Genomic DNA, 57,671 nt, shown 5'->3' with positions numbered 1-57,671 from the left:
TTGATAATGGTGGACTGGCGTCCGTTATCTTTGAGGCGCTGACGAAGTCGGCTCACCTGCACATCGATACCACGCTCTTGTGGTTGCGCCTCTCGCCCACGTGTCGCATTGGAAATTGCATTGCGATCAAGCATGGCATTAGGGTTTTCAATGAACAGCATAAGTAGGGCAAAATCAGCCGAGGTCATTTCTACATCTTGACCAGTGACTTGGTGATTTAGTCGCTGAGTGACGGGGTCGAGACGCCATTGCGCAAAGCGAATCGCCTTGGGTTTTGACATAGTCGTTTCTTGTAGCTGCTGTGTACGACGAAGTAGGGCGCGGATCCTTGCTATTAGCTGTCTTGGGCTAAAAGGTTTAGCGATATAGTCATCGGCACCGAGTTCTAAGCCGATAATTTGATCGGTTTCATCAGACACTGCCGTCAGCATGATGATAGGTACGCTCGAGTCTTGACGAACATATTTGCAAAGCGTAAAGCCGTCATCTCCCGGTAGCATGACGTCAAGAAGGATAAGATCGGGGTATTGAACAGCGAGCTTGGCTTTCATTTCTTGTCCATTTTGCGCCGTCGTGACGTTATAACCGGATTTGGACAAATACTCCTGAAGCAGTTCGCGGATTTCTAAATCGTCATCCACCACTAAAATCCGCTTCTGATTAACCATGAAAGTCATTCCTCTTATTCTTCTACATAAGCCCAATATTATCTTAGAGAATAAGGATTAGCGCTAGCGTCAAACGCCGAATTTGATGGGGTGAAGGGTATCAAATTCCCTGATGAGCATAGATTGCACTCATTGAGCCCTGCATTGTTTAGTCAGTAGTTTGGGTATCGTTAATCAAGAGCTGATTAAGTGCAATTACGGCGAGAAATCTAATTCCATTATCATAATCCTTCCGATACAGAAGAGAAGCGTCTCTCTATTGACTGGTTCAACGGTTAATGACACCGACAACGTGTCTGGATAAATCCGAATATTGTCTATTTTACTGACGGTCAGAATGTGAATTTGTCTGTCTAAAATCTTATATATTGTCTGACCAGCTATCGATACGCCAGATTGAAGTCTTGAAATATAAATGTATTTCAATTGGTTAAAGTGGCGATTTTGTAAGATCGTCATTTTTCATTTGGCTTCCATATTGAGACTCATGTTGCACATTTGGAACATTTGTACAATGCGACTAGGTTTTATACAGCGAGAAAGTGTTGTGGTGAGATTTAGGTGGTTTCAATGGCAGATGAAGTTGTAAACGGAACACAGACCGATGATGTGATTCAGGGCACTGCGTCCAATGACACAATAAATGGCGGTCTAGGTAATGATGTTATCACTGGCGGCAAGGGTGATGACGTCATCATGGGGAATGGAAGCGGAAATAGCCCTTCGTCATCTGATATTGCCTTAACTCACGAAGCAGACAGTAGCTTGTTTAATGTTCAAGGTGATGGTCCCATAAAGCTCGAACTCAGCAATATCGCTAGTTCAGCGGGGTTCAAAAGTAGCTTGGGCTATTACGTGGTCGATGACAATGGTTTGGTTATTGAAGCCCAGATTCTCGCTGATAACGTAAAAGAGGTGTCCGAAGCCTCCGTGTCTATTACGCCAGCCTTGAATGCCACTTCCGTTGGGCTGTTCCTTGTGCCCAATGGTTTTAATCGAGGCTATGACAACGGTCCGGTTGAGCTCGATTTAGTGTCTAGTCCTCCACAAGTCGTTCAAGATGGCGTGAGCACCAATGTCTTTGTATCGAACGAAGGGCTAAATGGTGATGGCGGAGACCACGAACGCTTCGATGGTGAAACCTCCGGTTGGGAAGACCTTTGGGGACTTGGCGATCGTGATTACGACGACGTGCTGTTGACGGTTTCTGCGGTTCAAACCGTGGTGAGTACAGACAATGACACCCTAAATGGTGGTCAAGGCGATGACATCATTTATGGCGAAGAAGGTGACGACACTTTAATCGGCGCACGCGGAGACGATGATCTCAATGGCGGCAGCGGCGACGATGTTCTGAGAGGCGGTCGAGGAAATGATGAACTGCAAGGTGGCACCGGCGAAGATTCGCTATACGGCGGCAGCGGTGCAGACAGTCTTTATGGCGGTGATGGCGACGACCTGCTAAACGGCGGTTCAGGTAATGATTTGTTGCAAGGCGGAGAAGGTAATGACTCCCTCATTGGTGGCAAAGGCCAAGACAGCCTATATGGCGCAGAAGGTGAAGATACGTTAAATGGTGGCAAAGGTGCCGACCAATTGTTTGGTGGTGATGGTAACGATACCGTTATTGGTGGTAAAGGAAACGATTATCTCAAAGGCGATGCTGGCGATGATTCACTGTTCGGTGGGAATGGTGCTGACGAAGCCAAAGGTGGTTTAGGAAACGACACCATAAACGGTGGCAACGGAAATGATGTTCTCTACGGGGATAAAGGCGATAGCGCTGCCCGCGGAGAAAATATGACATTTAACGGTGATTTCGAAGCATGGGGTGATGACTCTCGTGCTCGATGGGGACTGTTTGACGAAGCGGCTGGATGGACGACACCTGACAATGTCAAAGTTGAACTTCAGCAAGGTGGCTTCGGTGGCGGTCCAGCCAACTCTAACAGCAACACTGTTATGGAACTGGATTCCACACAAAATGCGACGGTTCAACAAACGATCAACGTAACACCAGTGGCGGAAAATCAAGATACGCCTCTTGAGTTAAGTTTCGACTACGCAAACCGCTACAAAGGAGGTGATACCGAAACTAGCCCTTTCTCTGTGACCATCACAGATCAAGATGACAACGTCATCTATACCCAATATTTCGACAACAACCAGTCTAACGAGAGTTACTTGTCTTTTGATGCCTTGTTCGTGGTTCCGGAAGGCACTGACGATATAACGGTTACCTTGCAAGGCGAAGGGAAGTCGGACAGTTTCGGCGCATTGATTGATAGCGTTTCGATTACACAAGTTTACGAAACGGTAAGTGTCGATGGTGTTGAATACGAATTTACCGGCAATGCCGATGTCATTCATGGCGGCAAAGGCAATGACACTATTTATGGTGAGACGGGCGACGATCAACTTAACGGTGGAAAAGGCGCTGATTATCTTGATGGTGGCTTAGGCGATGATAACTTGGTTGGTGGACGCGGCAATGATGAGTTGCAAGGCGGCGCTGGCAACGATGTATTGAACGGCGGCTTTGGTGCTGACACGCTCAATGGCGGCGATGACGACGATACGCTTTATGGTGGCAAAGGTCACGACTCGTTATCAGGTGATGATGGAAACGATTCTCTGTTCGGTGGTTTGGGTAACGACCAAATCAGCGGTGGTAAGGGTGACGACGCATTAACGGGCGGCAAAGGTAGCGACGTTCTAAACGGTGAAACGGGTAACGACACCCTCACTGGTGGTCGCGGCAATGACGAACTCAACGGCGGCTCAGATGACGACTCCCTTTACGGCGGTATCGGTAGCGATATTCTGCAAGGCGGTAACGGTGAAGACGTCGCCTATGGCGGTTCAGGCGCTGATAAAGTGTATGGCGGTAGCGGAAACGATCAGCTGTATGGCGGCAATGGTGCCGATAAAATGTACGGCGGTTCGGACGACGACAGCGTATACGGCGGCAAAGGCGATGATTATGTCAAAGGAGATGCTGGTGATGACGCTTTATATGGTGGACTTGGCAACGATCATCTCAGAGGCGGAACAGGGAATGATAGTCTGTATGGCGCAGCGGGCAGTGATGATCTAGAAGGCGAAGCGGGTAACGACACCCTGTTTGGCGGTCGTGGTGCTGATGATCTCGATGGCGGTGAGGGTAGTGACATACTGTATGGCGGTGCAGGGCGTGATGTGCTGCATGGTGATGACGGTAATGACATCTTGTTTGGTGGCCAAGGAAACGATGAACTCCAAGGCGGAGAAGGCAACGATACCCTGAAAGGTGGCGTTGGTGCTGATACGTTATATGGTGCCGAAGGCAACGATAACATTCTCGGTGGTGACGGTAACGATGTTGCCTATGGCGGTGAAGGAAACGACATCGTTAAAGGCGGAAAAGGCAATGACACATTGTCTGGTAGCAATGGCGATGACGTCGTCTTCGGCGGGGATGGTAATGACACATTGTCCGGTGCTAACGATAACGACACGCTGGTGGGCGGTAATGGTCGTGACAATATCAATGGCGGCAGCGGTGACGATTTGATGCTCGGTGGCAATGGTGACGATGTACTCTACGGCAGCAGCGGCAGTGATATTGCGTATGGTGGCGAAGGGACGAACAGCATTGAATTGGGTAGCGGGAACAATACCGTCGTTTATGACGGCAAAGGTAATGACACCGTCATCGACTTCAGCACTCGAGATGACAAGATTGTTATCCCTCGTTCGCTCGGGATGTTGTCTCTGGCTGCGTTAGGGTTGACGCAAGACGGTGCAGATGCCTTGTTGTCAATCGGGGGTAACTCACTTCGCTTACAAAACGTTGATGCGGGAGATATCACCGAGAGCAACCTTGAGTTTGTGAGTGACGACGATTTCGACGATATGTTGAGTGTCGACAATGTCATGGCGGTAGAAGAGCAAGGTATTGTGGCGCAACTTGATGGTGGTTTTCTTGCCACGGGTAACCTACTTAGCGAAGAAAATACCGTTGGTCATTGGCACATTAAGACAATAGAGATTGATGACACCATTTATGAAGTTTCTAATTCGACGGTGGTGATTCAAACTGAGCACGGTGAACTGACGGTGTTTGGTCAAGATGACGAACGCCATAGTGAAGGTGAATATGCTTACCACCTCACGACTGGAGCAGCAGTGGACCAAGCCTTGGAGCATTTTGACCTGAAGCTTGAAAACGACATAGGTGATGTCGCAGATGCTTCTTTCGATATCTTGGCCGGTGAAGAGGTGGACGATAACCTCCATGACTTAACGGGCGATAACGTCATTGAGGGAACAGCTGGAGACAATGTTCTCGTTGGTCATAGTGACGACAATGAAATCTATGGGTTTGGTGGCAACGACTTGATTGATGCTGGTCTGGGCGATGATTTGGTATCAGGCGGCGCGGGGTCTGATGATATGTTTGGCGGAGAGGGTTCAGATACCTTTGTGTTCTTGAAAGAGCATGCAGGCGAAGGCACTGTCGATGTCATTATGGACTACTCACCATCACTCGATTTGTTGGACTTCAGTGACTTGCTAGATACGGTTGAAAGCGAAGATCTCGGCAGCTACCTAGTTTCTCTCGAAAATAATGAAGAGAACGAAGCGACATTGTCATTAGCATCAGAGGGTGAGGCGGTCGATCAACAAGTCACCTTTAGCAATATGTCTTTGGCCGATTTGGCAGGCGCATTTGACATGCCTGTGAGCTCTACTGGTCAGGATGTGCTTAGCAATATGCTTGAGGAGAATAAGAGCATCATCAATAGTTTCTAAGTTGGTCTTGGCGCGTGTTAAACAGACAAGCGCGAAATGCTCCATCGAAACCCAAGAAGTGACCCAAGTAGAGATAAATAAAAAACCCGGCATCAGCCGGGTTTTGTTTATTCTAAGAGGGGGTTATTTATCTGCTTTCATTGCTATTCGAATACAATAAGCAGCACCACCCCAAGTGATGCCAAAACCAATTAGCATCATAATGATTGCACTTGTCGTCATGCGTTAGCCTCCTGTGCTTCTGCAGTGTCCTTAGCTGGTGATGAAACAACATTGATGATGATACCGATGACAGCTAACAATGCAGTCAAACCCCAACCAAGCATCAACAAATCGCTTTGAGCGTAGCCGCCGTACCCTTCGTTGAAAGTGTTCACCAAGTTTGTGCCTACAATCCAAGCCAGCATTAACGGGCTAATAAAGCGAACACACACTTCTAACCAAGCGCCCACTGAGAATTCAGAGACTTTATTCACGTATGCTCGAATATCAGAGACTTTGATCAGCCAGCCGATAATGACTAACTCAATCAAGCAGCTTGCCAGCAAGGCAACGTTGTTCATGAAGTAATCAACGAGGTCCAGTAGTAATAGGCCGCCATTTGTTGCGAATGCCATCGAAACAAATGCACCAATACCACATACAGCCGTTGCTGCAACTTTGCGGCTAACATTCAGTTTGTCGATGATGGCTGAAGTTACCGCTTCAATGATCGAGATGTGCGAGCTCAGACCTGCAACTACCAACGCCAAGAAGAATACAGGGCCTAGGATATATGGAACAGGAAGGAGGTTAATCGCTTGTGGCAACGTTACGAACGCCAAGCCAACACCACCACTAACCACTTCAGTGACCGCTTTCCCTTGCTCTAGTGCCATGTAACCTAAGATAGAGAAGATCAACACACCCGCAAGGATAGAGAAACCACAGTTGATCAATACCGTCATGAAGGCGTTGTTGGTGACATCAGATTTTTTCGGTAGGTAGCTCGAGTAGGCCAGCATGATTGCGAAGCCAACAGAAAGCGTGAAGAAAATCTGGCCATAAGCCGCAGACCATACTTTGGCATCAGTTAGCTTGCTGAAATCAGGCGTAAACAAGTAGTTCAGACCGTCAACGGCACCAGGCAGGAATGCAACGCGAGCGACAAGTAGTAGCACCATGATAAACAGCAAGGGCATCATGATCTTGCTTGCACGCTCAATGCCGCCCTTAACACCGGTAAACACGGCGGCGAAGGTGATCGCCCACGCGAGTGCCATTGGAAGTGCGATGTGAAGCTGCCAGTCGCCTAGGTTACTTGGAGAGTTGTCACCTAGTTTTAAGTATTCGCTAAAGAAGAAGGCGTTGGTGTCTGTGCCCCAGCTTTGGTCAACTGCAAAGCCAACATAGGACATCGCCCAGCCTATTACCGCGACATAGTAAACCGCGATCGTTGCTGCAATACCTACTTGGAACCAACCTAGCCATTCAAACTTGGTATTTAGCTTTGAAAAAACCACCGGAGATGAACCACGAAGCTTATGACCAAGGCCAAACTCCATGATCATAAACGGAATACCAGCGGTCAGCATGGCAAAAAGGTAAGGAACAAAAAATGCGCCACCGCCGTTTTCATAAGCCATGTATGGGAAGCGCCAAATGTTCCCTAATCCGATTGCTGAGCCCACAGCCGCAAGGATAAAACCTGCGCGTGAACCCCATTGTTCTCTTTTCATAACATCTCCTTGTTGTTGAAAACACCCGTCCATTTATCCTCGTTGCGCTAAGGTTGACCTTAACGTTTGAAGGCGGTGTTTTACGTGCCGTTACCTTTGGGTTTTCTCTTCGTTGTATGCCCAAGGTCTCAGCACTGGTGTTTCAACGATATTGTGTTTGTATCCCGCGGCTCTATGCAAAACAATCATCTGCTGGCTCGGTTATTGGCAGATTAAGCACTGGTAATAGGTAAATCAATAGAGCAGATCGGTTATGTTTCTTCTGATATGCGCTCAATAGTGTGGAATAGTATGTGTTGATTGGTCTTATCGATAATGTAACTAATGTATTGGCAGTGTATTAAACTGCAGTTAAAGCCACTGTTAGTAGAAAGTTGCGATTTGGTGAATTGGTTTGATTGGCGTAATTTTGAACAAAAATTGAGGTTTGGCTCGTATTTGTTTCCTGTTTGGTTAAATAATAAGTTTAAATGCCATTTTTGTTGCAAAATTCGTGATGAATTTCTTTTGAATTCTTGCGATGTAATCGATTTAATTGATTAATATAAAAGCAATTAAAGGTCAGTGTCATCACTATGCTTTAAGAAATCTATCAGTTAATACAATGTTAATGGTTTTGGTGTTTTATCATGGGTTGAAATTGAGTTTTTCCCAACGCATATGCTTCATTAAATGAATGAATATTCAATCACACTGTGTGTCACGAAATGTTTCATCGGGTCTGATTGAGGTGGCAACTTTTAGAGAGATATGCTGCTGAGGCTTTTAATGGCAGTACTTTGCAATGCGTCACAAATTGAAACAATTGGCACAAATGAAAGACGATCTGAGATGGGGTTGTGAATATTCTGGGTTGCGCTGTTAAACTGAATACATTAAAAATGTGTAAAGTATGTGTTATCGGAATTCATGTTGGCAAGGAGAAGCAGAATGGATATTAACCTTAAAATTGCATTGGCGACTGCATTCACTGCACTGGCCGGAATCATCACGTTTGCCACAGTAGCAATCGTCTTTTCCTAGCCACTCGTCCCATAAATAGTTAGCCCTGTGGCATTGGGGCTAGGTATAATTGCACTACTTGAATATATCCAAATAAGCGAGTGCCGTCGTGTTAAGCGAGCGCAACGGGCGTTAGAATGAAAGTATATCTCTAATCTGAGTTAAACCGAGGGATTTCATCGTACTAGCGCTATCATCGTTTTTATCACTTCTTATCGTGTGGGTATAAAACTTCTTTTCAGAGGTTATTGTGCAGATCCCTAAAGACAACCCGTTATCGTCATTTCTTCATTCTTCCTCAGAATCTAACCTTTGTCATGCAGTGCATTCCTCTGGCAGAAAGCGCCGAGTTGCGCTTGTTGCCCAAGGTGGAGGCCAGCGTGGCATATATACTTCAGGTGTGCTTGATAGCTTTCTTGATGCGGGTTTTGACCCATTTGAAATGTATATCGGTACCTCTGCGGGTGCGTTGAATATTTCATCCTATCTCACTCGGCAGCGCGGCTTTGGGCGTAGATTTATCACAGAGTATACGACGCAAGATCGTTTCTTTAACTTGTTGAAATACGTCAGGCGTCAACAGTTTATGGATCTCGATTGGGCGCTAGAGATTATGGGGCCAACACATTCTCTCGGATTAGATATCGAGAAAGCGAAGAATGTACTCGTCAATCGACATGCCTACGCGTGCGCCACCAATACTCAGACTTTAGAGCCAGACTATTTTCGTTTGTTTGAAAACGATTGGATGGACGTACTCACCGCGACGTGTGCAATCCCCATGCTTTACCCAAACAGTGTAAAACTTGGCGATCAATATTATGTAGATGGTGGCGTCAGTAGCGCAATTCCAGCGAGAGAAGCTTTTAACCGTGGCGCCGATGTGATTGTCGTGATCAGAACGGAGCCCGTTGTTCAGGATAAATCACACATTAGTTCAACCATTATCGAGAACATTCGAGGCCGTGTGGAAACGCGTTTACCAGAATACTTGGCGCGTTTAAACATGGATGATCGATTTGAGCGATTGTCTGAGTTCCATCAACAACTCTCTCAACGATTAGAAGAAGTTAAACAACGTTACAAAGAAAATACCCCAGAGCCACTTTGGGAAAAAATCAAAGAGATGATGCCCAAGACGACGCATCGTAATGGGGGGCGATGGCTTTACGGCGGAGACACTATCTATCGTTTGCACGCCATGTCGGGTCAAAAGCTATCCAGTGACGTTTTAGAAATGATGACTAAGCATTTTCACAGTTATCAGGACGCTATTCAGTTTATGTCCCATCCGCCACATCGCGCCGAGTTAATTCAGATTTCTCCCAGCGAACCACTTTTGAGTAGCCCATTGTTAAGCAAGCCCTATCAACTAGAGCATGACTATCAAGATGGTTTGGTCGCAGGGCGTCGTTTTATTGATGAATATGCGGCTGTACTGAATGATGTTTCGTCTGTGAACGGCTAAAGTAAAGGAATACACAGATCGGTATTGCCTAAACGGAAGTATCTGTTAACTCGGGGTCTGAGTGAAAAGACTCTGCCGATATCAAGGATGAACGATTGACCGAATTTGAAAAAATGCAGCAAGGCAAGCCCTACAGTCCCGCCGATGCAGAGCTAACACAATTTCGCTACGCGTCACGTCGGCTCTGTCAGCAACTCAATATGATTGACCCTGCTGACGACAAAGCCCAAGACATGGTGGTGACTAAGCTGTTTGCTCAACGCGGCCAAGGCGTTGCGGTAGAAGCGCCTTTTACTTGCACATACGGCATGAACGTCCGAGTAGGGAGTAATGTCGCCTTTGGTCCTAATTGCACGCTTATCGACAGCGGACACATTGAAATTGGCAACAACGTGTTGATAGGGCCAGGGGTTGGTATCTATTCGATTACGCAAAGTTTGTTGCCTCTTGACGTTCAAAATGGGGAACACGAAATTTCGTTACCTATCATTATTGGTAACAACGTTGTTATCGGCGGCAATAGTGTGATCAAAGCGGGTGTTTCAATCGGAGAGGGCGTGGTGGTTGAATCGGGTTCTGTTGTTGATGGTGATATTGAACCTTTTGCTGTAGTGGCGGGAAACCCGGCGGTCGTAATCAGGCGTCTGCGCTGAGGTATTGGCAGATTCGTAGCACATCTGTTACGATTGCCCGCTTCATCGATAGCAATGTTACATTATAACAATTCATGGAGATCGATGTCATTGTATAGGGTAGTACATATTCCGCTAATGTCGGAAAAACAGAGAATTACAGTCGATGGCAAAAATTAGAGCAAGAGTCCCACTGAATGTTGGTGTTGGGAGCAATATTCCCGCTGAAATCCTGTCATTTGATGGTTTGAACTCAAATCAAGAGCACGTCGCGATTATCTTCAATAGTGTCGATCAGCAGCAAGGTGCGCCGCTTGTACGCATGCACTCAGAATGTCTCACGGGTGATGTGTTTCATTCTTCGCGCTGCGATTGCGGCGAACAACTTGAAGAGACAATCCAAAAAATGGGCGAACAAGGCGGTGTACTGCTTTATCTTCGCCAAGAAGGTCGCGGTATTGGTCTTTATAATAAGTTGGATGCTTATGAGCTGCAAAGCCAAGGTATGAATACTTATGAAGCCAATAATCATCTGGGTTTTGCTGATGATTTACGTAACTTTGAAGATGCGGCAGACATGCTGAAAGCGTTGGATGTCATGACCATTCGTTTGATTACTAACAACCCTAAAAAAATTAAAGAGATACAAGATTACGGGATCTCGTTAGAAGCAGTGATTGGTACACAAGCGCATCTTAAAGACGGCAATAAGAAGTACTTGAAAGCCAAAGTGTCACATGGTCAGCATAAATTATCGATTGATTGATATGTAGATATAGCCTGGTTGTCGAGACCAGTCTGGCAAAGAAGAGCAGCGCATCGCGCTGCTTTTTTATATTTAATTTCTAAGCAGGGCAAAACAGAAGGCTGGTTAAAAAAGAAACTAACATAAGAAAAACTAATCCGTAAGATAATTTCTTATCGTGTGTGAAACACGTTATTTATATTGTTTCATGTGTCTGTCGCGACTACTATCTGCAAAAAAATAGCGACAGCGCCTAGATCCTCTGAATTTCTTCCGAAATATCATCTTTTAGTTCTCTGGTTCGCATTAAAGAAACTTGTTTATTTAGCTTGCTAGGGGAAGTGGGTAATGTCTGCGACAACACCTATATCAAAAATTCTACTGATGGTGATCATTTTGGCTGCCGTCGGTCAAATGACACAAACTATGTACATTCCGTCAATGGCATTGATGGCTGAAGATTTTCAAGTGTCTCCGGCTATGCTTCAGGCCGTGATGGCGTGTTATCTGATCCCTTATGGTCTTTCACAGTTTGTTTATGGTCCTCTATCTGATCGCTTCGGACGTAAGCCGATTATTCTAATGGGGTTGGCCATTTATCTGGTGGGTACGGTTGTTACGCTAGCGGCACCGAGTTTTCACTGGTTCCTCGTGGGCAGTGTGATTCAAGGTGCAGGTATTGGCAGTGGTGGCGCGATGGCACGAACTCTCACTCGAGATTGTTTCGAAGGTAGTCGTCTTCACCGCGCAAACAGCTTGGTCAGCGTTGGTCTCATATTTTCGCCATTAATCGCCCCCGTGTTGGGAGGCTATTTGAGCGTGTACTTCCAGTGGCAGGCCAGCTATGTGTTTCTTTTTGTGTTAGCGGCAGTCGTGTTCCTCATCATGTCTGTGAGTTTTCAAGAAACATTACCTCCTGAAGCCCGTCGTAACGATTCTGTGCTGAAGAGCTACCACTACGTGATGAGCAATCGAAAGTTTCAGGGGTACCTGATTTGTTTGATAGCGGTATTTTCGGGTATTGCTGTGTTCGAAGCTGCGGCAGGTGTACTGCTTGGAAGTACGCTAGGGCTTAGTGCAACAACGGTGAGTTTGTTGTTTGTCTTACCATTACCTGGATTTATGCTCGGCTCCTGGTTATCTACCGTGATTGAACGTCGCTTGTCAGCCGGAGCGGTGTTGATTGTAGGATCAGTGATTTTGATGATCGGCGCATTGGTTGTTTTTGTGCCGGGTTATGACGGCTCAGTGACTGTTGAAAGCCTGATTGGTGGTGCGTCTGTCTATTTCATGGGAGCGGGACTTTTGTTTCCTGCCGCAACCACGGGGGCATTGTCTCCGTTTCCTAGACATGCCGGAACTGCTGGTGCAGTGTTAGGTGGTGTGCAAAACATGGCAGCAGGGTTCTTTACGTTGTTGGCAGCGAAGATGAACGTCAACGACCAGTTTTCACTTGGTGCAATACTACTCACAATGGCAGTGTTATCAGGACTAGGCCTTCTCTTGTGCCGCAATAGAACAGTGGTTCCCGACTTACCTGTTACGGCTTAGCTATAATGTAAATTATTGAATTTTAAGGCGGGACATCTTATTGGATGTCCTGTTTTTTTACGTTTAGATTCAACTGTCCGTTAATGTCCACACACTGTAACGTGAAATATTTTTCATGAATTATTGCGACACATGTCAAATTGGTGCAGTCTGTACGCCCTGTAGCGGAGTCTGAGAGGAAAAGGAGATCCATATTCACTCCCGCTGAGATAATCAGATAGGCGGTAAACACTCAATGAATTCAAACAGACAGTCAGATTGGCTGGGTCATCCTCGCGGCTTGTTCCTTCTGTGCGGCACAGAATTATGGGAACGTTTCTCTTTCTACGCAATGCGCGCCATCTTGGTGCTTTACCTCACTGATAAAACAATCAATGGCGGTTTGGGTTGGACAACGCAAGACGCACTGAACCTTTACGGCATCTATACAGGCTTGGTTTACCTGACACCTGTTTTGGGTGGGTGGCTTGCTGATAATTTTCKTGGTCAACGTCGATCAATCATCATCGGTGGTGCATTGATGGCTATCGGTCAGTTCACACTGGCATTGCCGAATAGCGTTATTGATCCATTTGAGTTGCAAGCCTTTTATGTTGGTTTGGGTTTCTTGATCGTGGGTAACGGCTTGTTCAAACCGAACATTTCTACCATGGTGGGTCAATTGTACGGGGAAGGTGACAACCGACGAGACGGTGCATTCACTATCTTCTACATGGGTATCAACTTAGGTTCATTGTTGGCGGGTATTATTGCAGGCACGGCATCTATCCATTATGGCTGGAAAGCAGGTTTCCTGTGTGCCGGTATCGGTATGCTGCTGTCGCTGGTCGTGCAATTGCTGTTTGCAAATCGCCTTCTAGGCGCTATTGGTGTTGAGCCAGCGGCGGTTAAACAACGCCGCCAATCGGGATCGACCGAAAAGCAACCTTTAACCAAGATTGAGCGTGATCGTCTTAAAGTCATTGTTGTGATGAGCTTGTTTGTGATCATTTTCTGGGCGGGATTTGAGCAAGCGGGCGGCCTGATGAATATATATTCTCAGGACTACACGAACCGCATGCTAGGTAGCTTTGAAGTACCTGCGGCTTGGTTCCAGTCTTTGAACCCAATGTTCATTATTATTATGGCGCCTTTGCTGGCCGTTTTCTGGCGTCGACTAGGCGCAAGTGAACCAGGGTCTCCGATTAAGTTTGCTATGGCTATGGGCTTTTTATCACTAGGCTTTGTCTGCATGGTGGGTGCGGCACTTCAACAAGGTGGTGATATGTCCGTCAAGGCATCCATGTGGTGGCTGGTTGGTGCATACTTCTTCCATACGTTGGGTGAGCTTTGTTTGTCACCGATTGGTTTGTCTCTCATTACTAAACTTGCGCCACTGCGTTTGATGTCGGTGATGATGGGGACTTGGTTCTGTGCAAATGCCGTGGCTAACTATGTAGCGGGCTTTGTTGGCAGTCACGTTGGTGACGCTGGTCCATTGGCCATTTTCAGTGGCATTGCGATCACATCAGCGGTCGCTGGTTTGATGTTAATCCTTTGCTCCAATAAGCTTGTAAGCTGGATGCATGGTGCAGAAGGTTCACAGCAAATTGACGAAACGCTGACAGAAAAACCGGCGGTTATTGCATAAACTACTAGGCATGGAGAGGGCTATCTCACAATAGCCCTCTCAAAAATATGCTGTACGGTAAAAGAAGAAAAGGCCACAAAAATAGGCCCCATTCATGCTCAAATCAGTCATCAGTACTGCATCTAAACTCGTCTGTTTCTCATACTATCCCATCTTTTTTTAAGTCCTAGTTAGATTCTGCCCAAAACGTGGCCTGATATTCCCATTAAATACCGTATGCGGTATTGCTCCTGTGCAACCAATCTAGGAATCTGGGAGAGTATTAAGGCGGCGTTATCCCGATGTTCTATTGCCATCGTAGATGCTGTATGCGCCACTTAACGAGCAGTTATTACTACAACAATTTCGGAGAAAAAAGCCAAACCTGTTGTGAGGCAGGGACGGAAAGTTTCGGATCTCTATTGCTCTCAACAGTAAAAGAGATGGCTGAGCTGCCTCTAGCTTTGGTGAGCACATAGAGGGCAAAACAATGGCAAATATCATAGGTACTGGCAACGCTGACACACTCAACGGCACCTTGGGAGATGATTATATCGAAGGTAGAGGTGGCGATGATGTCATATATGGTGATGTAGGTTCTTCTAACGGAAACGGTTCAACAGGGGCTGTGTTCGTTTTAGGTGAAGACTTTACGGCTTCGAGTGGCGAGTTTCATACGTTCTGTTTCCCCCCTACGCTAAACTTCGAAGGTTCTACCACCAACGTTACCTTTAACGATAATGATGGCCAACTTAATGGCGATGACAATTGTAATGAGTATTCTGATGACCAAACCCAAACTGTGGAAATTGGTGGTCAGGAAGTCGGTGTTAACGTGGACTATGGCCTTAAATACACTGACTCTTCAGGCAATATTTACACGTTTGCCGTGGTCGATATCGATGAAGACAACACGGGTAACCACTACAACAATGTTGGTGAAAACGGCAAGATCTTAATCCAATTGGATGGCCCAGAGATCACAAGTAGCACTCAGCTTTCACTCGTTCCCAACTCTTATCACAACATCAGTAGCCTAGATTATTCGTCTTTCACATCACCAGAGACCGTTGATCCGAGCGTGGGTGGTGACGATGAGATTTATGGCGGCGACGGTGATGATACCGTGTATGGTCAAGGTGGTGATGACTATATCGAAGGTAACAATGGTCAAGACTCACTTCACGGTGGTGACGGTGATGACGTGATCTACGGTAATACGGCATCCCCGAATTTCAATGATGACCCTTGTGTTAACGTATTTCAGATGGGGAATGACTTCACCATGCCTTCAGGTGGTGAGTTCCATACTTTCTGCTTCCCTCCTAACTTGTCGTTCGATGGTAGCTCTACCAAGGTGACGTTCCAAGATGATGACGGCACATTGAATGGCGACAACTATTGCAACGAGTATTCTGACGATAGCACGCAGACTGTGACGATCGATGGTGTTGAGTATCCTGTTAATCTTGATTACACCCTGAAGTATTGCGATACCGACGGCAATATTTATGAGTTTGCCATTATTGATGTTGACCTTGATGGTAACGGACATCATTACAATAACCTCAGTGAGAACGGCAACCTGTTGTTGCAATTGAGTGGTCCTGAAATTACGGAATCAACGCAATTGTCTCTTGTTCCGAATTCTTATGCCAACATCAATGGTCTCGATTATTCAGAGATCTCTGAAGCGACTACGCAGGTCAATAATGACGAAGACTACATTGATGGTGGTGCGGGTAACGACACCATCCATGGTCAGTGGGGCGATGATGAAATTCATGGCGGCACCGGCGATGACACGATTTATGGTGGTAAAATCGCGAGTCAGACCATCGAGCTAGATCGTGGTGCTGATGGTTACTGGGATGTGAGTAATGGTGACGCCGTCACGCTAGACCTATCAAGTATTACTTCGAGTGCAGCATACAGCAACAGCGTGGGTTACTACGTGTTGGATGCCAGTGGCAACGTCCTAGCTGCCTATGTGATGGCTGATAACGCTAAGTTGGACTCAGCGGCACAAGCTGTCATTGATGTTGATGGCGCAGCGCGCATTGGCCTATTCATTATTCCAGATGGCGACACCGCAGGCTTTAACGAAGGCGAGGTTACATTGAGCTTTGCTAGCGGTAGCCCAGTCTTTAGCCAGGGCAGCCTCACATCTGCGGGCTATGTATCTGAAACGGGTAAAAATGGCGACCGTTTGGATCATGAAATTAACTCGGGTGAAAATTCTTGCTGGGAAGATTTGTGGTGTCTTGGCGACAAAGACTACAACGATGTCGTCATGAAAGTGAACGCAACACAAGTTGTTGAAGAAAGTGATGCTGACACCATCTATGGTGAAGAAGGTAACGACACCATCTTTGGTGGCGATGACAATGACACTATTTATGGCGGCGTAGGTGACGATATTCTTTACGGCCAAAAAGGTGATGACGTTGTTCATGGTGGTGACGGTAATGACACTATTTTTGGTGGCCCAGGTAAAGATGAACTTTATGGCGATGCTGGTGATGACTTCCTAAATGGTGGCCCAGGCAGTGACGTGAGAATCGACGGTGGTACTGGTGTTGATGAATATCGTGGAAGCAAAGGTGATGATGTATTTATCTTCGGTGAGGATGACTTCGTTGGCCTATCGGTAGAAAACAGCAGTGGAGAAATGGTCAACAAGCAAATGTATCTGGGAGACCAAGGTTTTGATCAAATGTTGGTCACTGGTGACACTCACGTAGACTTCACTGGCGTTGCATACCAAACGGATTCATCAATCACGGGTAACGTGATGGCACAAATTGAAGCTGTGATTGGGGACGAGGGAGACCAAACCGTCACCATTAATCCTAATGCAATTTGGGCTGAGTCTGATATCCCATTTGGTGAAGATTTAGGTACACCTGATGATTGGGACGGATTCATCGCACACCTTGGTGGTGGCAACGACACCTTAAACCTTTCTGGTGTCCCTTGGAGCTACAATGCGACAGGTACCGTCAATGCGCCAATCAGTGCTGATATGATCAGTACATTAGGTTTGTCAGCGGCTGAAGTTGGCGAATTAAATGCGTTTGTGATTGAACACGATACCCTTGACCGTACGATCACCATTTGGACAGACGCGGAAGACGTGACAATAAATGGCGTAGATATTTTTTAACAACGTTTAGTCGCGAATCGTTTTACGATGAAAAAGGGAGAAGCACATGTGCTTCTCCCTTTTGTGTGAAATACGCAATGAAAATACTAAACACTCATAGATGAGTGCGGCTGACCCAAAATGGTCAACTTTGCGCTTCATTCTCTAAATACAAAACGGTGGCGGCGACCCTAGAATCGACACCTAGCTTTTTAAGCAAATTTTTCAGGTGAACCTTCACTGTTGATTCCGAAATATAGAGGTTTTCACCAATTTGCTTGTTTCGAAACCCTTTTGCCACTTGTTGCAATATTTCTAGTTCACGTTCTGTCAGTTGCTGAAAAGGTGACACATGTTCTTTACTGCTTGAGAGTAATGCTGTGACTTGTTCACTAAATGCTTTTTGTCCCGTCATTGCCGCTTTTAGCTTATCAATCAACTCTTCAGGTTCACTGTCTTTGAGCAAATACCCGTCACCGCCTGCTTCTACGATGGCGTGAATATCATTGGGGTTGTCTGATACGGTGAGAATGATGATCGTTGCTGTGCATCCTTCCGATCTTAGGGCTTTCAATGTGTCCAAGCCTGATAACCCTTTCATGTTGAGATCTAGGACAATTAAATCAGGTTCACACCGAGACACTTCTGCAATGGCATCCGCGCCATTGCTTGCCTCTGTAATGTTAGAAAATTCAGGCTCAAACTTGAGTAGCTGTGATATGCCCTTGCGCATTAGCGGGTGGTCATCCACGAGCAGCACGTTCCACTCAGACATCTTTATCCCCTAGATCTGGTTAAAACTGAGTGATACACGGCATCCTTGTGCAGGCGCAGAAAGGAATTCTATATCACCACATAACATTTTTGAGCGTTCTTGCATGATTTGTAGGCCATAATGATTTGGCTTTTCTTCTTGAAGATCAAAACCAATGCCATTATCTGATATCTCGACATAAACTCGCTGACCCATTTGTCGACATTGTACGGTGATAGTGGTGGCATTGGCGTGCTTAATCGCATTGACACAGGCTTCACGAATGATCTGTAACACATGCATCTGATACTCAACCGTCATGGAAACGGTGTCAATAGAAGATGAGACGGTGATACTCGCTGTTGTCTGACCTTGCAGAGTTGATATCATTTCTTCCAGCGCAAGGCGAAAGTCACTGTTTGATAACGATAACCTAAACGCCGTGAGCAACTCCCTCAGTTGGTCATAAGTCACTCGCAATTGTTCACTGATGTCATCAGCGATAGGTTCGCAATCTGGTGCGTCAGCATTTTTTAGATGTCGTTTGAGTATGCTGGTTTGAATTTTCAGATAAGAGAGCGATTGAGCAATGGAGTCGTGTAGTTCACGAGCCAAGGTCGCACGTTCTTCCATGACAGCTAAATGCATTGCTTGCTTCTGCGCATGTTTATATCGCACACCGCGAGCCAATATCGCTGCGATGCTCTCCAGCAATGCGCGATCTACTAAGGTGTTATCACCTTGCCAATCCAGTGAACCGAGAACTTCATTGTCATGCAGCAGAGGCAATGTGTGCCATGCAGTCTCTTTGGCATCGCCCACTGAAACGCCCCAATGGGATTCATTTGGATGGTGAACATCCAGTTTTAATGCTGTCATTCCGCCTGCGTTCAAGGAAGTCTCCAAAATGTTTTCGAAGATAGTGCGAGTTAGCTGGCTAGATGAAAGTAGTGTCGAGCACTTATAAAGAACATTCAAAGAAAGATTAGCTTTGGTTAATTTTTGCGTTTTCGATTCAATTTTTGATTCGAGATCGGCATACAAATTTTTGAGCTCACTTGCCATTGACGAGAAGCTGTTTGATAACACACCAAGTTCGTTGCTTCGAGTGGGAGGTAAGACAACGTCGAAATCTCTGCGTTGTATTTGTTGGCTAGCTCTAACAAGTGTCTTTAGGGGTTGAACGATACGGCGTTGCGTGTATTGAATTAAAAACAAGACGGTGGCGAGTATTAACCCTAAACCAATGCTACCCGAAATTGCCAAAGCTTGAAGCTTATTCTCTGAGTGCTTCTGAAGTTCAAATACGAACCTGTCTATGTTGTTAACAAATAGACCTACCTGTTCAAGATAGAACGCACGGTCTGATCCTAACAGCTCGGGTCTCAGTTGCATCCAGCGTGTAATCAACTCATCGTATTGCTGTCGAATGCTTGTGGGAACCGCCGGGTTGTCCAATAGTAAAAGTTCTGGAGAGAGTAAGGAATACTCGAAGGATTGAACATGCTCTGGCAGTAGAGGTGAATCCACCACAATGTCATAGGCAACGCGATAGCTTTGCATTCGCAAGGAGCCTGCCGTGTTAATGGCTGAGGCATCATTGAGGCTAGACGCTAGCGTAATGATAGAAAAACCGGTAATGAGGACGGCTAACAGCAATATGACCAACAGAGCACGTGCTACTGTGGTGGTAACTGACTGTTTCACTTCAATCTCTTTATTGCTGTTCGTCATGATAAGTCTATTTTCCTACCCGAGCTTAATAATGTGACGTGTGCACCATGAAATAATTGATCTAGCGCAATCCTACCCCCGATCTACCCCCTTAGAGGTATGTGACCCCTTCACTTAATTCTTTACCGTGAAAGCATCAGATTGTGGCTATAGTCACTGCATGTAACATTTGCGGAACACTTGGATGGTCGATCAACGACGACGCTTTTTTCTCCGAAGCGCAAAAATGGCTCAACAACAATCGCTCCCTTGGATCAAAGACATAGGAGCGTTTACTGACCATTGTACGCGATGTGGTGAGTGTGAGCGCGCTTGTGAAGAACAAATTATTGTTTCAGGAGATGGCGGGTTCCCAACGATCGACTTTAATCACGGAGAGTGCACATTTTGCTTTGCTTGTGCTGACTCATGCCCCGAGGGTTTGTTTCATCCCAACACAGAACCCCCGTGGCAGCAGTATGTTTCTATTGATGAAAACTGTTTAGCGCAAAAGAACATTGAATGTCGCAGCTGCCACGATGCCTGTGACGAACGCGCCATTCGCTTTCAGCACCGATTAGGAAGCGTCGCTCAACCAGAAATTAACGTTAAAGATTGCACGGGATGTGGTGCGTGTATTGCGCCTTGCCCAACCAATGCAATCACCATGGAGCAACAACAAGCATGAATGAATATCACGTTACTAGCCTCGTTGTTCACGCAGCGGCAGATCAGACTGCAACAGTGAAAACCAGCATTGAAGCTTTGCCTGGTACCGAAGTGCCTGCCACCAATGAGACGGGAAAGTTGGTCGTGGTGGTAGAAGGCGAAAGTCGCGGGGCGCTGCTAGATATTTTTGAACAGATTAAGGGGTTGCCGGGAGTGCTCGCGGCAACCTTGGTTTTTCATCAGGTTGAAAATGAATCACCTGAACATAGTGTTGAAGGAGTCGAAGAATGAAACTGACACGCAGAAAGTTTCTGAAAGCGAATGCGGCAGCTGCAGCTGCTAGTGCTGCTGGTATCACGCTTCCAGCGGCAGTTGCACACGCTGCAGGTAAGGATGCTGAAGTCACGTGGGACAAAGCACCGTGTCGTTTTTGTGGTACAGGGTGTGGCATTTTACTGGGTACGCAAAATGGACGCATTGTAGCGTCTCAGGGTGACCCTGAAGCACCGGTTAACCGCGGTTTGAGCTGCGTTAAAGGCTACTTTCTTCCAAAAATCATGTATGGCAAAGACCGTCTGACTCAGCCTTTGCTGCGTAAGAAAGACGGTGTTTATGACAAAGAAGGTGAATTTACGCCAGTAAGCTGGGATGAAGCGCTCGATTTGATGGCGGAAAAATTCACGACGGCTATTCAAGAAAATGGCCCCACGACAGTAGGTATGTTTGGTTCAGGCCAATGGACTGTGTGGGAAGGCTACGCCGCTGCCAAATTAATGAAAGCGGGTTTTCTGACCAATAACATCGACCCGAATGCGCGTCACTGTATGGCATCTGCGGTCGTTGGCTTCATGCGTACCTTTGGTATGGATGAGCCAATGGGCTGTTACGATGACCTTGAGCAAGCTGACGCGTTCGTGCTTTGGGGCTCAAACATGGCAGAAATGCACCCAATCTTGTGGTCGCGTTTGGCTGACCGCCGATTGTCTGCTGAGCATGTTAAAGTCGCTGTGCTTTCTACTTATGAACATCGCAGTTTTGAACTTGCTGACAACGGCATTATTTTCACGCCGCAAACCGATTTGGCGATTCTGAACTACATCGCGAACTACATCATTCAAAACGACAAAGTCGACAAAGACTTTATCGCGAAACACGTTAACTTCCGCCAAGGTGCCACTGACATTGGTTATGGTTTGCGCCCGACAAACCCTCTTGAGCAAAATGCCAAGAATGCGGGAAGTGGTGCGTCGGATCCTATCGACTTCGATGCATTTGCGAAGTTCGTAGCGGATTATGATGTGGAATCCGTCTCCAAGCTCTCTGGTGTTCCAGAAGACCAGCTTGTAGCGCTTGCCGAGTTGTACGCCGATCCAAAAGTGAATGTGGTTTCCTACTGGACAATGGGCTTTAACCAGCACACTCGTGGTGTTTGGGCGAACAACCTTTGCTACAACATTCACTTGCTCACGGGCAAGATTTCAAAGCCGGGCTGTGGTCCGTTCTCGTTAACAGGCCAACCTTCAGCCTGTGGTACAGCGCGTGAAGTGGGCACATTTGCACACCGTTTGCCAGCAGACATGGTGGTGATGAACCCTAAACACCGAGAGTTTGCAGAAACGAAATGGAAACTGCCTGAAGGCACCATTCCACCGAAGCCGGGTTATCACGCGGTACTACAAGATCGTATGTTGAAAGACGGCAAACTCAATGTGTATTGGGTGATGTGTAACAACAACATGCAAGCTGGCCCGAACATTAACGAAGAACGTTTACCGGGTTACCGAGACCCTCGAAACTTCATCATTACATCAGACCCTTACCCAACTGTCACGGCGATGGCATCAGATTTGATTCTGCCGACCGCAATGTGGGTTGAGAAAGAAGGGGCTTACGGTAACGCAGAGCGTCGTACTCAGTTTTGGTATCAACAAGTGAAAGCGCCAGGTGAAGCGAAGTCTGATCTATGGCAATTGGTTGAGCTTTCTCGACGCATCAAGGTTGCAGATGTATGGCCAGCAGACTTATTGGCGAAACAACCTGATTTCCAAGATAAGACCTTGTTCGACATTTTGTTCGCCAATGGACAAGTTAACGAATTCGGCTTGGATGAAATCCCTGAAGGCCGCTTGAATGACGATGCAGAGGCCGCGGGTTTCTACATCCAAAAAGGTCTGTTCGAAGAATATGCAGCATTTGGTCGCGGTAAAGCGCATGACCTTGCACCTTTCGAAACTTACCACAAAGAACGTGGCCTTCGTTGGCCTGTTGTAGATGGCAAAGAAACATTGTGGCGCTATGCCGAAGGGCACGACCCGTATGTGAAAGCGGGTGAAGGGTTCTCGTTCTACGGTAAGCCTGACAAGAAAGCGGTGATATTTGCACTGCCTTACGAGCCCGCAGCGGAAGAGCCGGATGCAGACTTTGATCTTTGGCTATCAACTGGGCGTGTTCTTGAGCATTGGCACACAGGCACAATGACTCGTCGTGTTCCTGAGTTATACAAAGCTTTCCCTGATGCGGTGGTGTTTATGCACCCATTGGATGCGAAGAAACGTGGCCTTCGCAGAGGTGATGCGGTGAAAGTGGTATCACGCCGTGGTGAAGTGACAACGCATGTAGAAACTCGTGGTCGTAACCGCGTACCAGAAGGTTTGGTGTTTATGCCGTTCTTTGATGCTGGACAACTCGTGAACAAGCTAACGCTCGATGCGACTGACCCATTATCAAAAGAAACCGACTACAAAAAGTGCGCAGTTAAGATCGTAAAAGCCTGATTGGCAACGCTGTCTAATAAGCCAAAATAGCGCGTGTTGTTGGTGGATAGCTAGCAACACGCAATGAGCAGAATGATTTGATTCGAAAGGATCCGAACATGAAAAAGAAAATCACCTTGTCACTGTTACTCGCTGCATTCGTGAGCACCATGGCGTTTGCACAGGTCACGTCATTGCGAGGCGACCAAGATATCGGTGAAAACAACAGTTTGCCGAAAATTAAAGTGGTACCAAAAAATCAAGACCGCTTCGCTTTGAACTATGTCAATCAGCCACCTATGGTTCCTCACGCAGTGGATGGTTATCAGATTAACCAATCTAATAATGCGTGCTTGCAGTGCCATGATGTGGATGTTTACCGTAAAACTGGCGCGCCTCGCGTGAGCCCTACGCACTTTATGGATCGTGACAACAAGGTACTGACTCAAGTGTCAGCACGTCGTTATTTCTGTCTTCAGTGCCATGTACCACAGGCACAGACTGAAGCGTTGGTGGAGAACGATTTTGTTCCTGCTGGCAAGTTCGGTCAGTAGGGGGAGCCAATGAAACTACCGGGGTTCATTACAAAAAGTTGGAAATGGTTCAGAACACCGAGTCATTTTGCTATCGGTACCATCCTTATTTTGGGCTTTGTTTCGGGCATTATCTTCTGGGGTGGCTTCAACACCGGCATGGAAATGACCAACAGAGAAGAATTCTGTATTGGTTGTCATGAAATGCAAGACAACGTGTACCAAGAGTATGTCGGTACTATTCACTACACTAACCGAAGTGGCGTAAGAGCCACTTGCCCTGATTGCCACGTTCCGAAGGAATGGGGGCCGAAGATGATTCGTAAGATTCAGGCGAGTAAGGAATTGTATGCGAAGGCATTTGGTATTGTCGCGACACCGCAAAAATTTGAAGATCATCGACTTGAAATGGCAACGCGCGAGTGGAACCGAATGAAAGCCAATGACTCTCAAGAATGTCGAAACTGTCATAACTTCGAATTCATGGATTTTAGCTCTCAGAAAACAGTCGCAGCGTCAGTTCATGATCGAGCGGAAGAGGCGGGTCAAACTTGTATTGATTGCCACAAAGGGATCGCGCACAAATTACCGCGTAACTTCGATGCAGGTAAAGAATTCAAATTCCCTGCGTCTCCGCACTGAGTTGTGTTGAATTGAATGTAATATGAGTAAATAAGGCCTGCAATGCAGGCCTTATTTCTTGCGTATTCGCTGCCTGAAGTTATGCAGCGCGCTTCCATAGCAGGTGACAGAACTTTTGTTCAGGGTCTCGGCTAACAAGCATTCGAACCAATACATCATTAAGTTCATCTTCATTGGCAAGGCCAATACGCACTTCGACAAAGGCTTCTCGGTCAACGTCAAAACCGACCTGTTCTTCCCAATCAGAACTTGCTTCAACCACAATGGCTGCGCCATCTTCATCAAAGCGTTCTTGATAGGCGAGAAGATCGTCGTAATCTAGGTTGTCTTCAGCCATTTCATAGAAAATGTCGAACGCGGTTTCTAGTGTTTCGTCGATAGAAAGAAGGGAAGCGGTCATAGTTATTCCAAAATAATAGTAACGGCAGCATTGTATACCCAAACAACCTGAAAATGCAGGATTCAGCGAGGTTTACGGACGTTATGATCTAGGCGTCCCTTTGCCGATGTAGTGATCTCCATCAAAAAGGGATAACACCGAGCATGGCGTCAGTAAACTCGCCCGAAGGGAGGCCCTCAGTGCGTCCACTTCATCGTTAAATTCCTGTGAAATAGAATGACTATTCCTACAAGAATTTGCCTTGAACTGAACGCACTGATGGCCTCTGAAATCGAGCATCTTCAGATTGATTGGGTATATACCCAAACAACCTGAAAATGCAGGATTCAAAGACTACCAAAAGGGTGGGTTTTGTTGGCTGCCATGTAATGATGACTATTGTAAACCTCGAGTGATGATGTATTCAAAATACTGCCGCGCGTGAATCCTCCTTATTCTCACTGAACAAGCCCCTTGAGTTTGCTGGCATAAATTAACTGCATCGTGAGAACGGTAGTGATTATTGATTGACAGGGAGGCGGTGATTGATAGAAAGGAGACGGTGTACATATCGACATGCCCAACTTGTTGGGATGGTTGCTCAAAAATCGTTCTAAGATTCAGTTTTTATGGGAAATTAACGCTGAACATGGCTATGTTTCAAGGTGCATGGGAAAGGAACTCGTTCTAAAATAACTTTACTAGATAAGTAAAAAAGGTGATTGGCTTGTACAAGGTAAAACCGCGCAGTGGACTACTGGCAGAGATAGATAGAAAAACGCCATTGCAAACAGACTATGTTGAACCAACAGCGGCGGCTGTGCGTCAGATTGGCGGTTTACTTGGTCATACGCTGCATAGCATTTATATCTCTGGCGATGTAGCGCAACGTTGTGCTGGTAGCAGTGCAGACTTTGAATTTACCTTGGTGACATCTCGAGCGCTAAATGTACAAGAATACACATCGTTGAATACGATTCGTTGGCGTATTGAGCAGTCTAGTGACGTTGTAAAGCGAGTAGAGTTTGACGTCGTTCCTTTGAAAGATGTTACGGCGCTTGTGAATATATTCAAGTGGGGCTTCTTTCTGAAACACTGTGCGCTTTGCATGAGTGGCGACAACCTTGCAGATAGCTTTGGTCATTTTGAGGTCAGTTGGGAAGTGTCTAAGGCGATGAATGATGATCTTGCTGGAAAGCTCAAAGATCTCCGCCAAAAAGTGGCGGTCGCAACCAAGTGGGGCTCGCAACTCGATGCCGCCGAAGAAGCCGCGAAGCGACTGATAAAGGCTGCGTTTGGGCTGGTCGCCAGTAAAGAAGGGCGATGGGAACATGATCTGCAGATTTGTGCTGATGCGTTTCTGGTGTCTTATCCCGAGAAAAACGTGGAAATTGAACGTCTTTTCTATCTCATACAACGAAAACCTGTAAAGAAACGTGCCGTGGTTGCCTTAATGGATGATTTCGGACAATGGGTGCTGTCTGAATATGCCCGTATTGATCGAAAGATTGGATAGTTATTCATTAATGTGTTCATGTGCCTCTCTCCAAAACACCACTCTATTTCCCGTTAACTCGTTGATATTACCTCTTGGTCTTATAGTGTATTTCACATTCATTTAACAAAAAGGAGACTAAAAACACACAGAAATTGGGTTATGTTTGGTCAATTGAGCTAATTTGGATGATTTATTCAATATAAGTGACTAATTATGGTTTACATGCGTGAGGAGTTAAATTAATCTTGCGCTCAATTAGTCACATATTGTGAATATCTATTTCGTTCACCGCATCGCTCAGGAAGTATCGCCATGCAGAAAACTCAAGACTTGCCAACAACATCTTCATCGACACGGAATCTGTTGATGTTCCTAATTCCTTCACTTCTTGGTGTCCTTCTCTTTATGACACCCGTGATGATCAACGGTGGGTTTACCATTCCTATCGCGGTATTGGCAAAATCAATGCTGGGTCTTTTGGGCCAATCTGCTCCGATTGTTGTGACGTCAATTATTCTCGTTAGCGCGTTCGGTTCATTGCTGGCTCTTGCGATAAAACCTACATTCGTGACGAAATCTAAATTTCTTACTGGCCTATTCTTACCGACCCCTTTTTGGCTAGTCGTACGCTTGCTTGGTGCAACCTTTGTCACCATGGCGTTCTTTGGGTTTGGTCCAGAGCATGTCATCGGTGGTGCAACCGGCGGCTTTGTGATGGGCGATTTACTTCCAACATTGTTGTCCGTGTTTGTATTTGCGGGTTTGTTTCTACCATTACTGACCAACTTCGGTTTATTGGAACTGATTGGTACATTCATGACGCGTATTATGCGTCCGTTGTTTGGTCTTCCTGGTCGTTCTGCGGTTGACTGCGCAAGCTCATGGTTGGGGGATGGCAGTGTCGCGATATTGATGTCTAGTAAGCAGTATGAACAAGGTTACTATACTGAGCGTGAAGCAGCAGTGGTGGGAACTACCTTCTCTGTGGTGTCAATTAGCTTCAGTTTGGTTGTGATTGCACAGGTGAATCTGGAACACATGTTCGTTCCTTTCTACATCACTGTTTGTTTGGCAGGATTTGTGGCAGCTATCGTGGTACCTCGCTTACCACCACTATGTTGGAAAAAGAACACGCTAATTAACGGCGAAGAGAAAGTGCTTGAGCACGAAGCATTACCAGAAGGTGAAACGCTGTTTTCTTACGGTATGAAATCAGCAGTTGAACGTGCTTCTCACATTCGTTCACTGAGCGACGTATTGAAAGAAGGTCTTCAGAACGCGGCAGATATGGTCCTTGGTGTGCTGCCGGTAGTTATGGCAATTGGTACTTCGGCGCTTATTATCGCTGAGTACACGCCAATCTTCACCATCCTTGGTATGCCGTTTGTTCCTTTGCTTGAACTGCTGCAAATCCCAGAAGCGGTAGCTGCGTCTGAAACCATGCTGGTAGGTATTGCAGACATGTTTCTCCCTGCGGTACTGGCTGCAAATATCGACAATGAAATGACGCGTTTCGTTGTGGCAACCTTGTCTGTGACGCAGTTGATTTACATGTCAGAGGTGGGTGCGCTTCTATTAGGCAGTAAGATCCCAGTTAAAGCTTGGGAACTGGTGATGATCTTCATTCTACGTACTCTGGTGACACTGCCTGTTATTGCTGGTGTGGCGCATATGATCTTCTAAGTCATCGTTTTTGTTTTGACAGAATAGCGACCTGTGGGTCGCTATTTTTTTAATAGCGTTGTTTGTACGAGGAAACCACTCAACGCTAGGTTCAATATGGAAGGCTAAACCACTGAGATCTTTGGCCTTAATTACGCATTATTTCTTGGTATCATCAGTCTCTTCGCTGTCGAGTTTCTTTTTCGCCTCGTCTACCAATAAAACCGCTTCATTTTCAACATCGGTAGCGGCATCTTTAATCTCTTGTACTCTGGCTTTTTCGACAATTTCGGCCTTTTGGCCTGCAGTGGCATCGGTAATATCTTCAGCGGTGGCGTTCAGAGCGAAAAGGGCTGGGATGAAAAGAGTGATCAGTGCTTTGGTCATGGACATGCATATTCTCCTAGCAGAGTGAATAGCGAATAGGTCGAGTTTTTCGATTGTTCGTATACCCAAGTCTCCTGAAGATGCAGGATTCAGAGAGATGTGCTTGGGTATAGACATACAGCACGCATTAAAAATAAGCATTCAATCGCTGTAGAGTACGTCTCATCTTTGAAATGAGAAGATAGTTTATGATGAGCATCGAGCGACGAAGTCCCAATAAGGAAATGTTTTTATATGAAAATCATTTTATTACATGGCCTCTATATGCATAACGTGGTCATGCTTCCGCTGGAAAAAAGACTTGAGCGTGCAGGGCATGAGGTTCTGAATCTTGGCTATAGAACTGTCGCGCCTGATTTGGAAGAGATGTTTAAAGCTATCGATGCTTATATTGATGGCGATGACGCTGCCATTGTTGCTCATTCTATGGGGGGAGTGATGGCGAGAACCTACTTAGAATGTCAGAGCGAAATGAGCCATCATGTTAAAACGGTGGTCACGTTAGGGACACCACATAACGGTTCTCAAGTTGCCGCATTCTTTAAAAATATTGGGGTAGGTGATGTGATGTTTGATCAGGCAACCAAATATTTATTGCCTGACGAGATACCATCTTGGTCATCAAAAGCCGCGCTATATAGCCTAGCGGGTGACTTGTCGATTGGCCCTGCGACAATATTGCTACACGGACAACCATCAGACGGTACGGTGCTGTTGGAAGAAACAAAGATTGAAGGCATGACAAGCCACGAAATCTTCCCGTTGACCCACACCTCACTGATCTTTTCTGAACGTGTGAGTGATAGGGTGATTGAGATCCTTGAATGACTTGCTTAACTCTCTTTGTAAGACAAAGGGAGTTAAGCATGGTCGAATGAGCCCATGTGACACTTTAACTAAAATTTAAGCAAGCTTTCTGATGGAGAGGATTCTGCCCAGCGAGAAACAAAACTGCCATCCGGGTCATAGGCTTTGGTTTGTTCTTCTAAGTTGAAGTGGCGTTGTCCGCGCGGATCAGCGCCGACGCCTGCCAGATATTGCCAATTTCCATAATTGGCTGCGACATCAAAATCAATGAGTTGCTGTTCAAAATACGCTGCTCCAAATCGCCAATCTACCCCAAGTTCGTTGACTAGGCAGCTAGCAACGATTTGACGTCCTCTGTTTGACATATATCCGGTTTGATTAAGCTGTCTCATGCAGGCATTAACGATGGGGTAGTCAGTGGTTCCCTGTTCCCAAGATTTGTACTTCTCACAGTAGAAAGTGGTGAGTGGGCGCTTTTTCTGGATGCCATCAAACGCGAACATGCGGGCACCGTGGTAGTGCATCATCCACTGGAAATATTCCCGCCAGAGCAATTCGGCAAACATGGTTTGAGAGGATTCATCTCGGCCATGTCGGTATTCATAATTATCAAGTTCAGCTGCCACCATGCGAGCAGAAATAGATCCATTGGCAAGCCATGCTGAAAGTCGAGAAGAAAACTGCCACCCGTCTAAGCCGTTACGTGTCTTCCTATAATTTTTAAGACCTTGAGATTTCCAAAAGTATTGATTAAGTTGCACCATCGCTGAGTCTTCACCGCCATGGTAGGGCGTGAGGTCATAAACAAATTCCTGACCTCCCCAAATATCCCGTCGTTCTTGAATGACTGCCGGTAATGATTCTGGCGCGCAGATTGGAATGCACGGTAAGGTATTTTGCTGTTCTAGGTGTTTTCGGAACTGGGAGAATGACGCAGGGAAATTGGCTTTTTCGAAAGGCAGTTGATTACGAAGGAGTAGGGTGAAACTCTCACTCACACTGACTTCACAACGAAGGGTATGTTGTAAATAGGCGGCTTGTTGCCTTTCATATACGCCGGGGTGATCGGTGATTCCGACGTAGTCAATTTGGTGTTGTTTACACAATGCTGGGATAACCTCTAAAGGATTACCTACTTTCACGACGAGACGTTGCTTACGTTTTTTGAGTTCCCTTTCCAGTGCTCGCAAAGACTGATACAGAAATTCCTCTCTGAATCTTCCTAAGTGCCGTGATTGGTATCGTGATGGTTTTAACCAAGCAGGATCTATTACATAGACCATTAGCGCATGCGTGCAGCGCCGGGAGAGTGCGACCAATGCGGGGTTATCTGCCAGTCGTAAGTCGTTTCTGAACCAAATGAGCCCTTTCATGTCGTTTCTCCTTAAAAACGATGATGGATTCGAACAAGTTTGGCGAATGATTAAGTTAGGTCAGGCACCTCCCAGTGAAATGATGAACTTGGAAATGGGCATGTGAAACAAAATTAACCGGCTAGGATTACACACGATAAATCTGTCTCATTACTAAAGCGTAGTGCAGCATCCCTAAAGTCAAACAAACTAAGAAATGAAATGTGTGCGAGATCAAGTTGCCGAGCCTAGTAAGCATGGTGTTGTAGTTGGGCATAACTATCTATTTGTACTGCATACAGAGTCGCCAGACTAATGCTTGGGCTTACTACCTTTTTCCTGCCGCTGCTTATAAATATGAGGCAATGTATAAGTCTTGTTCAAGTTGGTTGTCAGCCTTTTTTACGGTTTTAGACCTAATGTATTAGTCATGGGCTTAAATATGAGGCTGCTTTCTTTAGTATTGAGTCAAGGCAAACGGGCAGAGGTATTATCGTGAGCGTCGATCAGTTATCAAACTCAGTGCGACATGCATTGTTAGGCATGTCAGGCATTCGTGAAGAAGTCGATAATGAAAAAGTGTATTTCTATCAGCATGGCAGGTTGTTTAGCATTGTCGATACAGAAGGTTTGCAGTTTGTTGTGGGTCAAGAATGCTTACAGCAAGCGATGAAGCTACCCGGCGCTAAACTGGAACAGCCCGGAGGGAAAAGGTGCAAAGGCGTGATCAGTGTGTCTGCCGAAAAATGTACTGAAACGGATATCGACTTTTGGCTGTTATTGGTATTACCAACGAATCAAGGAACTGTTGATCCGATCGTTTTTCACTAGACATTAGTGAATGTTCGGTTGTGTTATAAACAGAGACATTTTTCTTTGGTGGTAATGGACGGGAGATGATTAATTTCCCTCTCAACGACTTTACATGACTGACAAACTCTTCTCGTGCGCTATTTCTGTTTTTCTATGCTTCCCGCACCACAAATACCCAAACAGCTTAACGATGCTGGTTCCACCAGACTGAGTTCGCTTCGAGCTATGGTGCTGATTCGAAAGCCCAATGGTTAGACGTTGAAATATACCCCAAAGGCAGTTCGCTCTGGGGTTTACTCTTGTTGCTTAAAAATCTTATACCGACACGACACCCTTACTCTTTTTACCTATGGCGTCGGAGTACCAGCGTTTGGTTATTTTGCTGGCGAAGACGTATAGATAGTCCACTTGTTGATAACGCGCATTTCAGTGTTGGTGACACTTGCAGTGACACGCCGACTGAGTATTTCGGTTTGTTGTTCAGAGGGGGCGGATATGGGGTTATTTTCACCAAACCCTGTGATTGTGATTCGGGAGCTGGCAATGCCTTTTCTCACAAGTGCCATCTTTATGCTTTGCGCTCGCTTTGTTGACAACGCCAAGTTAAGTTCATCACTCCCTGACGGGCTGGCATAGCCTTTTAACTGAACTAAAGTGTGAGGAAACGTCTTCATAAAACGGGCGAGCTCTGTTACTTCGCCATCAAAGCTAGGTGGGATTTTCACTGAGTTGTTAGAAAAAAGAACGTGTAAATCATCTCTAGCTTCTGTTTCTATGAATTCAGAGCATCCTACATTATTGATTATCGCGCCTTGCGGTGTTGATTCACACTCATCTCGTGCATTGATGACACCATCGCTGTCCATATCAAAAAGGTCGGCGTTTTGCTCTGCAACTGGAGGCTGGGGGGCTGATGTTGAGCATCCTGACAGTAAACCACCTACACTTATGGTCGCAAAAAGGGCGACCTTAACCATTAATTTAGCACTCAATTGTTTGAAGCTTAACTGTTCGGCGAACTTGGCCTTTCTCGGCCATACAACGTTCATCATTTATCCTCTCCTTCCTTACCGTAGACGGACGTTTGCCATTCTTCAGGGGTTGCTACACGCATCTCAGAAAGCAGTAAGCCGGTAGCATTGAGCACGCGGTACTTCGCGAAGATCCCTGTATATTTTGCATCAATGTAAGATTTCCTAGCATCGAACAATTCGTTCTCTGTATTCAACAGATCAAGCAATGTTCGGCGGCCGATCAAATATTGTTTTTCATACGCATTGAGTGTTTTAGCTGCTGAGTCAACATGCTGCTCTAAAAACTTGGTTTGGTTTTCAGATAGTTCTTTTGCTGTCCAAGCCAGGCGGGTGCTTTCATCGAGTAGCCGATGGGCGTTGTTTCTGATGCTCTTTGCTTTGTTGATTTGATAGGCTGCGCTGCGAGACTGGGCAGCATCCGTACCGCCGTTGAACAGGTTATAACGCATTCGCAACATGGCTTGGAACTCATCAGTGTCACCGGGTGTTCCATCGAGTTCTTCACCCCATTCTTGAGAGGCTTCAATGGTGAATGTAGGGTAGAAATCTCCTTTGGCTTGCTCATATTGGGAGCGGGCGGCGTCGACGTCATTAACAGCCACTTTAATGACTGGGTTGTTCTCTTTAGCGATTTTTAGTGCTTCAACCAGAGAGGCAGGAACAAACAGCGTATCTATCTCGGGGGTGACGAGCCCTTGGGGCGATTCACCAACAATGCGTTCGAACTCAATGATTGTGTCATCGTGATTGCTTTGGGCGGAAAGTAAGTTAGTGTGAGCTTGTGCAACACGTCCTTCTGCTTGAGACAAATCTGCGGTCGAGCTAATGCCTGAGTCCGTTCGGCGCTTAATGTCAGCATGTATATCTTCAAGGGTTTCAACGTTGCGCTTAGACAGATCCAATATGGCTTCTGTCCGAATGACCTCCAGATAGGCCTCAGTCACACTTAACGCAGTATCTTGAGCATCTGCAAGCAGTTGAAAACGTTGTGCCTCAGCTTCAGATTTGGTCCGCTTAATGTCGTTATAGGTGATTGCGCCGTCCCAAATCAATTGACGCAAGTTAATTCGAACGTCTCGAGGATGGAACGTCCCCTTTGTGTTGTCGCTGTCATAATCCGAATATCCAATCCCTGCTTCAAGGTCAACAGAGGGTAAATATTCTCCTTGCGAAGCATCGATATCTGCTTCGCGAGTTTTGAATTCGTTGTATGCCTCCCTGATGACGGGATTTTGAGACAGCGTCGCTGCGACAGCTTGTTCTAGAGATTGAGCTTGTACAAATTGAGGTGCACTCAATGCGGTTGCTGCCACAAGCAGCAAATGAATTTTTGATGTCGTCACTTTAGCCGCGGATTGAGCAGTGTGAATAGTTGGCGAACACTTATCACTGATACGTTGCTTCATGAATGTTTCCTCAAAAAAGCGTTTGAGACCGTCAATAAATCGGTAAAAAAGGCAATGGGTAAATGTCGTGGAAAAGCATTTACCTTGGAGACAGAAATCCAATTTTGCTAACAGACTGAGCACCACGATTGCTCTAAAAGATTGGCTGTCTTCTTCATTACAAGTAGCGAGAAATAAAGTGTTTTCTCGTAAAGTCAAAAATAGGGCATGTTGGAGGTAATTTGACCCCCAAAGGGTGGTTTTATCGCATTTATATTGCAAATGAGACAGGTGGAGACAAGTAACTAACAACCAAACTCTCTTAAATACGCGATTTTGATAAGAACGGTCTTAAATCAATGCATCCGTATGTATTGCTTTGTTCAAAGGCTATTTTCCTTGTTTGTTTTTCACGTTAAGGCGCCTTTCCTATTCAATAGTGAAGATGTTGGCTCTCTGACTCTGAAGTGCCCGCTATATATGGTGCAGGTGGTGAGATATGGAAGAAAAAGTAAGGGAGAGCCGAGTTATTGGCTCTGATGGTGAAAATGTCCAGCTTTCTGTTACTGGTGGTCAAGTTTACGTCATTAAAAGTGGCGTAGCGATTCCTACACCGGTTTCGGAAACGGCGGGATCTGGAGATATCATTCTTGCTGAGCCTAAAGCATCATACGTTATGATGGTTAACGGAGAGCCAGTATTGGTTCACGAACCCTGTTCCACGTGCACACTGATTAACGACCGTGGCGTTGATGTAGTTGGTTTGATTGGTAACATCAATGTTCAACAGAACACCCAGGCCATTGCGTTGTTAGAGGACGAGATTTCAGCGCTGCAACAAGCCATTTTAGCGGGTGCGGATCCATCTCAGAGTTTCGAAGGACCAGCAGCAGGGGGCGCATTGAGCTCGTCCATTGGTGGATTTGCTGTCATTCAGTACGACTACACCAGTGTGTTAGTTGAAGCTGGCTTTGCTACGAGCTACACACCACCTTCTGAAATACTGCTCCAAGAAGACAATGCTCCCAACGTGCCTCCAGTTGGTGGTGAAAGTATTCGCTTAACCATTGCCGAGGGCGACCATACACCCGTTGATTCAATAAGCGGTTACCCCACCACGGCAACCTCGTCTGTGTTGATCCCCGCTAGTTCTTTACCACTTTTGGCTGACAGTTTTGTTATTGAATCTGACGCACTTTCGGCCCTTGTTGCTGAACTAGCCAACGACACAACAAGCAATGGGAAAGCAATAAGTTATCGGGTGTTTGATGACGGGAAAACCATTGTGGGCGAGGTGGATGGCGTAGCGATTGTTACCATTGCAGTGTCCGCCGAATCTTCTGGCCGTAACGTTGAATTAACCGTCACTATCACGCTTGACGGGCCACTCGATCATATTGCGGGCAACGACAGTGGCTTGGTCACCATCAGCGGCAATACCATCGACATTTCTGTGCCTGTGCAGGGTGAAGATGCTGCAGGTAGACCCTTGGACGAACCCATCACAGTGAATATCGCTATTGAAGATGGTGCAAATCCAACGGTTAACCCTGATAACACTACCCACAATGAAAACTTTTTGGACTATGTTTCTGAGCCAATTCCACTCAATGTGGGTACCAATAGCGATCTGTTAGCAAGCGTGAGTTTTATTTCCACGCCTGAGCTAGTTGCGCAACTTGAAAGCATCACAAGTAATGGGGAGGGAACAAATTATACAATTAGTGCTTCGCGAATCTCAGTCACGCTAGATTCGGATCCTACCCAGGTTGTATTCGCCATTGATCTGGTGGCGCTCCCTAGCTCAGATCCAAATACAGACAATATTAGTCGCTACGGCTACGTGCTGACACAGAGTGCGTCGATCGACCAATTGTCAGCGTCAGATTCAGAGGTTATTCCTGTGTCTGTTATTGCTGTCGATCAAGATGGCGATACTACAACAGGCCAGTTCACTGTAAGTTTGAATGATGGAACTAATGCTAGTGGAAAGGCGGCGGTAATATCTGGGGACTTTGAGGTGGTGGAGGGCAATGCAGTCTCGGAAGGTCAAGTTGCTAATGGCTTAGTGACGCTCGAAGCTGGCTCAGACAAACTGATTCCCTCAACCATGTTTATCGCAAATTTGGAAGACACCGATGGCGTGTTGGGGCTACTCAGTGAGTTGAACCTTCTCAGCTCAAACGGTGAACCGATCAACTTTGCGATTCAGGCAGGTACTGAGCCCAATGTGATTGTGCTTCGAGGCACGCAACCAGACTCTACTGAACCCAATGGCATCTTAGATGTTGTGACATTTACCTTAACAGCTGACTCGGAAGCAGGGACAGGGGCGACAGGCGTTAACGTTCGTTCTTCATTGGAGGTGTTTCAGCCGCTAGATGAAACGAACCAAGCGGTGTTTAGCAATACGAAATGGGTAAAATTGGTTTCTTCCACCAACGAACAATCTGAGTTGGTGGAGTCCTTTGATATTCAATTTGAACTTCAAATGCGGGATTCAGATAACGATTTACTTGAAGCACCGATTGATGTGACGTATTCAGTGGTTGATGGTCAATCTCCAACGATCAAAGTCACGGATGTAGATGTGACAGACCCGAGCTTTGATGCACCGGCAAACACTGTGATGGGAGAGCTCGGCCTTGAAACTGGCAGTGACCGTATTCAATCAGTTGTTTGGGAATTACCGACAGCGTTCTTTAACAGCATTGCGTCGCTGACCAGCAACGGCAATGAATTGACGTTACAGTCAGAACCGTCGGATATCAATGGCACATCGAATGCCATTGTTGTGGGCTATCAAAATGACAATGATGAATTCGTGACGGTTCTAGCCATAGCATTCACACCCAACACAGAACAGTATTCCGTGACGTTGTCACAAGCGATCGACCAGCCTGATAGCGAAACTGTTGCGCTCACTTTGGGAGCAAGAGTCACTGATTCTGATGGAGATTCAGTGGTAGGTACGTTCAAAGTCACCATTCTCGACGGTAACGTGCCAAGTCTTGCCCCCGATAACGTCAGCATGACTGATCCCGTTATTGGGGAACTAAATCAATCTCAACAGGTGAGTCTTGGCCTAACACAAGGCACAGACGCCGTTAAATCGATAGCGTTATTCGCACCTCCCGGGCTAGAGGCGTTACTTGAGAGCTTGACTGCTAGCGGCTATCAAACCGCTTATTCGCCTAGCCCTTTTTCTGGAGATATCGACACCATTCGGGTGTACTTCGATGACCCTTCCTTGTCCAGTACGTCAACGCCAGCCAATGATACTGACATATTGATTATCACCTTGGATGTGAACGCAGAAGGTGAGCCTACCGGCAATTATACCGTTGAACAGCGCTATGCCATTGACCAAGGCGACGGCGCAATTGTTCTGCCGATAGGCGTACGTGTGGTCGACACTGACAACGATAGTGTGTCGGGTGAATTTACCGTGACCTTGAATGATAGCGATGGCGTTGCAGGTTCAGCAGACGTGCTAGGCACGGTGGAACTGACCGAGCCAGATTTAACACCCGAAGGGATGGAAGTTGGTTACCCTGATAAATCCTCGGTAACGGCAAAGCTGACGGCGATGGATGATAGGCTCTTGCCTTCTGACGTTCAAATTGACAGCCTTGTGGTCGCTAAACTGATATCTGACCTCAATGCCGTGCTCACTAGCAGTGGTGACTCGGTCGTGTTCACCTATGACGAATCAACCGCTACGCTGACAGGCAAAGCCAATAATGAATTGGTCATGACGATATCGCTAACTGGGGTGCAAAATAGCGATGGATTCTCTGTCGACGTCACACCGCTATTAACATTGCATAAGCCGTTGGACCACACTACTGATGATAAAAGTAACGATTCGGTCTCATTTAACGGCGATAAGATTACCTTCAATATTGAGCTGCAGACCAACGACTCTGATGGCGACACGTTGCACTCGTTGGGTTCTATCGAGTTTGTGATCACTGATGGTGAGTCACCTTCCATCACAGAAGCTCCGCCTTTGTCAGTCGAAGAGAGCGATATCAATACCAATGGTTCGGATGAAAATAAGAACAATGCGGGCACAACCCCTGGTGGCATAGGAAATGATCAAGATACTGCGACAGGAACGCTCGTGCTTGATTCCGGCAGTGATAGCATCAAAGATATATCATTGGATATATCGGCATTCTCATCACAAAATAGCAATAATAGTCAGGATTCTTCAGGCAACAATATCCCTCTGAGTTCCCACGGTGAGCCGGTCGTTCTCTCGTTAGCCAGTGACAGCAATGGCACCAAAATATATTCCGGCTCGGCTGAATCACGCCCCGTGTTTACCTTGACCGTATTTGCTGATGGTACGTACACCTTTGCGCTACTCGGCGCGCTCGATCACCCTCGTGGCGAGGGAAATAACAGCCTCGCCATCAGCTTTCCTTTTGTCGTGACCGACAGTGATGGCGATACTGCTGCCAGTAATATCATGGTGAGTGTGTTGGACGATGTTCCTCTCTCGCTTGAAACTGATGGCGTCGGTGTGGGTGGTGCGGAGCTGGTGACGACTGAAGGCGATGCTTCGAGGAAGGTGGCAGTCATTCCGTTACGAAATCGCGGTGCTGATGGTGCCACCGTTGAGACCGTCACGGTGAATGGCGAGCAACATGAATTGACACCGGGTGTTAAGAATTTCTTTACGGTGACGCAGGGCGTGGGTGGTCAGGTACTTGGCACCTTAGAGGTACAAAGTAACGGTAACATGAGGTTCTCCGCAGCAGAAGACGTGGATCACAGTGGAGCGGAAAACAATCGGATCACTGAAACGTTTACCTATGAAATTGTCGACGGCGATGGCGATGTTGTCATTGGGTCAACCGAAATCACTGTTCTTGATGGTTCGCCGCAGTTGGTCGTAAACAATGTCGCCGGAATTGAAGACCAAGGGCGACAAGGTGACCCTGATGATGATGTTGTTGCCAATCCCGCTGATGGAATCCCAATCGAGATGTCTATTGATATTGGAGATAGCGATCAAGGTGAGGGTGTTAGTCGGATTGTGGTCAATCTACCCGCCAACGCTCACGGTAGCTTCTATGCAAACGGAACGATTTTGGCTGTCACGGGGAACCAAATCGTTTTGCCGAGCAACGTGTTTGTGCCTGATACAAATAGTCAGATTTGGACATTAAATGGCGTGACATTTGTGCCCGATCAAGACTATTCGGCTTCATCTGGCGTGCCCACGTTTACGGCGACGGGTTATGTGGAAAACACGGACGGTACCGAGCGACAGTTAGCGAGTCAAACGTTTACCATCACCGTAGAAGGTATTGCAGATGTTCCGCAGTGGGATGAGAGCACCGTGCTCTACTACGCCATTGAAGAAGACAGCGACGGTGCGGCACTAAGTCTGAATGCTGAACTGCAAGACACGGATGGTTCTGAAACATTACGCTATTTTTTGTCGTTTGAAAGTGGGCAAGGTTCTCTAGTCCTTAATGGGGAGACGCTTTCCGCCAACAATGGTCAGTATGAGGTGGCATCGGCAGACATTAATGACGTCGTGGTGAAGCCAAATGCAAACTTTTCAGGAGACATCACTCTGACTGTGACGGCTCAAAGCGTAGAAACGGCCAATTTTGTTAACGCTAAACAAACAGCAGAATCTGTGTCACAAACGGTAACTATCGCGGTGAGTCCTGTTGCTGATAGCACGACGTTAAAAATCACTCGCGTCAGCGGTGAAGAAGATGAGCTAATTAACTTGTCTTCACACATTAGCCTGACAAGTACGGTTGATTTAGATGGCTCTGAAGCCTTGTTTGTTCGAATTAGTGGCCTTCCAATTGGTGCCAAACTTTTGCTTGCTGATGATACAGAAGTCGATGACGAAGAGGGTGTTTACGAAATTGCGTACAACGATATCGGTGGATTGCGCTTATTGCCACCACCGCAGAGTAACGTCGATTTTTCCCTAAGCGTCACTGGGGTTGTCAAAGATACCGCCATTGTCACTAATGCCCAAGGCGTCACGCAGACAGAAATCGAGTTATTCGAAACCGGTGCTAAAACACTGCCGATTGCATTGAAAGGGGTCGCTGATGTGCCGGTGATCAGTGCCGATTTGGGTGATATTTGGCATCCCATCATTGAAAATGGCGTGGATACGGGTATCGAAACAACCATTGAAGAAGACAGTTCAGTGGCGCTGTCATTCACGCTTGCGTCCGGAGAAGATGGGACATCATTACCCGGGGATAATTCCGAGACGTTAACGTCTTTGGTGACGAATATTCCTGAAGGCGTCACCCTCCTAGACACCAACAATAATGCGATTAACCTTGTTTATGCGGGGGTGGATGACAATGGACAACCCCAGTACCAAGCTAAAGTTGATGGATTGTCTGACATAAAACTGGTTCCACCTAAAGGCAGTACAGACGACATAACATTGACCGTGACGGTTGTGGTGACAGAAGACGATGGGGATTCTCGTGCTGTCGACAAAGATGTGATCGTTCATATTGAGCCAAAGATTGACGCCGTTAATTATACGTTGGACAGCCAAGGGACTGAAGACACAAACATTGTCGTGAATTGGCGCCCCGAGGTCGATCAGGGTTTTACTGATAATAACGAAGCCATCACTGGCATCACGTTTAACATTGCATCAGAAGCACTCACTGCGGGTTATACCTTAACCATTGCGGGCGACACGTCACCGCTAACGTTTTCTGGTGGAAGTGCGGTTTTGAACACATCGCAAATTGCAGCATTATTGAGTGGTGCAGATTTATTTTTGAAAGCGCCAGAGAATGTTGATGAAGATGAAAACCTGAATTTGTCCGTTACGTTAACGGTTGAGCAATCGGATAGTGACTCAAGTGCGACGGATTCCGCCACGATCACGGGTACGCTGGATGTTCGTATTGTTGCCGCGGTAGAAGACGATGGTAAGGTGACCTTGCTCGATGGCAATGAGCCCGTCGTTCAGCCCATTACTGATAATGGCAGTGGCACTATCTCTCTAGCGTCCGATGATCATAGGCTAGCGTTTGTTACGCCAGAAGGTATTAACACCGACGGAACGAGTGCCGAGGTGATTACGCAAGTCGTGATAAGTTTTGTTCAAGATGCGAACGGCACACCATTTACCGCCGCAGACCAAGCCTACTTCGATCAGTTCTACATTCAAGGTGGTATCAACAATGGGGATGGCAGTTGGACTATCCCTAAAAGTGATCTTGATAACTTGGCGATCTCAACGACTAAACCCATTACTTCCCCCGTATTTATCAGCGTCACAGCGTTGGTACAAGACCAAGGTGACGCAGGGGAAAGCGACGTGAGTCGTCAAGTTGAGCAAAGCCCTATTGTCATTGAGATGGACTTCACAGGGAGTGTAGCAAGCGCTCAAGAAGCAGGCGTTATTTCGGTGACTGACCAACCTATCACGGGTATTGAGGATACCCAGATAAACCTCGGCACACAGCTTGAGTCTTTGATTCAAGTCGCTCCGGCGAATGCAGGGTCGGATGAACTGACATTGGTCATCAGCAGCGCCGCATTGTCTGGTGCGGGCGCAACGGTTTCTGGTATGGAATTCAACTACGAAACCAGCGAATACGTCGCCAATGTAGATGTTGCAGCAGACGGTACCGTGGATTTGTCGGGTATTGCTCTGAATCTTCCGAAACACTTTGCAGGGGATTTTGTGCTGCCTGTGAAACTGGTAACCACGGACAAAGTGAGCGGCGATACCCAAGAAAACGATGCTAGTCTTTCAGTGTTGGTCACTCCCGTCGTGGACGGTATTACAACCTCAGTCGACGTTATTGAAACCAATGGGTTAAATAGCGATAAGCAACCTGTTAGTGAAAGTGCTGAGTGGGTGCCTGTTGAAAATCAAGCATTGGAAGATGGCATTATAGAATTGGATTTTTCCACCCAGCTTGTCGATACGGATACTGACCCGACTAAAGGCGTTGAAACTATCAGCAATGTGGTGTTGAAGGTCGACACCGATGTTGGCTTTTTCGTCAACGCAGACGGCACTAACCCGCAAAGTAGTATTACGGTGAGCAGGGACGATCTTGGCAGCATTCACTTCAAACCCGTCGAAGATTTTAGTGGGCAAGTCACTGTGACCATGGATACCACGGTTATCGATACTGCGGAAAACGACGATACGGGGGGAGCGGATTCAACGGCCACCGATACCATCACTACACAGGTATCTTTCAAGGTATTGCCTGTGAACGATCCTGTGACCTTTGATGGCGTTAGCGAACCTATTTCTGGGACGGAAGATGAAAATATTCCGTTGACGGGTGTGATTGCCGAACTTAACGATACAGACGGTTCTGAGCAGATAGTCTCAGCGAAGTTAATCGGTGTGCCTGATGACTTTAAATTGATTTCGACGGGCAGTCAGCTTGTACAGAACAGTGGGAACGGAGAGTGGACGGTCAGTGTTCCTGCAGGAAGTACATCTCTCGATTTTGACCAGATAGTCTTTGTTCCGCCGAAAAATTTTAGCGGCTCAATGACCGTCGTACTTGAGGTGTACGCTAAAGAAGATGAATTAACGATACCCAAAATGCATTCAACCACTGTCACGGTTGATGTAAATCCCATTGGTGATGGCATTGATGCTGATATCACCACGTCCGTATCTGGCAGTGAGGATGAGAACATCCTTCTTCCGCTCGATATCAGCGTTATCGACAATGCGGGTACGTATGATGGTACAGGCTTATCTGTGACTGAAAATGCGCCAGAGACCATCAAGGTGGTTCTGACTAATGTCCCTGATAGTTCAACAATTAGTTTGCCATCTGGGGTATCGACGGGTAGTTCGGTACAAAAGCAACCTGATGGAAGTTGGGTGGTTATTGCTGATCAAACGACGTTATCGAGTTTGACGCTTACGCCTGGTGATGCCAACGAATTGAATTGGAATGGACAACTTGAAGTATCCATACGGGCTGTTGATAACGGCGTTGAGGCGGAAAGTGGACTTTGGGTTAACCAAGTGATCGACGTGTCAGTGTCGCCAGTCAATGATTCCCCCGACCTGACAGTTCCTGCATCTATTCAGCATGCTGAAGAAGAAATACCGGTATTGATTGAGTCCATTCAAGTCAAAGATGTCGATGTTAACGATGCAAGCGGCAGTGAGATCACTGTTCGACTAAGTGCAGAAAATGGCACCATCAATCTGTCTCTGTCATCTCCCATTCCATCAGGCGTGGCCATCACGGGGTCTGGATCTGGCAGCATGACGTTGAAGGGTGACATTACCGCGATTAACCAAGTACTTGCTACGCATATCACCTACACGGGAGACACCAACTTCTCGGGGCAAGACAACATTACTGTGACGGTGAATGATAACGGAAACACCGGCAGCGGTGGGGCACTCACGGATACAGAGTCAATAACAGTGAACGTTCAGCCGAAACCTGATGTCCCAACTCTCATACTGAATACGGCGCAAACGGCATCGGTCGCTGGTAGCCTGTCTACGATCATTCCTCTGTTAGGGCTAGCCGCTGCGTTGACTGACCCTTCTGAAACGCTCGCAATAGAAATTAGAAATATTCCTTCGTCTTTGACATTCGTTGATTCGGAAGGCTCAGCAATAGGTATTGGCCCGTCTGGGGGCGTGCTCACACTGACAGCGGATGAGCTAAGCCAACTGCATGTGATTGGGGGCGCGGCATCAGCGTCGAACATTGATATTGTTGCCATTTCAACCACAACACTTGGAGAAAGTGCTGAATCTGCAAGCTTAAGCGTGTCGATAAACGTGATTGACCCTGCAGATGGGCCTATTACCGCACAAGACAATACGCTAGAAAATCTGGTGATATCAGGTAATGAGGCGGCGTCTCTTGTTGGCGGGAACAATAGCGATACACTCATTGGAGGGTTAGGGGCTGACATTCTCACTGGTGGTGCGGGCGATGATACGCTTTGGGGAGGACAGAAAGGTGAAGGGAACAGCGGTCAAGACAGATTTGTCTGGTCGAGTGCGGACTTCGGCTCAGCCGGTGATCCTGCTATCGACACCATTGAAGACTTCAACCCAGCGACGAATGTCATCGACCTCAGTGGGGCGCTTAGTATCAGTAATATCGCGAGTATTTCAGATTTGACTCAACATATATCACTGACTGAATCGAATGGTAATGCCCAACTGAATGTGCTGGTGGGTGGTGACGTACTGCAAGAGATTGTACTGACAGGTATTGGTTTAGATGTGTTGGTGAATGAGGCATCTTCAGGGATGTCTCAAACTGATTTGATCACTGCAGTACTTAATCGTGGAAACGTACATTTGGGCGCTAATGTGGGCGCTGGAGATAATGATCAGTTGGTGGCGCAGTCAGCAGGAGAAAGCCTGTTCGGTATGGACGGTAACGATACGCTTCAAGCTGGGCAAGGCGACGATATATTGACTGGTGGAGAGGGCGAAGACATATTTGTTTGGTTGGAGGCATCGTTAAGTGCTCCTGCGAATACAGATGTGGTGACAGATTTTACGTTAGGAGACGATAAGCTCGATATTTCGCAACTCTTGCCAGATCTTGGCGCCTCACCAACCAGTGGGGATTTGTTGCCATATTTCGATCAAGCGTCAGTGGGTCTTGATGGCAGCATAAACCTAACGGTAACTTCAGGTGACGATACACAGCATATCACTATGCAGAATATGGATCTGTCGAGCACGGGTTTGAATCTCATTTCAGGTGCGCAAACCAGTGAAGTGGTGTCAGCGCTTTATGAGCAACAGGTTTTCAAATTGGATTAGCACAAAGGGCAATTTGTTAAAAACTCAGTAATTAAATGCAACGCCGAGTCGATTGTTTTCATATTGAGACTATGCTGATAGAGGACATTGTAAGTTTAGCCTCTAAAAGAATCGGGACTTGGCATGAGCACAGAACAAAAAACAGCGATCCTGACAGAAAGCGGAACCAACGAGCTTGAAATCATTGAATTTCGGCTTGAAAAGACACAGCCAGATGGTACCAAAAAGCTGTGTTTTTATGGCATCAATGTTGCCAAAGTACGCGAGGTTATTCGTGTGCCAAGCACGACAGACTATCCCAACGCGCAGCCCAACGTACTTGGCGTATTCTCCTTAAGAGGGAAGCTCATTCCTCTCGTCGATTTGGCGGGATGGCTCGGCGTACCAACACACAACCCTGTTGATACTAAAGTGGTCATTGTTACCGACTTTAACCGCATGTCTAACGGCTTTCTGGTTGATAGCGTGAGCCGTATACACAGAATATCGTGGGAAGAAGTCGAGTCTCCGAGTTCATTCCTTGAAGCATCAGATCAAGATTGTGTGGTCGCGGTTGTACGGCAGGATTCCAATTTGATCATGATCTTGGATTTTGAAAAAATCATTGCTGATATCAATCCCGAACTCAGCATGGAAAAATACGATGTCACAAAAGATAAACGCGTTGTGATTGATGACGCGATGGTGGCCAAACGTGAAGCGAAAACCATCATGGTGGTGGATGATTCCGCATTCATTCGTCGTTTGATTGAAAACACCCTTCGTTCGGCGGGTTACAACGTTATCACTGCGAAAGATGGTCAAGAAGCTTTAGACTCACTCACTGAATTTGTTCGTTTGTGTTCTGAAGAGAATGTCCCGATTTCAGAGTTCGTTGATGGTGTGGTAAGTGACGTCGAAATGCCCAAAATGGATGGGATGTATCTAGTCAAACAGTTAAGGGAAATCGAAGAATTCAAAATCATGCCCATTGTGATGTTCTCTTCTCTGATGAGTGACGATAACCGTAAAAAAGCGTTAGATTTAGGCGCCAATGATACGATTACCAAACCAGAAATTGGTCGTATGGTGGGCTTAATGGATAGTTTCGTATTGAAAGATGAGTGATCGTCTAAACACAGGAATATCCATGTTTTTTCGTATATAAAGCGCCTTCAATGAGGCGCTTTTTTGTATCTGACTTTTCGTGTCTAACTTTTAGTATTTAACGTTTAATATCTGCCGGTCAGCGTCTAATATTTCGCAACTGGTATTTTGCAAACAACCCTCGAATTGTCGGCAAGTTTTGAGTTAATCGTGTTATATCGCGGCTTTTCTATAGGTGTAGCCAACCAAACTTAGGAATACTAAAGCACTGACCAGTGGAACCATCAGACCCAGTCCCGGCCACATCATAAGCCCTGCTAATGCAAATGCGAGCACTCGCAATGGCCATCCTAGAGGGCCTTCTAAGTAGCCCTCAAGACCTCCTACCAAGGCCCATGTGCCAATCACCGCAAATATGGTCACGAAGAGCACTTGCTGAAAATCGCCTGAAACGAGTGGCGTATACGCCATCAAAAGCGGCACTAGATAAAGCCCCTTGGCAATTTTCCATGCTTTAAAGCCTGTCGCCATGGGCGGTGTTTTAGCAATGGTTGCAGCCGCAAAGGCGGTTAGGCAGACAGGCGGCGTGACATTACTGTCTTGTGACAACCAGAAAATAATCAGGTGTGCAGCCAACAAGGCTAAGCCGACAGTGGTTGCCCCCAAACCTTGCTCCAACAAGGTGGCTTTAAAATCATCGGGTACCTTGCCAAGTAGGTCGATAGCCGCTTCAAAATTCATGGGAGAACCAAGCGCAGCCAGTTGTTCAGGTGCGACCAACATGAAAATGGTTTTGGCTTCTTCGGGCAATTGCCCCGTTGTCAGCAGTTCTAACAATTGTTGTTCTGCAATCAAGCCGTATATGGCAGGCGCTGACAGGGTGCCGAGGACAATGTATGACGCAGTGACCGGTAATCCCATACCTAGAATTAACGATGCAACAGCGACTAAAACCAACATGATGAACAAACTGCCGCCAGCCCAATCGTTGATCATGATAGAGAAAGTATTACCAATCCCCGTTGTACTGATGACATTCACGACTAAACCAATCCCTGTTAATAACACCGCAGTGGTGGCCATGTTTCGGGACCCCTGGGCTAGGGCGTCGACAATGTCTGAAAAGCCCATTCTGTTGGGAGAAAGCCATGAAGCGACGACCACAGAAATAATTGAAATACCGGCGGCGTAAGTAGGTGTGAAGTCTTGAACCAACAATGTAACCAGCACAACGAGCGGGATCAGGTAATGCCAGCCTGACGCCAACACCGATAGCATCGACTGTGTTTCGGTTTCCACTTGATGAACGCCAGAACGCTTGGCTTCAACGCGAACGAAAAATGCGACGGACAGGAAATAGATTAATGCAGGGGCAAATGAAACAGCGATGATTTCGACATAAGGAATTTGAGTGTAGGAGGCCATGATAAATGCGCCAGCGCCCATAACGGGCGGCATGAGTTGCCCACCTGTTGATGCTGCTGCCTCAACGCCAGCGGCAAACTTGGGAGGAAATCCGGCTTTCTTCATTAATGGAATGGTAATAACACCCGTGGACACCGTATTTGCCACACTTGAACCTGACACCGACCCCATCAACCCCGAGCCCATTACGGCGACAAAACCGGGCCCACCAATGATCTTACCCGCCGCCGCTCGAGAAACGTTGATGATGTAGTCACCCGCACCGGATTTAACCAAGAAAGCGCCAAATAGAATAAACATGAAGACATAGCTCCATGAGATCCGCGAAATTGGACCAAACATGCCCTCGGAACTATAAAAAGCGCGGTACAGCATGGTTTCAGCAGAAAGACCTGGGAATGAAAAAATACCGTCTATCCAACTGCCCCACCAAACAACATAGGTGAGGGCGACCAGTATTAGACAGGGAATAAACCAACCCATGGTGCGTCGAATCAACTCTAACGCAATCAAGATAGCAACGACTGAGAATACCCAATCGGTCATGACGAAGGTGACACCTCGCTCGTACAGCGCATCTTCACTCACAATGATATAAATCAGACAGGCAACGGCAGCAATGGCAATACCAATGTCGATGATGAGTGCGAATTTACTTTTTCGCCATCTTGCAGCAGCGGGATAGGTCAGAGCGCACATGACAGAAAAACCGGCAAAGTGCGCGGCAGATACCCAAAGTTCAGGCAATGTGGCGAGCGTATTAAACCAGATGTGTACCAACGAGATGACAACACCAATCAGCGTGACGCATCGTGTTAGCAACGGAAAATCAGTTCGTTGGGTTAATTCGAATTGAGACAGAGACTTGTCGTTATCGGATGAGTGATTGGCGTTGCTGGGTGGGTTAGTCATGTTTCCTCAAACGTGCATCTTGCTTGCACGACGTACTTTGAAGTTACGGCCCGTATGTACAGAGTCTCACGGAGATCACAATGCAAAAGGGCATGGCATGGGGCACAGAACATCATGCGAATCAATATGGACAAAACGCGCTGACCCTAAGGTCAGCGCGTCTTCAATTACTTAGCAATGAGGTGTGTTGGGATCTCTATCCCTTGCTCCTTGTAGAAGCGTGCTGCGCCTGGATGCAGCGGAACTGGCAAACCATTGATCGCTTTTTCGAGTGCCATCGCTTTAGTGGCCTTATGGATGCCATTCAAAAACGCCAAGTTTTCATAAATTGTTTTGGTCAAAAGATAGACATCGTCATCTGTAATGTCGCTGCGAACCGCAAGAAAGTTAGGTTGTGCAACTGTTTCAACCGCTTTGGTTTGACCAGGATAAGTGTTTGGCTCGATGACAAAGCGCGTCCAAAGGTTGTAACCACCGTTGGCTTCTTTCATTTGTTCGTCAGTAAAATTGAGAATGGTTATCTTATCGCCCATCGCTGCAAATGCGCGAGTAACAGCACTCACGGGCACACCCGCAGGGGTGTTCATGCCATCAACAGTGCCGTTTTGCATGGCATCGGCACTCGCTCCATAACCAAGGTAAGCGAAGTCTAATTTCTCGGTATCAACACCTAAGCCACCCAAGATTTGCAACCCTGAGCCTTCGGTGCCTGAGTTCTTTTTACCGATAGAAAACTTTTTGCCGTCCATGTTATTCATGTCAGCAATGGTGCCCGTTTTTGCGTTATCACTTTTAACGACAAAGTGTTCTACGTTTTGCCAAAGCATTGAGACTGAACGTAATTCTTTCTGAGGTCCGGATTGCTTGAGTTTACCTTCACCAGACCACGCCCATGCGCCATACAGACCTTGCAGAATGGCAAACTGTGCTTCGTTTTCTCGTAGCAATTTAATGTTCTCACCAGAACCCGCAGAACTGATGGCAGACAGAGAGAAGTCGTATTTAGGAGCAAGCTTCACTTTGCTGAGTGTTGCCAAAGCAACGCCTACTGGGTAATAGGTTCCGCCCGTCGATGCTGTCGCCAAGATGTAATCACGGTCTTCTGCTGCTGCACTGTTGACGCCAGTCAGCACAATGGCAGTCGATAGTGAAAGTGTTTTAATCAGTGTTTTGATTTTCATACAACTCTCCAATGTTAAAATGTCCCTAGGGGCTGTTCATATTTGGTGGTTAAGTTATGTTCTAGCTAAAAGCATTTTAGGCGAGGCGAGGTGTGTGCCGCCTAGTCATTCTAAGCAAATACGCCTCAACAAAGCATAAAATGCTTTTAGCAGAACCCTTCGGGCAGCGTTTGTGGCGACTTTCTCCTGCGTTATCGACTTCTCATGTAGGCCAGCTACACATCGAAGCCTCTTCCTTGCATAAAGCCGCCACAAACTGCTGCAAAAATCATCACCAAAGATCAACAGCCCCTGGTGTTCGCGGCAATCAGATGTGTAGACGACGTCACACGGCTTCTGAGAGTAATCATTGAGCAACGAAAGAATAGCCGAGCTTGTGAGTTTTTTGTTAACAACGATGTGTAAATCCAAACACCGTCTCAGTTTTTTTCCCGCTGTTCCACTCGTGTAAGACTTTAGTCTAGTGTTCATTTTGACTTATGATGTTCGCTAACACTGACCGAGGTAACTATGTCAAAACCCAATAAAAAGCTGCCAACACGATCTGTCGATATCGTGTGTGGAAAGTGCAAAACCTTGCTGTTTAAATACAAGAAGGGCGGCAAAGGAGCGCTGGTGAAATGTTTTAAAGAGCGGATCGTGGTGGACTACACCGAGCGGCCTTGCACCTGCCCACATTGCGAAACCGTGTTTGCAAGAGAAACATTAGTTCGTGGTACACCGGCATATAAAATTATCGGTGTGAAAGCGACGTTGAAATAGCGCTGTAACCACAAAAGTAATAGGGGCTGAATTTGAGGCTAGGTGGTGCTTGTTTGAGTTTATTGAAGCTCAAGGCCTAAAAGATAGGAATGAAGAGAGATAAAGGCGGAAAGATAAAGACAGAAAGAGAAAGAAATGAAGAGAGGGAATTGCTGGCAATGCATACTCTCATTGCCAGCACAAAAATTAGATACCTGCGCGCTTAAACAAACCCGCCATCAACTTAGAATTGGATTTCACTCCCGTTGATTTGGTTTTGAACTCACCCGCTAGACGTGTGTTACCGATATCACGAGCGATGTGCTGCATGGTTAGGTACATGTCTTTCGCAGATTTCATGCGATTAGTGTCGTTCAATGGTGCCAGTAGTTTCACCATGTCAGAACCTGTCATGTTCTTTTCAATGGCGTGCTCTTCAATCGCAGACAGAAGCTTGTCCAAATCGACGGTTGCATCTGAGCTTTCAACGCCTTGTTTTTTCATTGCTTTTAGATTGCGTCGGCGGATCTGCTTAATGATGAAAGAAGGGCGATTAATGCGTTTAAAACCCCAGTAACCCGCTGCGATTACGAGAGCGATACCACCAACCACGTATGGCCAGATAGGACCGGAAGATTCAGCAACGGTTTGGGCGGTAGTAACTACCTCAACGGCAGTAGAAGGTACATCAGACATCGTTTTACCTTAGTGTTCATATTGATGGGTCGTAGTGTCGCACTGTGGCACGAAAATACACTGTCACGCTTCACATTAAAGGAAACATCCTTCGACAGAAAAGTTCGTTTGTAGAATTTTTATGCGATCTGCATAGTAACAGACCTCGAACACATAGGCGTGCGTTAATTTTGGGTGAATAACGTACGGTAAAAAGTGCATGAAAAGGTTTCACAAAGGTTGCGAGTGAAAAGGCAGAGCTTGATGGCTCTGCCTCTTGTTGTTCAATGGAATCACGTCTTTAGAAAGGAGGGTAGGAAAGTCACATGCCTCCAAGACAGATGTATTTTGTATTGAGGTATTCGTCTAGCCCTTGTCTTGCGCCTTCACGACCAATACCCGACTGTTTCACCCCACCAAAGGGGGCAACTTCTGTCGAGATAACCCCTTCGTTGACGCCGACCATGCCGTAATCGAGTGCTTCGGCGACGGCAAAAATACGGTTGATGTCTTTGCTGTAAAAATAACTCGCGAGTCCGTAAATGGTGTCGTTCGCCATTTCAACGAGTGAAGCATCATCATGAAAACGGATAACGGGGGCAATGGGGCCGAAAATCTCTTCCCGTACAATACTCATACTGTGTTCAACATGAGTGAGTACGGTGGGCGTGAAGAATTGTCCGTCTAAATCTTCGCCTCCGACACTGATTGTTGCGCCCTGTGCCACCGCTTCTTCTACTAAGCGTTGCACTTTGTTCTTGGCATTCGCATCAATCAATGGGCCCACGTTTACGCCATTATCAATACCATTACCTACAGTCAATGTGGCGACTTCTGCTGCGAATTTCTCGACAAACTTGTCATAAACAGCATCGTGTACGTAAAAGCGATTCGCACAGACGCAGGTTTGCCCTGCGTTTCGGAATTTCGAAGCAATCGCGCCTTTCACGGCTAAGTCGATATCCGCATCATCAAACACGATAAACGGCGCATTGCCCCCCAGCTCCATGGAAACGCGTTTAACGCTCTCCGCACTTTGTCGCATTAGAATACGCCCAACATTTGTTGAACCTGTAAATGAGATTTTGTTGATCTTGTCGCTGCTACAAAACAATTCACCTACCATTACCGCATCGTCGCTGGTGACAATATTGAGTAGACCCTCAGGGAGTCCCGCTTGGCGTGCCAATTCGGTAACTGCATAAGCGCTCAATGGTGTTTGCGCTGCGGGTTTAGCAATGAAACTGCAACCTGCAGCAATCGCGGGCGCGGCTTTTCGTGTGATCATCGCAATGGGGAAATTCCAAGGCGTGATAGCCGCGGCGACACCGACAGGTTGTGTGATGGTCATAATGCGACGGTCAGATGATGGTGTTGGAATGGTTTCGCCGTAAGCACGTTTAGCTTCTTCAGCAAACCATTGAACAAACGACGCGCCATAAGCCACTTCACCACGTGATTCCGCAAGCGGCTTTCCCTGCTCAAGGGTCATGATCCTCGCGAGGTCTTCTTGGTTATCCATGAGTAATTGATACCAGCTCATCAAGATATCGGCACGCTGTTTAGCGGTTGTTTTTGCCCATGATCTTTGCGCGATTTCGGCTTTGGCTATCACATTTTCAATTGTTTCGCTGGAATGAGAGGGAACATAACCGAGGACATGGCCTGTGGCGGGGTTAGTCACAGTGATTGCACTGTTCACGTTTTCACACATCGCAGAGAGCAAAGAGAGGTTTTTGATCTGATCCATCATTGGCTTCCATTGTTAAACCGAGAGCGTCTTAGTATTAGACTAACGACGTCATAGGAGGAGAGCAATATGAAGAGGCCGCTCATTTTGATAAGTGGCAAAAATGAACCCATTGTGTGAAGTGTCCATTATTTTGAACGAATACGGGAGTTGTTGGGCGCGAGTTGCGGTTGAGTTTATGTCTAGTGCGATGGGGTGGTACGTCGCTTTTATGCGGGGTAATGATCTGGCTAGCTAGTGAATTGGCTGATTAGAGATCTCAATGAAAGGTCAGCGGCTTTACTGGCTAACGAGGATGCTAGCCAGTAAAGCGATGTCACTGCACTATGCGCGCTTAGCTTGTCTTATTTTGCGACATTGCCAGCGACGTTCATGATGTCCCATGTTCGTGAAAACGGCGGTGCATATGCGAAGTCCATCATGCCAAGTTGGCTGGTGGTCACACCCATGATAATGGCGACAGCCATTGCATCAATTCGATGTACTGCACCTTTGTAGCCGATCAACTGTGCGCCCAATATACGTTTGGTATCGGCTTCATACACTAGCTTCATGTGCATATCAGATTGCCCTGCACAGTAGTTTGTGTGGCATTTGTCATTAATAGTGATGCTTTTCGTGTTGAAACCTGCCTCATTCGCTTCGCGCTCAGACAACCCGGTTCGGCCTGCTTCTAAGCCGAGAACGCGAACACAGCTGGTGCCGATAGAACCAGGAAACTGCAAAGGTTCGCCATCCACTTGTGCGATGTTGTCACCGACAAGGCGACCCATTTTATTGGCACCTGTTGCTAGCGGAATGTATTGATGGCGCTGTGATACTGAGTGCCAAATCGCGGCACAATCTCCTGCCGCCCATACGTCTGGAAGGGAAGTGCGTCCGGTTGAGTCGGTTTTAATCGCGCCATTGGTTAAGGTATCAATGCCTGTTTCTTTGAGAAATGCCGTGTTGGGCTTAACGCCTGTGCACACGACAACAAGATCGGTGGTGTACTCGCCTTTGTCAGTAACAATACCAGAGACGGCTTCGTCGCCTGCGATTGCCATGAGTGATTCGGACGTTAGAATTTCTACGCCAGCTTTTTCAAGTTCAGCATGAATATGTACACTGATTTCTGCATCGAATGCGTCTGGGATTAATCGTTCCGCGCGTTCGATCAAGCGAACTTGTTTACCCTGATGGATCATGGCTTCCGCAACTTCAAGCCCAATGAAGCCTGAACCTATGATGGTGACATGCTGGCAATTTTCATCTTCAATCGCTGATTTGAGTGATAGGCCATCTTTCATCACACGTAAGGTATGCACACCTGCTTTATTTAAGCCTTCAACGGGCGGCAATACTTCACTGGCTCCTGTTGCAATCATTAGTCTGTCGTAGTGGACAATGAAGGTTTCGCGTTGGTGTGTAACTTCAAGCTTCTTATTGTCAGCATCAACTTTATTCACGCGATGACCGGTTTTAACGTTGACGCCACGCTCAGCGAATTGCGCTGGGGTAAATTCCGACATAAATCCACTGTCGTTGAATTCGCCTGCGACGAAATAGGGTAATCCACATGCACCAAAAGAAATAATCTCAGACGCTTCGTATACAGTGATGGTTGCGTCTGGGTTTACACGTCGTGCTTTTGCTGCAGCGCTCATGCCTGCAGCTTCCCCGCCAATAATGATGATATTCATGTTGCTTTCCTCGTGGGCAATTCGCCCAAAACTAGAAATGGGGGCGAAAGCCCCCAAATATTAAAGGTGTTATTGATTAGGCTGTGGCGTCTTCACCATCTAGATTTAATGGTTTGTCATCATTAAACACCGCCATGTCAGTTTGTCCCATCAATTTACTGGTGACCGAACCTGCGGTAATTGACCCTGATACATTCAGAGCGGTACGACCCATATCAATTAGTGGCTCGATAGAAATCAACAGACCCGCTAACGCGACAGGGAAGTCGAGTGCAGACAGCACAATCAATGCTGCGAATGTTGCGCCACCACCGATGCCAGCCACACCAAATGAACTAATAGTGATGATAGCGATGAGCGTCACGAGGAAGCCGATATCGAGAGGGTTCACACCGACTGTTGGTGCGATCATCACAGCCAACATCGCAGGGTAGATGCCCGCGCAACCGTTCTGACCAATGGTTGAACCAAACGATGCTGCGAAGTTCGCTATGCCATTCGGAATCCCCAATGCTTTTTCTTGAGTTTGTACGTTCATCGGAATCGAAGCAGCGCTGCTGCGAGATGTAAATGCAAAGGTCAGTACTGGGATGATTTTTTTGAAATGACGAATTGGGTTAAGGCCGATTAAAGCAATAATCCCTAAGTGAATAGCAAACATGGTGAACAGTGCGCCGTAAGAGGCAATCACGAAGTTAGCCAAGTTGACAATATCAGCGTAGTTCGAGCCTGAAATGACTTTGGTCATCAGTGCCAGAACGCCGAAAGGCGTAAGACGAAGAACCAAGGTAACCATGCGCATTACGATGGATTTTGCCACTGTAATAAAGTGCTCGAACGACGCAAATACGTCAGGCTGTTTCTTGGCGATGCCTGTTGCTGCGATACCGATAAAGATAGAGAAGATAACCACTGCAATCGTAGATGTTTTGCGCGCACCAGTCATGTCGAGGAATGGATTCGCAGGAATAAACTCAAGGATCATATTGGCAAAAGAGAGAGATTCTACTCGGCCGAGATTGGTTTCTAAAGATTGACCACGAGCGACTTCGGCAGCGCCAGCCGTTAAGCCGTCAGCGGTAAGGCCAAACATCAGAGACCAGCCTATACCCACCAGTGCAGCAATCATGGTTGTGAGTACCAACACGCCAATGCTCATGCCACTGATTTTTCCGACAGAAGAGCCACCCTTGAGCTTAAGAATGGCCGAAATAATGGACACCATCACCAAAGGTATAATGATCATTTGCAAAAGCTTCACATAGCCTTTCCCGACGATGTCGAAATAATCAATGCTTGCTTTAATAATATCGGAACCCGCACCGTAATAAAGTTGTAGTAGACCACCAAATACAACCCCCAACCCTAAGCCAGCAAATACACGCTTGGTAAAAGGAACATGCTGTGATTGGAGTCTATAGAGGAAATAGATAAGTCCGGTGAATATTGTTAGGTTTAATATAACGCTTAAGGCCATTTTTAAAATCCTTAATGATAATAGCGGGCTAAATAAAGGTAATGATTTATTTCCTATCGTGTTCTTTGTGACTACGTGCCAGCGTCATACCCCTATTCTCATGAGGGGAGGATGATATGACAGCAACTTGGTTATATGAATTAATTCAATATCACTAAAAGTTATATATTATAATTTGAACAATAATAGATTCACATATGCGCACTTGTTTAATTATTCTGGTGTGTTTTGTTGCTATCTTGTGTCGATATTGTTTTATTTGTATTTCTGCATTTCCCTTTTTTAGTGTGACTTGGCTGAGTGGAATTAATATACATTGATGATTTTATTTTTAGCGTGACGATTATCTAGCAAATTAAAAACAAAATAGCGCTATATATTCCGTATTTATTATTGCTGTGAATTTATCAAAATTGACTTAATCTTCTCGCGTTTTAGTGCAATTTAAGTCGTGCAAATTACCGAACTTCATGGTGTATCACTTACAAACCTTAATGTGATCTTTGTCACTAACAATCATTCGGCCTATTTCTCTGTTGAACTAGATTTTTAGATATGAACCAGCAATCGAACTTGGGTTAGTGCTGATTGAATACGGATCATGTTTTTTTGATGTGTCGTGCATTGGTTCTACTAAAAAAATTACAAATTTTCAGTGGCAGTGACCAATTAAGGGAAAACCTATGAAAAACATCACAATATCGGGGTTGAGCATTGCTTTGGCTATGTCGCTAACAGCCTGTCAATCAACGTCAGAACCCGCTCAAATTGCGAGTGAGACCAACCAGGCACAACAGCAGAGTACAAACACGCTTCAAATCTTTGAAAAAGCCAAGTCGGATTACACTCAATGGCTACGTAAGATGGAGGAGAGTCAACCGTTTCGCTTATACAGCAGTGATCTCGTCGATGATTTGTTCGATGCGTGGGAAGAGGCTGTAGATGTCTATGCGGATTTTGACGCAGACCCAGAAAAAGCGACTGAAAGCTATTCTCTCTTTTCGTCTGGCACTTATGCAGAGGTGTTCGATAAACGACTAGGAGAGGTCGCTGCGTTGCATGCGGAGTTATTAACCCTTAAACAGACTGCTGACGATCTTCTGGCTGAAGCCATCACTGAAATGGCATACCTCGACGCTATTGGTGCTGAAGAGGTATTTTCCTCTCGTTATAAGCGGATAGCGAAAGAGTACCGATCGCTTTTTGTCTATGTCGCAGACAACGATTTAGATGATGCACAACTCAAACAAGTTCGGTTTTTGAAGAATGCCAAATCTTTAGAGGTGGCAGTTGTACTCAAGCGAAACATAGAGCCACTGCAGAAAGAGTTAGCGCTGTTGCGTAAAGAAGGGTTCAGATCCATCGCTCCAATCAGTTATGCAAAAGCGAATGCGGCGTTAGATCAAGCGGCAGCGACGGTGTCTGCTGAGCCTAGAGCTGAAGACGTGATAGAAGAAGCTGTTTTCTTGGTTAACTTCGAACTGGATCACCTTAAGCATATGGGTTTGGAAGTGAAGCGGTTTAAGAGCGTGAACGATGGGAAATTTGAACCTTTAATCTTAGCGTTGGAGAATCAAATTCATCGTATCTCTCAGGCGCTCGACCAACAAGATTTAAGAAACAAACCTATTAAGCAACAGACAGATTTGTTGGCAGGACAAGCAGAGACTTTGGTAAAGTCGCTCAAAAACAAGCCGGACGTGGATCCTCAATTGACGGAACTGATGGCGAAGTTGGAAGAGGTGAACAGTGACTTGTCGAATACTGAGCAGCAAGTGGATGTGCTGTCTGCGCAAGTGGTGACACTAGAGGCTAAAAAGGCGTCTGATGAGAGCCTGATTGATGACTTACGTATGGTTATCGATACCATTAAACCAGACGAAGCCAAGGTAAAACCTTCTGAGAACTCGACTTCCGTCTCTGACAGCGAGGCAGTTGCCGCTGAGAATCCAAAAGTTTGAGTTGAGACTCTCGACTATTTCTAGCAGCAACAAAAAGCGCCTATATGGCGCTTTTTTTGATTAGTCTGAACTGTGGGAGAATCGTAAATATCAAACAGATGGCATCAGTAGTTGCTAAGCGCACAAGTAGTAATGATGGTTGGCCTTCTTCGCGAGCACCCCGTCATTCACCATTGTCTCGAACAAGGCATCCACATCATCATTTGTTAACAAAAAATGCTTACAGACAGCTTTCTTTGAACACGTGATCACACCGCCTTT

General features: G+C 46.5%; 38 protein-coding genes and 1 riboswitch (2 of these 39 cut by a window edge). Of the genes, 21 read left to right on the top strand and 17 right to left on the bottom strand.

All coding sequences use genetic code 11. From position 1 onward, the window contains the following. Nucleotides 1–668, bottom strand: partial view of a response regulator gene (locus L4D06_RS02735; RefSeq protein ID WP_274163938.1) — the 5' portion only. It extends 55 nt beyond the left edge of the window; the window shows 668 of its 723 coding nt (coding positions 1–668); its start codon is at nt 666–668; its stop codon lies beyond the left edge, outside the window. A 570-nt stretch (nt 669–1,238) separates the two neighbouring features. On the opposite strand from L4D06_RS02735, the gene L4D06_RS02730 reads away from it, so the two are divergent. Then, entirely contained in the window at nt 1,239–5,462 is a 4,224-nt protein-coding gene (locus L4D06_RS02730; RefSeq protein WP_429737774.1) for a calcium-binding protein, read from the top strand. A 123-nt stretch (nt 5,463–5,585) separates the two neighbouring features. Here L4D06_RS02730 and L4D06_RS02725 read toward each other — a convergent pair whose 3' ends face one another. Together L4D06_RS02725 and L4D06_RS02720 are read right to left on the bottom strand one after the other, a co-directional pair. Then, entirely contained in the window at nt 5,586–5,684 is a 99-nt protein-coding gene (locus tag L4D06_RS02725; RefSeq protein WP_155859041.1) for a MetS family NSS transporter small subunit, read from the bottom strand. After that, on the bottom strand, nt 5,681–7,180 hold the full coding sequence (locus L4D06_RS02720) for a sodium-dependent transporter (protein WP_274163940.1): 1,500 nt from the start codon (nt 7,178–7,180) through the stop codon (nt 5,681–5,683). Before L4D06_RS02720 ends, L4D06_RS02725 begins: the two co-directional genes overlap by 4 nt. A gap of 930 nt (nt 7,181–8,110) precedes the next feature. Here L4D06_RS02720 and cydH point away from each other — a divergent pair. The 7 genes from cydH to L4D06_RS02685 all read left to right on the top strand — a co-directional run bounded on the left by cydH (nt 8,111) and on the right by L4D06_RS02685 (nt 17,353). Then, nucleotides 8,111–8,203, top strand: a complete 93-nt coding sequence (gene cydH / locus L4D06_RS02715; protein WP_274163941.1) for a cytochrome bd-I oxidase subunit CydH — start codon at nt 8,111–8,113, stop codon at nt 8,201–8,203. Nucleotides 8,204–8,432: 229 nt separating this feature from the next. Further along, complete coding sequence (locus tag L4D06_RS02710; RefSeq protein WP_429737773.1) at nt 8,433–9,650, top strand: patatin-like phospholipase family protein; 1,218 nt, start codon at nt 8,433–8,435, stop codon at nt 9,648–9,650. 95 nt (nt 9,651–9,745) lie between these two features. Beyond that, nucleotides 9,746–10,303 carry a DapH/DapD/GlmU-related protein gene (locus L4D06_RS02705; protein ID WP_274163943.1) on the top strand — a complete coding sequence of 186 codons (558 nt, stop codon included), beginning with the start codon at nt 9,746–9,748 and terminating at the stop codon, nt 10,301–10,303. Nucleotides 10,304–10,448: 145 nt separating this feature from the next. After that, on the top strand, nt 10,449–11,048 hold the full coding sequence (locus tag L4D06_RS02700; protein WP_274163944.1) for a GTP cyclohydrolase II: 600 nt from the start codon (nt 10,449–10,451) through the stop codon (nt 11,046–11,048). A 327-nt stretch (nt 11,049–11,375) separates the two neighbouring features. Continuing rightward, a complete protein-coding gene (gene emrD, locus L4D06_RS02695) occupies nt 11,376–12,578 on the top strand; it encodes a multidrug efflux MFS transporter EmrD (protein ID WP_274163945.1) in 1,203 nt (400 codons plus the stop codon). A gap of 235 nt (nt 12,579–12,813) precedes the next feature. After that, nucleotides 12,814–14,208 (top strand): peptide MFS transporter, encoded by a 1,395-nt coding sequence (locus tag L4D06_RS02690; protein WP_429737772.1) that lies wholly within the window; start codon nt 12,814–12,816, stop codon nt 14,206–14,208. Between the two features lie 347 nt (nt 14,209–14,555). Further along, nucleotides 14,556–14,647, top strand: a riboswitch (cyclic di-GMP riboswitch). A 30-nt stretch (nt 14,648–14,677) separates the two neighbouring features. Further along, nucleotides 14,678–17,353, top strand: a complete 2,676-nt coding sequence (locus tag L4D06_RS02685; RefSeq protein ID WP_429737771.1) for a calcium-binding protein — start codon at nt 14,678–14,680, stop codon at nt 17,351–17,353. Nucleotides 17,354–17,477: 124 nt separating this feature from the next. On the opposite strand, the gene L4D06_RS02680 is transcribed toward L4D06_RS02685, so the two are convergent. Both L4D06_RS02680 and narQ read right to left on the bottom strand, forming a co-directional pair. Beyond that, a complete protein-coding gene (locus tag L4D06_RS02680; RefSeq protein WP_274163948.1) occupies nt 17,478–18,107 on the bottom strand; it encodes a response regulator in 630 nt (209 codons plus the stop codon). Nucleotides 18,108–18,116: 9 nt separating this feature from the next. Further along, complete coding sequence (gene narQ / locus L4D06_RS02675; RefSeq protein ID WP_429737770.1) at nt 18,117–19,820, bottom strand: nitrate/nitrite two-component system sensor histidine kinase NarQ; 1,704 nt, start codon at nt 19,818–19,820, stop codon at nt 18,117–18,119. A 184-nt stretch (nt 19,821–20,004) separates the two neighbouring features. On the opposite strand from narQ, the gene napF reads away from it, so the two are divergent. The 5 genes from napF (at nt 20,005) to napC (ending at nt 24,396) form a co-directional block, all read left to right on the top strand. Then, complete coding sequence (napF, locus tag L4D06_RS02670) at nt 20,005–20,487, top strand: ferredoxin-type protein NapF (protein WP_274163950.1); 483 nt, start codon at nt 20,005–20,007, stop codon at nt 20,485–20,487. Next, entirely contained in the window at nt 20,484–20,759 is a 276-nt protein-coding gene (locus L4D06_RS02665; protein WP_274163951.1) for a chaperone NapD, read from the top strand. Before napF ends, L4D06_RS02665 begins: the two co-directional genes overlap by 4 nt. Then, nucleotides 20,756–23,242, top strand: a complete 2,487-nt coding sequence (napA, locus tag L4D06_RS02660; protein WP_274163952.1) for a nitrate reductase catalytic subunit NapA — start codon at nt 20,756–20,758, stop codon at nt 23,240–23,242. The genes L4D06_RS02665 and napA overlap by 4 nt, the downstream gene beginning before the upstream one ends. Nucleotides 23,243–23,340: 98 nt before the next feature. Further along, the gene (locus L4D06_RS02655; RefSeq protein ID WP_274163953.1) at nt 23,341–23,775 is read left to right on the top strand and encodes a nitrate reductase cytochrome c-type subunit; all 435 of its coding nucleotides are present in this window, start codon (nt 23,341–23,343) and stop codon (nt 23,773–23,775) included. 9 nt (nt 23,776–23,784) lie between these two features. Beyond that, nucleotides 23,785–24,396, top strand: coding sequence for a cytochrome c-type protein NapC (gene napC, locus L4D06_RS02650; protein ID WP_274163954.1), 612 nt, complete (start codon nt 23,785–23,787; stop codon nt 24,394–24,396). Nucleotides 24,397–24,475: 79 nt separating this feature from the next. On the opposite strand, the gene L4D06_RS02645 is transcribed toward napC, so the two are convergent. Continuing rightward, nucleotides 24,476–24,796: an HI1450 family dsDNA-mimic protein gene (locus L4D06_RS02645; RefSeq protein ID WP_081796366.1), complete on the bottom strand. Its 321-nt coding sequence runs from the start codon at nt 24,794–24,796 to the stop codon at nt 24,476–24,478. 706 nt (nt 24,797–25,502) lie between these two features. Here L4D06_RS02645 and L4D06_RS02640 point away from each other — a divergent pair. After that, entirely contained in the window at nt 25,503–26,291 is a 789-nt protein-coding gene (locus tag L4D06_RS02640; RefSeq protein ID WP_429737769.1) for a hypothetical protein, read from the top strand. A 294-nt stretch (nt 26,292–26,585) separates the two neighbouring features. Next, nucleotides 26,586–27,956 (top strand): YjiH family protein, encoded by a 1,371-nt coding sequence (locus tag L4D06_RS02635; RefSeq protein ID WP_429737768.1) that lies wholly within the window; start codon nt 26,586–26,588, stop codon nt 27,954–27,956. Nucleotides 27,957–28,094: 138 nt separating this feature from the next. On the opposite strand, the gene L4D06_RS02630 is transcribed toward L4D06_RS02635, so the two are convergent. After that, nucleotides 28,095–28,328: a hypothetical protein gene (locus L4D06_RS02630; RefSeq protein WP_429737767.1), complete on the bottom strand. Its 234-nt coding sequence runs from the start codon at nt 28,326–28,328 to the stop codon at nt 28,095–28,097. A gap of 228 nt (nt 28,329–28,556) precedes the next feature. On the opposite strand from L4D06_RS02630, the gene L4D06_RS02625 reads away from it, so the two are divergent. Beyond that, complete coding sequence (locus tag L4D06_RS02625; protein ID WP_429737766.1) at nt 28,557–29,150, top strand: esterase/lipase family protein; 594 nt, start codon at nt 28,557–28,559, stop codon at nt 29,148–29,150. A 68-nt stretch (nt 29,151–29,218) separates the two neighbouring features. Here the strand turns inward: L4D06_RS02625 and L4D06_RS02620 are convergent, their stop codons facing one another. Then, nucleotides 29,219–30,502 (bottom strand): DASH family cryptochrome, encoded by a 1,284-nt coding sequence (locus L4D06_RS02620; protein ID WP_429737765.1) that lies wholly within the window; start codon nt 30,500–30,502, stop codon nt 29,219–29,221. Between the two features lie 474 nt (nt 30,503–30,976). Here L4D06_RS02620 and L4D06_RS02615 point away from each other — a divergent pair, with 474 nt between their 5' ends. Continuing rightward, a complete protein-coding gene (locus L4D06_RS02615) occupies nt 30,977–31,312 on the top strand; it encodes a hypothetical protein (RefSeq protein WP_028025427.1) in 336 nt (111 codons plus the stop codon). 356 nt (nt 31,313–31,668) lie between these two features. Here L4D06_RS02615 and L4D06_RS02610 read toward each other — a convergent pair whose 3' ends face one another. After that, nucleotides 31,669–32,346, bottom strand: coding sequence for an OmpA family protein (locus L4D06_RS02610; protein ID WP_429737764.1), 678 nt, complete (start codon nt 32,344–32,346; stop codon nt 31,669–31,671). Further along, on the bottom strand, nt 32,343–33,734 hold the full coding sequence (locus L4D06_RS02605) for a TolC family outer membrane protein (protein WP_429737763.1): 1,392 nt from the start codon (nt 33,732–33,734) through the stop codon (nt 32,343–32,345). The genes L4D06_RS02610 and L4D06_RS02605 overlap by 4 nt, the downstream gene beginning before the upstream one ends. Before the next feature lie 478 nt (nt 33,735–34,212). Between L4D06_RS02605 and L4D06_RS02600 the strand changes: the two genes are divergently transcribed. Together L4D06_RS02600 and L4D06_RS02595 are read left to right on the top strand one after the other, a co-directional pair. Next, on the top strand, nt 34,213–44,520 hold the full coding sequence (locus L4D06_RS02600; protein ID WP_429737762.1) for a retention module-containing protein: 10,308 nt from the start codon (nt 34,213–34,215) through the stop codon (nt 44,518–44,520). 123 nt (nt 44,521–44,643) lie between these two features. Continuing rightward, complete coding sequence (locus L4D06_RS02595) at nt 44,644–45,627, top strand: chemotaxis protein CheV (protein WP_429737761.1); 984 nt, start codon at nt 44,644–44,646, stop codon at nt 45,625–45,627. 192 nt (nt 45,628–45,819) lie between these two features. Here L4D06_RS02595 and L4D06_RS02590 read toward each other — a convergent pair whose 3' ends face one another. Further along, a complete protein-coding gene (locus L4D06_RS02590; RefSeq protein ID WP_274163963.1) occupies nt 45,820–47,943 on the bottom strand; it encodes a TRAP transporter permease in 2,124 nt (707 codons plus the stop codon). Nucleotides 47,944–48,110: 167 nt separating this feature from the next. Next, nucleotides 48,111–49,124, bottom strand: coding sequence for a TAXI family TRAP transporter solute-binding subunit (locus tag L4D06_RS02585; protein ID WP_274163964.1), 1,014 nt, complete (start codon nt 49,122–49,124; stop codon nt 48,111–48,113). A gap of 510 nt (nt 49,125–49,634) precedes the next feature. Here L4D06_RS02585 and L4D06_RS02580 point away from each other — a divergent pair. Next, nucleotides 49,635–49,886 carry a hypothetical protein gene (locus L4D06_RS02580; protein WP_274163965.1) on the top strand — a complete coding sequence of 84 codons (252 nt, stop codon included), beginning with the start codon at nt 49,635–49,637 and terminating at the stop codon, nt 49,884–49,886. Nucleotides 49,887–50,072: 186 nt separating this feature from the next. Here the strand turns inward: L4D06_RS02580 and L4D06_RS02575 are convergent, their stop codons facing one another. The 4 genes from L4D06_RS02575 to L4D06_RS02560 all read right to left on the bottom strand — a co-directional run bounded on the left by L4D06_RS02575 (nt 50,073) and on the right by L4D06_RS02560 (nt 55,449). Next, nucleotides 50,073–50,561: a hypothetical protein gene (locus tag L4D06_RS02575; RefSeq protein ID WP_274163966.1), complete on the bottom strand. Its 489-nt coding sequence runs from the start codon at nt 50,559–50,561 to the stop codon at nt 50,073–50,075. A 301-nt stretch (nt 50,562–50,862) separates the two neighbouring features. Next, on the bottom strand, nt 50,863–52,290 hold the full coding sequence (locus L4D06_RS02570; protein ID WP_429737760.1) for an NAD-dependent succinate-semialdehyde dehydrogenase: 1,428 nt from the start codon (nt 52,288–52,290) through the stop codon (nt 50,863–50,865). Between the two features lie 344 nt (nt 52,291–52,634). Continuing rightward, the gene (locus tag L4D06_RS02565) at nt 52,635–53,972 is read right to left on the bottom strand and encodes a CoA-disulfide reductase (protein ID WP_429737759.1); all 1,338 of its coding nucleotides are present in this window, start codon (nt 53,970–53,972) and stop codon (nt 52,635–52,637) included. Between the two features lie 76 nt (nt 53,973–54,048). Continuing rightward, complete coding sequence (locus L4D06_RS02560; RefSeq protein WP_274163968.1) at nt 54,049–55,449, bottom strand: L-cystine transporter; 1,401 nt, start codon at nt 55,447–55,449, stop codon at nt 54,049–54,051. A 683-nt stretch (nt 55,450–56,132) separates the two neighbouring features. On the opposite strand from L4D06_RS02560, the gene L4D06_RS02555 reads away from it, so the two are divergent. Beyond that, the gene (locus L4D06_RS02555) at nt 56,133–57,410 is read left to right on the top strand and encodes a hypothetical protein (protein ID WP_429737758.1); all 1,278 of its coding nucleotides are present in this window, start codon (nt 56,133–56,135) and stop codon (nt 57,408–57,410) included. Between the two features lie 114 nt (nt 57,411–57,524). Here the strand turns inward: L4D06_RS02555 and L4D06_RS02550 are convergent, their stop codons facing one another. Then, on the bottom strand, nt 57,525–57,671 hold the 3' end of the coding sequence (locus tag L4D06_RS02550; protein WP_274163970.1) for a Preprotein translocase subunit SecY. 882 nt of this gene lie beyond the right edge of the window; the window shows 147 of its 1,029 coding nt (coding positions 883–1,029); its start codon lies beyond the right edge, outside the window — the gene reads right to left on this strand; its stop codon occupies nt 57,525–57,527.

Source organism: Enterovibrio makurazakiensis, assembly GCF_050336585.1.
Lineage (GTDB): Bacteria > Pseudomonadota > Gammaproteobacteria > Enterobacterales > Vibrionaceae > Enterovibrio > Enterovibrio gelatinilyticus.
This window is presented reverse-complemented; position numbering and strand designations above follow the sequence as displayed.

Coding starts and splice junctions, on each gene's coding strand:
- L4D06_RS02730 (WP_429737774.1), top strand. CDS start 1,239: ATGGCAGATGAAGTTGTAAACGGAACACAGACCGATGATGTGATTCAG.
- L4D06_RS02725 (WP_155859041.1), bottom strand. CDS start 5,684: ATGACGACAAGTGCAATCATTATGATGCTAATTGGTTTTGGCATCACT.
- L4D06_RS02720 (WP_274163940.1), bottom strand. CDS start 7,180: ATGAAAAGAGAACAATGGGGTTCACGCGCAGGTTTTATCCTTGCGGCT.
- cydH (WP_274163941.1), top strand. CDS start 8,111: ATGGATATTAACCTTAAAATTGCATTGGCGACTGCATTCACTGCACTG.
- L4D06_RS02700 (WP_274163944.1), top strand. CDS start 10,449: ATGGCAAAAATTAGAGCAAGAGTCCCACTGAATGTTGGTGTTGGGAGC.
- emrD (WP_274163945.1), top strand. CDS start 11,376: ATGTCTGCGACAACACCTATATCAAAAATTCTACTGATGGTGATCATT.
- L4D06_RS02685 (WP_429737771.1), top strand. CDS start 14,678: ATGGCAAATATCATAGGTACTGGCAACGCTGACACACTCAACGGCACC.
- L4D06_RS02680 (WP_274163948.1), bottom strand. CDS start 18,107: ATGTCTGAGTGGAACGTGCTGCTCGTGGATGACCACCCGCTAATGCGC.
- narQ (WP_429737770.1), bottom strand. CDS start 19,820: ATGACGAACAGCAATAAAGAGATTGAAGTGAAACAGTCAGTTACCACC.
- napF (WP_274163950.1), top strand. CDS start 20,005: ATGGTCGATCAACGACGACGCTTTTTTCTCCGAAGCGCAAAAATGGCT.
- L4D06_RS02665 (WP_274163951.1), top strand. CDS start 20,484: ATGAATGAATATCACGTTACTAGCCTCGTTGTTCACGCAGCGGCAGAT.
- napA (WP_274163952.1), top strand. CDS start 20,756: ATGAAACTGACACGCAGAAAGTTTCTGAAAGCGAATGCGGCAGCTGCA.
- L4D06_RS02655 (WP_274163953.1), top strand. CDS start 23,341: ATGAAAAAGAAAATCACCTTGTCACTGTTACTCGCTGCATTCGTGAGC.
- napC (WP_274163954.1), top strand. CDS start 23,785: ATGAAACTACCGGGGTTCATTACAAAAAGTTGGAAATGGTTCAGAACA.
- L4D06_RS02645 (WP_081796366.1), bottom strand. CDS start 24,796: ATGACCGCTTCCCTTCTTTCTATCGACGAAACACTAGAAACCGCGTTC.
- L4D06_RS02635 (WP_429737768.1), top strand. CDS start 26,586: ATGCAGAAAACTCAAGACTTGCCAACAACATCTTCATCGACACGGAAT.
- L4D06_RS02630 (WP_429737767.1), bottom strand. CDS start 28,328: ATGTCCATGACCAAAGCACTGATCACTCTTTTCATCCCAGCCCTTTTC.
- L4D06_RS02625 (WP_429737766.1), top strand. CDS start 28,557: ATGAAAATCATTTTATTACATGGCCTCTATATGCATAACGTGGTCATG.
- L4D06_RS02620 (WP_429737765.1), bottom strand. CDS start 30,502: ATGAAAGGGCTCATTTGGTTCAGAAACGACTTACGACTGGCAGATAAC.
- L4D06_RS02610 (WP_429737764.1), bottom strand. CDS start 32,346: ATGATGAACGTTGTATGGCCGAGAAAGGCCAAGTTCGCCGAACAGTTA.
- L4D06_RS02605 (WP_429737763.1), bottom strand. CDS start 33,734: ATGAAGCAACGTATCAGTGATAAGTGTTCGCCAACTATTCACACTGCT.
- L4D06_RS02600 (WP_429737762.1), top strand. CDS start 34,213: ATGGAAGAAAAAGTAAGGGAGAGCCGAGTTATTGGCTCTGATGGTGAA.
- L4D06_RS02595 (WP_429737761.1), top strand. CDS start 44,644: ATGAGCACAGAACAAAAAACAGCGATCCTGACAGAAAGCGGAACCAAC.
- L4D06_RS02590 (WP_274163963.1), bottom strand. CDS start 47,943: ATGACTAACCCACCCAGCAACGCCAATCACTCATCCGATAACGACAAG.
- L4D06_RS02585 (WP_274163964.1), bottom strand. CDS start 49,124: ATGAAAATCAAAACACTGATTAAAACACTTTCACTATCGACTGCCATT.
- L4D06_RS02580 (WP_274163965.1), top strand. CDS start 49,635: ATGTCAAAACCCAATAAAAAGCTGCCAACACGATCTGTCGATATCGTG.
- L4D06_RS02575 (WP_274163966.1), bottom strand. CDS start 50,561: ATGTCTGATGTACCTTCTACTGCCGTTGAGGTAGTTACTACCGCCCAA.
- L4D06_RS02570 (WP_429737760.1), bottom strand. CDS start 52,290: ATGGATCAGATCAAAAACCTCTCTTTGCTCTCTGCGATGTGTGAAAAC.
- L4D06_RS02565 (WP_429737759.1), bottom strand. CDS start 53,972: ATGAATATCATCATTATTGGCGGGGAAGCTGCAGGCATGAGCGCTGCA.
- L4D06_RS02560 (WP_274163968.1), bottom strand. CDS start 55,449: ATGGCCTTAAGCGTTATATTAAACCTAACAATATTCACCGGACTTATC.
- L4D06_RS02555 (WP_429737758.1), top strand. CDS start 56,133: ATGAAAAACATCACAATATCGGGGTTGAGCATTGCTTTGGCTATGTCG.